Annotated in this window: 42 protein-coding genes, 1 other RNA gene and 1 pseudogene; 27 read left to right on the top strand and 17 right to left on the bottom strand. The window is 73.5% G+C overall.

Annotated elements, in window-relative coordinates; translation table 11 throughout:
* Nucleotides 1-496 precede the first annotated feature (496 nt).
* Both ACFVYK_RS26800 and ACFVYK_RS26795 read left to right on the top strand, forming a co-directional pair.
* A complete protein-coding gene (locus ACFVYK_RS26800) occupies nt 497-2437 on the top strand; it encodes a protease pro-enzyme activation domain-containing protein (protein WP_389778382.1) in 1941 nt (646 codons plus the stop codon).
* 125 nt (nt 2438-2562) lie between these two features.
* Nucleotides 2563-4599 carry an NAD(+) synthase gene (locus ACFVYK_RS26795; RefSeq protein ID WP_389778380.1) on the top strand — a complete coding sequence of 679 codons (2037 nt, stop codon included), beginning with the start codon at nt 2563-2565 and terminating at the stop codon, nt 4597-4599.
* A 531-nt stretch (nt 4600-5130) separates the two neighbouring features.
* Here the strand turns inward: ACFVYK_RS26795 and ACFVYK_RS26790 are convergent.
* The 4 genes from ACFVYK_RS26790 to ACFVYK_RS26775 form a co-directional block, all read right to left on the bottom strand.
* Nucleotides 5131-6354 carry an MFS transporter gene (locus ACFVYK_RS26790; RefSeq protein ID WP_389778378.1) on the bottom strand — a complete coding sequence of 408 codons (1224 nt, stop codon included), beginning with the start codon at nt 6352-6354 and terminating at the stop codon, nt 5131-5133.
* A gap of 108 nt (nt 6355-6462) precedes the next feature.
* Nucleotides 6463-7524 carry an endonuclease/exonuclease/phosphatase family protein gene (locus ACFVYK_RS26785; protein WP_389778376.1) on the bottom strand — a complete coding sequence of 354 codons (1062 nt, stop codon included), beginning with the start codon at nt 7522-7524 and terminating at the stop codon, nt 6463-6465.
* 182 nt (nt 7525-7706) lie between these two features.
* Nucleotides 7707-8243, bottom strand: a complete 537-nt coding sequence (locus ACFVYK_RS26780; protein WP_389778391.1) for a TetR/AcrR family transcriptional regulator — start codon at nt 8241-8243, stop codon at nt 7707-7709.
* A gap of 176 nt (nt 8244-8419) precedes the next feature.
* On the bottom strand, nt 8420-10012 hold the full coding sequence (locus ACFVYK_RS26775; RefSeq protein WP_389778374.1) for an MFS transporter: 1593 nt from the start codon (nt 10010-10012) through the stop codon (nt 8420-8422).
* 179 nt (nt 10013-10191) lie between these two features.
* Here ACFVYK_RS26775 and panB point away from each other — a divergent pair, with 179 nt between their 5' ends.
* From panB to ACFVYK_RS26760, 3 genes are all read left to right on the top strand, one after another.
* Nucleotides 10192-11058 carry a 3-methyl-2-oxobutanoate hydroxymethyltransferase gene (gene panB / locus ACFVYK_RS26770; RefSeq protein WP_389778372.1) on the top strand — a complete coding sequence of 289 codons (867 nt, stop codon included), beginning with the start codon at nt 10192-10194 and terminating at the stop codon, nt 11056-11058.
* Between the two features lie 122 nt (nt 11059-11180).
* Nucleotides 11181-12206: an ATP-binding cassette domain-containing protein gene (locus ACFVYK_RS26765; RefSeq protein ID WP_389778371.1), complete on the top strand. Its 1026-nt coding sequence runs from the start codon at nt 11181-11183 to the stop codon at nt 12204-12206.
* Entirely contained in the window at nt 12203-13024 is an 822-nt protein-coding gene (locus tag ACFVYK_RS26760; protein ID WP_389778369.1) for an ABC transporter permease, read from the top strand. Before ACFVYK_RS26765 ends, ACFVYK_RS26760 begins: the two co-directional genes overlap by 4 nt.
* A gap of 104 nt (nt 13025-13128) precedes the next feature.
* Here the strand turns inward: ACFVYK_RS26760 and ACFVYK_RS26755 are convergent, their stop codons facing one another.
* Entirely contained in the window at nt 13129-16695 is a 3567-nt protein-coding gene (locus tag ACFVYK_RS26755; RefSeq protein ID WP_389778367.1) for a BTAD domain-containing putative transcriptional regulator, read from the bottom strand.
* A 304-nt stretch (nt 16696-16999) separates the two neighbouring features.
* Between ACFVYK_RS26755 and ACFVYK_RS26750 the strand changes: the two genes are divergently transcribed.
* Nucleotides 17000-17800: a site-2 protease family protein gene (locus tag ACFVYK_RS26750; RefSeq protein ID WP_389778365.1), complete on the top strand. Its 801-nt coding sequence runs from the start codon at nt 17000-17002 to the stop codon at nt 17798-17800.
* Here ACFVYK_RS26750 and ACFVYK_RS26745 read toward each other — a convergent pair.
* Nucleotides 17790-18032, bottom strand: a complete 243-nt coding sequence (locus ACFVYK_RS26745; protein ID WP_389778363.1) for a hypothetical protein — start codon at nt 18030-18032, stop codon at nt 17790-17792. The genes ACFVYK_RS26750 and ACFVYK_RS26745 overlap by 11 nt on opposite strands.
* A 4-nt stretch (nt 18033-18036) precedes the next feature.
* Nucleotides 18037-18765: an NADPH-dependent F420 reductase gene (npdG, locus tag ACFVYK_RS26740; RefSeq protein ID WP_389778362.1), complete on the bottom strand. Its 729-nt coding sequence runs from the start codon at nt 18763-18765 to the stop codon at nt 18037-18039.
* A gap of 117 nt (nt 18766-18882) precedes the next feature.
* Between npdG and ACFVYK_RS26735 the strand changes: the two genes are divergently transcribed.
* Nucleotides 18883-19479, top strand: coding sequence for a hypothetical protein (locus ACFVYK_RS26735; RefSeq protein ID WP_389778361.1), 597 nt, complete (start codon nt 18883-18885; stop codon nt 19477-19479).
* 36 nt (nt 19480-19515) lie between these two features.
* Here ACFVYK_RS26735 and ACFVYK_RS26730 read toward each other — a convergent pair whose 3' ends face one another.
* Nucleotides 19516-19749 (bottom strand): hypothetical protein, encoded by a 234-nt coding sequence (locus ACFVYK_RS26730; RefSeq protein WP_389778360.1) that lies wholly within the window; start codon nt 19747-19749, stop codon nt 19516-19518.
* 57 nt (nt 19750-19806) lie between these two features.
* Between ACFVYK_RS26730 and map the strand changes: the two genes are divergently transcribed.
* Nucleotides 19807-20664: a type I methionyl aminopeptidase gene (map, locus tag ACFVYK_RS26725; RefSeq protein WP_389778359.1), complete on the top strand. Its 858-nt coding sequence runs from the start codon at nt 19807-19809 to the stop codon at nt 20662-20664.
* Between the two features lie 132 nt (nt 20665-20796).
* Here the strand turns inward: map and ACFVYK_RS26720 are convergent, their stop codons facing one another.
* Entirely contained in the window at nt 20797-21075 is a 279-nt protein-coding gene (locus ACFVYK_RS26720) for a hypothetical protein (RefSeq protein WP_389778357.1), read from the bottom strand.
* Between the two features lie 105 nt (nt 21076-21180).
* Nucleotides 21181-21825: a PhzF family phenazine biosynthesis protein gene (locus ACFVYK_RS26715; RefSeq protein ID WP_389778355.1), complete on the bottom strand. Its 645-nt coding sequence runs from the start codon at nt 21823-21825 to the stop codon at nt 21181-21183.
* Nucleotides 21826-22165: 340 nt separating this feature from the next.
* Between ACFVYK_RS26715 and efeO the strand changes: the two genes are divergently transcribed.
* From efeO to ACFVYK_RS26695, 4 genes are read left to right on the top strand one after another with little or no spacing between them, the layout of a single operon-like run.
* Nucleotides 22166-23305: an iron uptake system protein EfeO gene (gene efeO, locus ACFVYK_RS26710; RefSeq protein WP_389778353.1), complete on the top strand. Its 1140-nt coding sequence runs from the start codon at nt 22166-22168 to the stop codon at nt 23303-23305.
* Nucleotides 23306-23321: 16 nt separating this feature from the next.
* Entirely contained in the window at nt 23322-24575 is a 1254-nt protein-coding gene (gene efeB / locus ACFVYK_RS26705) for an iron uptake transporter deferrochelatase/peroxidase subunit (RefSeq protein WP_389778351.1), read from the top strand.
* Nucleotides 24576-24578: 3 nt separating this feature from the next.
* On the top strand, nt 24579-25472 hold the full coding sequence (gene efeU / locus ACFVYK_RS26700; protein ID WP_389778349.1) for an iron uptake transporter permease EfeU: 894 nt from the start codon (nt 24579-24581) through the stop codon (nt 25470-25472).
* The gene (locus tag ACFVYK_RS26695) at nt 25411-26433 is read left to right on the top strand and encodes a hypothetical protein (RefSeq protein ID WP_389778347.1); all 1023 of its coding nucleotides are present in this window, start codon (nt 25411-25413) and stop codon (nt 26431-26433) included. The genes efeU and ACFVYK_RS26695 overlap by 62 nt, the downstream gene beginning before the upstream one ends.
* Nucleotides 26434-26496: 63 nt before the next feature.
* Here the strand turns inward: ACFVYK_RS26695 and ACFVYK_RS26690 are convergent, their stop codons facing one another.
* The 3 genes from ACFVYK_RS26690 to ACFVYK_RS26680 form a co-directional block, all read right to left on the bottom strand.
* Complete coding sequence (locus ACFVYK_RS26690; protein ID WP_389778345.1) at nt 26497-27234, bottom strand: bifunctional DNA primase/polymerase; 738 nt, start codon at nt 27232-27234, stop codon at nt 26497-26499.
* A gap of 136 nt (nt 27235-27370) precedes the next feature.
* Complete coding sequence (locus tag ACFVYK_RS26685) at nt 27371-28018, bottom strand: TetR/AcrR family transcriptional regulator (RefSeq protein ID WP_389778343.1); 648 nt, start codon at nt 28016-28018, stop codon at nt 27371-27373.
* A gap of 60 nt (nt 28019-28078) precedes the next feature.
* On the bottom strand, nt 28079-29080 hold the full coding sequence (locus ACFVYK_RS26680) for a Gfo/Idh/MocA family protein (RefSeq protein WP_389778341.1): 1002 nt from the start codon (nt 29078-29080) through the stop codon (nt 28079-28081).
* Nucleotides 29081-29167: 87 nt separating this feature from the next.
* Between ACFVYK_RS26680 and ACFVYK_RS26675 the strand changes: the two genes are divergently transcribed.
* From ACFVYK_RS26675 to ACFVYK_RS26625, 11 genes and pseudogenes are all read left to right on the top strand, one after another.
* The gene (locus ACFVYK_RS26675) at nt 29168-30484 is read left to right on the top strand and encodes a multidrug effflux MFS transporter (protein ID WP_389778340.1); all 1317 of its coding nucleotides are present in this window, start codon (nt 29168-29170) and stop codon (nt 30482-30484) included.
* On the top strand, nt 30481-31605 hold the full coding sequence (locus ACFVYK_RS26670; RefSeq protein WP_389778389.1) for a serine hydrolase domain-containing protein: 1125 nt from the start codon (nt 30481-30483) through the stop codon (nt 31603-31605). Before ACFVYK_RS26675 ends, ACFVYK_RS26670 begins: the two co-directional genes overlap by 4 nt.
* 263 nt (nt 31606-31868) lie before the next feature.
* Nucleotides 31869-32855, top strand: coding sequence for a small ribosomal subunit Rsm22 family protein (locus tag ACFVYK_RS26665; protein ID WP_389778338.1), 987 nt, complete (start codon nt 31869-31871; stop codon nt 32853-32855).
* Between the two features lie 88 nt (nt 32856-32943).
* Nucleotides 32944-33699, top strand: coding sequence for an SDR family oxidoreductase (locus tag ACFVYK_RS26660; RefSeq protein WP_389778336.1), 756 nt, complete (start codon nt 32944-32946; stop codon nt 33697-33699).
* Nucleotides 33700-34242: 543 nt separating this feature from the next.
* Nucleotides 34243-34467 (top strand): annotated as a pseudogene (locus ACFVYK_RS26655) (ABC transporter ATP-binding protein); the annotation flags it as partial.
* Nucleotides 34468-34750: 283 nt separating this feature from the next.
* Nucleotides 34751-35296, top strand: coding sequence for a DoxX family protein (locus ACFVYK_RS26650; RefSeq protein ID WP_389778335.1), 546 nt, complete (start codon nt 34751-34753; stop codon nt 35294-35296).
* Between the two features lie 286 nt (nt 35297-35582).
* Entirely contained in the window at nt 35583-35966 is a 384-nt protein-coding gene (locus tag ACFVYK_RS26645; protein WP_389778387.1) for a MazG-like family protein, read from the top strand.
* A gap of 302 nt (nt 35967-36268) precedes the next feature.
* Nucleotides 36269-37123: a hypothetical protein gene (locus tag ACFVYK_RS26640; RefSeq protein WP_389778333.1), complete on the top strand. Its 855-nt coding sequence runs from the start codon at nt 36269-36271 to the stop codon at nt 37121-37123.
* Complete coding sequence (locus tag ACFVYK_RS26635; RefSeq protein WP_389778331.1) at nt 37123-39558, top strand: ABC transporter substrate-binding protein; 2436 nt, start codon at nt 37123-37125, stop codon at nt 39556-39558. The genes ACFVYK_RS26640 and ACFVYK_RS26635 overlap by 1 nt, the downstream gene beginning before the upstream one ends.
* A complete protein-coding gene (locus ACFVYK_RS26630) occupies nt 39558-41816 on the top strand; it encodes a bifunctional serine/threonine-protein kinase/ABC transporter substrate-binding protein (RefSeq protein ID WP_389778329.1) in 2259 nt (752 codons plus the stop codon). The genes ACFVYK_RS26635 and ACFVYK_RS26630 overlap by 1 nt, the downstream gene beginning before the upstream one ends.
* A 264-nt stretch (nt 41817-42080) precedes the next feature.
* A complete protein-coding gene (locus ACFVYK_RS26625) occupies nt 42081-43727 on the top strand; it encodes a hypothetical protein (RefSeq protein WP_389778328.1) in 1647 nt (548 codons plus the stop codon).
* 152 nt (nt 43728-43879) lie between these two features.
* Here ACFVYK_RS26625 and rnpB read toward each other — a convergent pair.
* An RNA gene (gene rnpB / locus ACFVYK_RS26620) (RNase P RNA component class A) lies at nt 43880-44281 on the bottom strand.
* Between the two features lie 427 nt (nt 44282-44708).
* Here rnpB and yaaA point away from each other — a divergent pair.
* Together yaaA and eda are read left to right on the top strand one after the other, a co-directional pair.
* Nucleotides 44709-45491, top strand: a complete 783-nt coding sequence (gene yaaA / locus ACFVYK_RS26615; protein WP_389778326.1) for a peroxide stress protein YaaA — start codon at nt 44709-44711, stop codon at nt 45489-45491.
* An 87-nt stretch (nt 45492-45578) separates the two neighbouring features.
* Nucleotides 45579-46244: a bifunctional 4-hydroxy-2-oxoglutarate aldolase/2-dehydro-3-deoxy-phosphogluconate aldolase gene (gene eda, locus ACFVYK_RS26610; RefSeq protein ID WP_389778325.1), complete on the top strand. Its 666-nt coding sequence runs from the start codon at nt 45579-45581 to the stop codon at nt 46242-46244.
* Here the strand turns inward: eda and ACFVYK_RS26605 are convergent.
* From ACFVYK_RS26605 to ACFVYK_RS26595, 3 genes are read right to left on the bottom strand one after another with little or no spacing between them, the layout of a single operon-like run.
* Nucleotides 46219-47775, bottom strand: coding sequence for a bifunctional RNase H/acid phosphatase (locus ACFVYK_RS26605; RefSeq protein WP_389778324.1), 1557 nt, complete (start codon nt 47773-47775; stop codon nt 46219-46221). The genes eda and ACFVYK_RS26605 overlap by 26 nt on opposite strands.
* A 24-nt stretch (nt 47776-47799) precedes the next feature.
* Nucleotides 47800-48543 carry a zinc ribbon domain-containing protein gene (locus tag ACFVYK_RS26600; protein ID WP_389778386.1) on the bottom strand — a complete coding sequence of 248 codons (744 nt, stop codon included), beginning with the start codon at nt 48541-48543 and terminating at the stop codon, nt 47800-47802.
* Nucleotides 48540-49406: a Nif3-like dinuclear metal center hexameric protein gene (locus tag ACFVYK_RS26595; protein WP_389778323.1), complete on the bottom strand. Its 867-nt coding sequence runs from the start codon at nt 49404-49406 to the stop codon at nt 48540-48542. Before ACFVYK_RS26595 ends, ACFVYK_RS26600 begins: the two co-directional genes overlap by 4 nt.
* 253 nt (nt 49407-49659) lie before the next feature.
* Between ACFVYK_RS26595 and ACFVYK_RS26590 the strand changes: the two genes are divergently transcribed.
* Together ACFVYK_RS26590 and ACFVYK_RS26585 are read left to right on the top strand one after the other, a co-directional pair.
* Nucleotides 49660-50826 carry a hypothetical protein gene (locus tag ACFVYK_RS26590; RefSeq protein WP_389778384.1) on the top strand — a complete coding sequence of 389 codons (1167 nt, stop codon included), beginning with the start codon at nt 49660-49662 and terminating at the stop codon, nt 50824-50826.
* A 96-nt stretch (nt 50827-50922) separates the two neighbouring features.
* Complete coding sequence (locus ACFVYK_RS26585) at nt 50923-51093, top strand: hypothetical protein (RefSeq protein WP_389778322.1); 171 nt, start codon at nt 50923-50925, stop codon at nt 51091-51093.
* Nucleotides 51094-51139 lie beyond the last annotated feature (46 nt).

Below are 51139 nucleotides of genomic sequence, written 5' to 3'. Positions count from 1 at the left end.
GCCGAGGGGCGGCGGCCGAGAGGCGCGCGACCGAGAGGCGCGCGACCGAGAGGCGCGCGACCGAGAGGCGCGCGACCGAGGGGCGGCGGCCGAGGGGCGCGCGACCGAGGGGCGGCGGCCGGCGGGCGGGCGGTCGCTCCGGCGGGAAGGCCGCGATCCCACTTCGGCGGGCTCCTCCGCCCGGTCGGCCCGAGGTTCGCTCAGCCGACCGGCCCGAGGGCCGCTCAGCCGACCGGTCCGACGACCGCTCAGCCGACCGGTCCGACGGCCGCTCAGCCGACCGGTCCGACGGCCCTCGGGCCGTTGCGCAGGCAGGCCCCTCGGCCAATCCATAGGGTTTTCCCTCGACTTCACGGACTTATCCGTCAAATGCGCCCAGCAAGCGGTCACTTGGGGCCTTCTTGGTTTTCGCATTCCCCTGGCATGAGGTGTTCGTCGCAAGAGTGGCCCGCACGTCGAGTGATCCACTCGCGTCGAACCACATACAGGGGGTCCTATGAGATCCAATCGCGCCGCGCTGCGCGCCGGAGCGAGCATGGCGGCGGCACTGCCCATGATCGCCGGCGCGCTGGCGCTCGGCATACCCGCGGCCCACGCCGCGGACAGCCCGGCCCGTGACACGCTGACCGGGACCAAGCCCGCGTGGGCCACGGCCAAGGCGGACAAGGGCGCGACCGCGGACAGCGCCCAGGTCTCCGCCCGCGTCTACCTCGCAGGACGCGACGCGGCCGGCCTCGCGCAGTACGCGAAGTCGGTCTCCGACCCGAGCTCCGCCGCCTACGGCAAGTACCTCTCCGCCGAGCAGGCGCAGGCCCGCTTCGGGGCGACCGACGCCCAGGTGGCGGCGGTCAAGGCGTGGCTGACGGCGGCCGGCCTGAAGGTGACCGGCACCAGTCGGCACTACGTCTCCGTCAGCGGTGACGTGGCCGCCGCCGAGAAGGCGTTCGGCACCCAGCTGCACAACTTCGCCAAGGGTTCCAAGACCTACCGGGCGCCGACGAAGAGCGCGACGGCGCCCGCGAGCCTCGACGGCGCCGTCCTGACCGTCACCGGTCTGGACAACGCGCCGCACAAGGCCGCCTCCAAGGACCAGCTGCCGCCGCCGGACGCGGTGTTCAAGAACGCCGGTCCGTTCTCCTCGTACTACGGCTCCAAGACCGCGAGCAGCCTCCCGTCGGCGTACGGCAAGAAGATCCCGTACGCCGTGCAGGGGTACACCGGCAAGCAGTTGCGGTCCGCCTACGGGGCCGGCAAGTACACCGGCAAGGGCGTGCGCGTCGCCATCACCGACGCCTTCGCCTCGCCGACCATCGCCTTCGACGCGGCCACGTACGCGAAGGCACACGGTGACGCGTCCTGGAAGACCGGGCAGCTGCGCCAGGTCCTGCCGGCGAACTACACCAAGACCGAGGAGTGCGGGGCGGCCGGCTGGTACGGCGAGGAGACCCTCGACGTCGAGGCCGTGCACGCGGTCGCGCCGGCCGCGAACGTCACGTACGTGGGCGCCGCGTCCTGCTTCGACGACGATCTGCTCGACTCGCTCAGCAAGGTCGTCGACAACCACCTGGCCGACATCGTCTCCAACTCGTGGGGCGACATCGAGGCCAACCAGACGCCGGACCTGGCGGCCGCCTACGACCAGGTCTTCCAGTTCGGCGCGGTCGAGGGGATCGGCTTCTACTTCTCCTCCGGCGACAACGGCGACGAGGTCGCCAACACCGGCACGAAGCAGGTCGACACCCCGGCCAACTCGGCCTGGGTGACGGCGGTCGGCGGCACCTCGCTGGCGGTCGGCAAGGGCGACAAGTACCTGTGGGAGACCGGCTGGGGCACCGAGAAGGCCTCGCTGTCGGCCGACGGCAAGAGCTGGACGGGCTTCCCCGGCGCGTTCACCTCGGGCGCGGGCGGCGGCACCAGCAAGACGGTCGCCCAGCCGTACTACCAGAAGGGCGTCGTCCCGAACGCGCTCGCCACGGCCAACAACGCCGCCGGCAACCGCGTCGTCCCGGACATCTCGGCGATCGCCGACCCGAACACGGGCTTCAGGGTCGGCCAGACCCAGACGTTCCCGGACGGGACCGAGCAGTACAGCGAGTACCGCATCGGCGGCACCTCGCTGGCCGCGCCGGTCATCGCCGCGGTGCAGGCCCTGGCCCAGGAGGCGCACGGCGGCAAGGCGATCGGTTTCGCCAACCCGTCGATCTACTCCAAGTTCGGGTCGCGGGTCTACCACGACGTCACGGACAACCCGACCGGGTCGGGGCTCGCGGTCGCGCGCGTCGACTTCGCCAACGGCTTCGACGCGACGGGCGGTCTGCTGACCTCCGTCCGCAGCCTCGGCAAGGACAGCTCGCTGTCCGCCGTGAAGGGTTACGACGACGTCACCGGCGTGGGCACGCCCACGAACGGCTACGTGGAGTCGTACAAGAAGCACTGAGGCGCAGCCGGCAGGCGCCGTGAGGGGGCGCGGGGTAGGTCACCCCGCGCCCCCTTCGCCGCGCCTGGGGGCGGCGGGCAGGCCCGCACCGCCGATCGCGTCGCTCTGACGATTACACTGGGCCCGTGCCTGAGTCGAACTTCTGGTCCCTTTATCAGCATGGCTTCGCACGCGTCGCCGCATGCACGGGTCACACCGTCATCGCCGACCCGCCGGCCAACGCCGAGGCGGTCCTGCGCCACGCGCGCCGGTGCGCCGCGGAGGGCGTGGCCGTCGCCGTCTTCCCGGAGATGGTGCTGTGCGGCTACTCCATCGAGGACCTGCTGCTGCAGGACGCGCTGCTCGACGAGGTCGAGGCGGCGCTGCGGGAGGTGGTGGCCGGGTCGGCCGGGCTGCTGCCGGTTCTCGTCGTCGGCGCCCCGTTGCGCCACCGCAACCGGGTCTACAACTGCGCGGTGATCGTGCACCGGGGCCGCGTCCTCGGCGTCGTGCCCAAGTCGTACCCGCCGAACTACCGGGAGTTCTACGAGCGCCGCCAGATCGGCGACGGCGCCGACGAGCGCGGCGGGTCGATCCGGGTCGGCGGCGAGAGCGTGCCCTTCGGCGTCGATCTGCTGTTCACGGCGCAGGACGTCCCCGGTCTCGTGCTGCACGCGGAGATCTGCGAGGACATGTGGGTGCCGGTGCCGCCCAGCGCGGAGGCGGCGCTCGCCGGCGCCACCGTCCTGGTCAACCTCTCGGGCAGCCCGATCACGGTCGGGCGGGCCGAGGACCGCAAGCTGCTGTGCCGCTCGGCGTCCTCGCGCTGCCTGGCCGCGTACGTGTACGCGGCGGCCGGGCTGGGCGAGTCGACCACCGACCTGTCCTGGGACGGCCAGGCCATGGTCTACGAGAACGGCGTGCTGCTGGCGGAGACCCAGCGCTTCCCGCTCGGCGACGAGTACGCGGTCGCCGACCTCGACCTCGACCTGCTGCGGCAGGAGCGGCAGCGGATGGGCACGTTCGACGACAACCGCCGCACACACCGCGCGCGCACCGGCGACTTCCGCTCGGTCGGGTTCACGCTCGATCCGCCGTCGACCGACCTGGGGCTGCGCCGCCGCCTGGAACGCTTCCCGTTCGTGCCGGCCGACGCCGACCGCCTCGCCCAGGACTGCTACGAGGCGTACAACATCCAGGTCGAGGGCCTCCAGCAGCGCCTGGCGGCGATCGGCGGCCCGAAGGTGGTCATCGGGGTGTCCGGCGGCCTGGACTCCACGCACGCGCTGATCGTCGCCGCCCGCGCGATGGACCGCGCGGGCCGCCCGCGCAGCGACATCCTGGCCTGGACCCTGCCCGGCTTCGCCACCAGCGACCACACCAAGGACAACGCCCACAAGCTGATGAACTCGCTGGGCGTCACCGCGGCCGAGCTGGACATCACGCCCACCGCGCGGCTGATGCTGAAGGAGATGGGCCACCCGTTCGCGTCCGGCGAGCCGGTGTACGACGTCACCTTCGAGAACGTGCAGGCCGGACTGCGCACCGACTACCTGTTCCGGCTGGCCAACCAGCGCGGCGGCATCGTGCTGGGCACCGGTGACCTGTCGGAGCTGGCGCTCGGCTGGTCCACGTACGGCGTGGGCGACCAGATGAGCCACTACAACGTGAACTCGGGCGTGCCCAAGACGCTGATGCAGCACCTGATCCGCTGGGTCGTCAGCAGCGGGCAGTTCGACGAGGAGACCGGCAGGACGCTCGCCGCGATCCTCGACACCGAGATCAGCCCGGAGCTGGTGCCGGGCGAGGAGATGCAGTCCACCGAGTCCCGGATCGGCCCGTACGCGCTGCACGACTTCACGCTCTTCCATGTGCTGCGCTACGGCTTCCGGCCGTCGAAGATCGCCTTCCTGGCCTGGCACGCCTGGCACGACCGGGAGGCCGGCGACTGGCCGCCGAACTTCCCCGACGCCAAGCGGGTGGCCTACGACCTGGCGGACATCAGGCGCTGGCTGGAGGTCTTCTGCCGCCGCTTCTTCGCGTTCGCGCAGTTCAAGCGGTCCGCGATGCCCAACGGGCCGAAGGTGTCGGCGGGGGGTTCGCTGTCGCCGCGAGGTGACTGGCGGGCGCCCTCGGACAGTTCGGCGCAGGCTTGGTTGCGGGATCTCGCGCGCTTCGACTGATGCGGCGGGGTGACGACGGCGTCGTCCCCCGGCCGCCACCGGTCCGACCGCGCCCGCCGGAGGCTCCGCCCCGCCGCCCGGAAGCGCCTCGGCAGCCCGGTGAGCACGTGCGGGCCCGCTGCGGCCGGCCGCGCAGTTCCCCGCGCCCCTGAAAAGGCCGGTCACACCCCTGAAGGGCCCGGGCTCCGCCCTGCGCCCACAAGCGCCCCGGGAGCTCCGTGGGCACGCGCGGGCCGAGTGTGGCCGGCCGCGCAGTTCCCCGCGCCCCTGAAAGGCCCGGGCTCCGCCCTGCGCCCACAGGAGCCCCGGGAGCCCCGTGGGCACGTGCGAGTCCGCTGCGGCTGATCGCGCCGTTCCCCGCGCCTAAAAAGACTGGTCACGCCCCTGAAGGGCGCGGGCTCCGCCCTGCGCCCACACGGGGGCCCTGGCGTGCGCACACGGGGGGCGGGGCGTGCGCACACGGGGGCCCTGGCGTGCGCACTCGGGGGGCGGGGCGGGCCCCCGGCCCCCGAGAGGTCGTGCGCTGCCTCGTCAGTGGTGGGCTTTCGCCTTTGCCGGGCGGGGGAGGTGGGTGGCGATGACGCGGTCGCGGGTGGCGGGCCGCTGGGTGCGGCGGGCGTCCACGGTGTACGCGATGCCCGCGACCAGCAGGCCGAGGACGGCCAGGACCGCGCCGGCCAGCGCGGGCGAGGTGACGCCGAGGCCCGCCGTGAGGGCGAGACCGCCGATCCAGGCGCCGCCCGCGTTGGCCAGGTTGAAGGCCGCCTGGTTGGCGGAGGAGGCGAGGGAGGGGCCGTCGGCCGCCTTCTCCATCACCATCAGGTTCAGCGGGGATCCCGTGACGAACGCCGCCACGCCGAGCAGGACCACGGCCAGCGCGCCGCCCCACGCCGTCGTCATCAGCAGCGGGAAGAGGGCCAGGACCAGGACCAGCGAGGTGAGGCCGGCGAACAGGGTCGGGCGCATCGCGCGGTCGGCGAGGCGGCCGCCCAGCAGGTTGCCGGCGGTCGCGCCGACGCCGAACAGGGCCAGCAGCAGCGTCACGCTGGTGTCGGCGTAACCGGCGGAGTCCGTCAGCATCGGCGTGATGTAGCTGTACGCGGAGAACAGGGCGCCGAAGCCGGCCACCGTGGTGCCGAGCGCCAGCCACACGGGCAGCGAGCGCAGGGCGGCCAGTTCGCGGCGCAGGCCGACGGCGGGCGCGTGCGTGTGGTCGCGCGGGATGAGCAGCGCCAGGGCGGCGATGGCCGCCAGGCCGATCGTGCTGACGCCGAGGAAGGTCGCACGCCAGCCGAGGTGCTGGCCCATGAGGGTGGCGACGGGGACGCCCGCGACGTTGGCGACCGTGAGGCCGAGGAACATCAGCGACACGGAGCGGGCCTTGCGCTCGGGTGCGACCAGGTTGGTGGCCACCACCGCGCCCACGCCGAAGAAGGCGCCGTGCGGCAGACCGCTGACGAAGCGGGCGGCCAGCAGCCAGTTGTCGTCGGGGGCGAGCGCCGAGAGCGCGTTGCCGGCGACGAACAGGGCCATGAGGGACATCAGAACCGTGCGGCGGGACATCCGGGCCGTCGCCGCGGCCAGCAGCGGCGCGCCGATGACGACGCCCAGCGCGTACGCGGAGACGAGGTGTCCGGCCACCGGGATCGAGATGTGCAGGTCGTCCGCGACCTCGGGCAGCAGGCCCATCATCACGAACTCGGTGGTGCCGATGCCGAAGGCACCCACAGCCAGGGCGAGGAGGGCCAAGGGCATGAAGAATTTGCCTTTCGGAGAGAGCGGATTCCGTTCAGCATACGTTTCGTATGTTCAAGTACGGAACAAAGTCTCCCCGGTCCGGTATTCCGGCGGGCGACTCCCTGGTTACGGTGTGGTGACCTTCACACGCGCGGCGACCGGCAGATGGTCGCTGGCCGTCTGCGGCAGCGTCCAGGAGGTGACCGGCTCCACGCCCTTCACCATGATCTGGTCGATCCGCGCCATCGGGAACGACGCCGGCCAGCTGAAGCCGAAGCCGCTGCCCGCCGCGCCCTGCGTGGAGCGCATCTGCGAGGTGACGGCGTTCAGCGAGCGGTCGTTCATGGTGCCGTTGAGGTCGCCCAGCAGGACCACCCGGGTCAGCTTCTCGTCGGCGATCGCCTCGCCCAGCGCGTCCGCGCTCGTGTCGCGCTGCCGGGCCGTGAAACCGGCCCGCAACTTCACCCGCACCGAGGGCAGATGGGCGACGTAGAAGGCGACCTCGCCCTGCGGCGTCGCGACGGTCGCGCGCATAGCGCGCGTCCAGCCCAGCTTGATGTCGACGGGCTTCACACCGCTCAGCGCGTACTTGCTCCACAGACCGACCGTGCCCTGCACGGAGTGGTACGGATACGTCGCCGCCAGCGCCTTCTCGTACACCGGCACCGCGGTGGCGGTCAGCTCCTCCAGGGCCACCACGCCCGCGCCCGAGGCGGCGACGTCGCGGGCGGTGCGGGCCGGATCCGGGTTGTCGGCGTTGACGTTGTGGGTGACGACGGTCAGGTCGCCTCCGCTGCCGGTCCGGTCGACGAGGAGTCCGCCGAAGAGATTCAGCCAGACCACGGCCGGCAGGACGACGGCGATCAGCGCGGTCGCCGACCTGCGCACCAGCGCGAGCACCAGCAGCACCGGGACGAGGACGCCGATCCAGGGCAGGAAGGTCTCCGTGAGACTGCCGAGGTTGCCGAACCGGTTGGGGATGCGCGAGTGCAACAGCATCACCAGGGAGAGCGCCAGCGCGACGCCGGTGAGGACCAGACCGCGTCGCCAGATGCGCGGGTCGCCGCGCCAGCCCGTCGACAACCGGCCGACGAGGCGTCCGATCAGGCGCCGGAGCCGGGCTCCCCGAGGCTCGTGTCCCGAGCCGCCGTTGTCGTCCGTCTCCGTCATGTACGCCTGCTGCGCCATACCGTCGCCTCACTGCCTGCCGTGCACACCGTACGTCCCCCCGGGTACGACCCTAGGCGATGATCGGCTTCGTTCTCGCCGTCTCGTGACGGCCGTACGGGCAAGAGGACGAACGGGGCGCTCTCACGGGTTCCGGCCGCTGGCCGCCTGGCCTGGTCTGTGACGAAACGCGCACATTCGCGTTACGCAACGGGGTAGCTGACGGGGCGTAGTCCGGCCAGCAGCGTGTCGACGATGCGCTCGGGCAGGTCCTCGGGCAGCTCGGCGTCGGGCCGCAGCACGGCGCGCACCAGCATCGGCCCGACGAACAGGTCGTTCACGAGATCGACGTCGACGTCGCGACGCAGTTCGCCGTTCTCCTGGCCCCGGCGCAGGACTTCGATGCCCAGCCTGCGCCGGGGTGCTATGACCGAGTTGTGGTAGGCCGCCCAGATCTTCGGGCTGCTTTTCATCTGGGCCTGCACGTTGTGCAGGATGGCCGAGGAACGGTTGACGAGACCTCGCCGGCGCAGCGACTCCAGCAGCACGATCAGGTCGTCGCGCATGGAGGTGCCGGGGAGTTCGAGGTCCTCCGGCTCGGCGGTGCGCAGGACGTCGACGAAGAGCGCCTCCTTGCCGCTCCAGCGGCGGTAGATGGCGGCCTTGCCCACGCCGGCCGTGCGGGCGATGCGCTCGATGGAGATCTCGGCGAGCGGCACCCCCTCCTCCAGCAGCGCCATCACGCCCTCGATGATGGCTCGTTCCACGGCCTCGCTCCGGGGCCGGCCCCGGACCGGCTGCTCCGCGACTGTGCTGTCGGCGGGGATCACGTCGATGGGTCCTTTCGTCGCACTGGGGGCATTGTCGCGCGGAGGGCGGGCGGGACGGCGACTCCCGGCCGCCCCGCCCGCGTCCCTCAGCGCTTCGCCCGCGCCAACTCCTCCTGGTCCGCGTCCTCCTGAGCGGGCTTCGGCCGGCCCGGCAGGAAGACGGCCACCACGATCGCGCCCGCGAGGGCCACCGCGGCCCCGCACAGGGCGGTGACGTGCATGGCGTGCAGGAAGGCGTCGTGGGCCGGAACGACCAGCGCCCGGCCCTGGTCGCCGAGCTTGGCGGCGACCCCGAGGGTGGCCTCGATGGACTCCCCCGCCGTGTCGCGCAGGCCCGGAGGCAACGAGCCGAGGTGGCCCTCGATGCCGTTGCGGTACGACGTGGACAGCACCGAGCCGAGGACGGCGATGCCGAGCGCGCCGCCGACCTGGCGGAAGGTGTTGCTCAGCGCGGAGGCGGAGCCGGCCTTCTCACGGGGCAGGGCCTGCATGATGACGACGCTGGTCGGGGTCATGATGTGGGCCATTCCGGCGCCCATGGAGAAGAAGACGAGCTCCAGCAGCCAGATCGGGGTGTCCTCGTCCAGCGTGGCGAACGCGACCAGCGTCGCGGCGAGGACGAGCATCGCCGACGTGGTCGTCGCCCGGATCCCTATGCGGTCGACGACCAGCCGGGCGCGCGGCGCGAAGATCAGCTGGGCGGCGGCCAGCGGCAGCAGCAGCAGACCGGTCTGCAACGGCGAGTAGCCGCGCACGCTCTGGGTGTAGAAGACCGAGAAGAAGGTCACGCCCATCAGTGCGAAGAAGACCAGCGCGATGACGGAGATCGCGGCCGAGAACACCTTGTTCTTGAAGTAGTCCATGTCGACGGACGGGTGGTCGCTGCGCTTCTCGAACACCACGAACGCGGCCAGGACGACCAGGCCGGCCCCTATGGTCGCCAGCACCTTCGCGTCCGTGAAGTCGGCCAGTTCGCCGCCCTTGATGATGCCGTACACGAGCAGGACGAGGCCGACCACCGACAGGACGACGCCGACGAGGTCGACGCGGCCGGGGTTCGGGTCGCGCGACTCGGGCACCAGCCACAGCATCAGCCCGAAGGCGAGCAGCACGATCGGCACGTTGATGAGGAAGACCGAGCCCCACCAGAAGTGACCGAGCAGCAGTCCGCCCGTGATGGGACCGATGGCGATGGCGAGGCCGACGCCGCCGGCCCAGATGCCGATCGCCTTGGGCTGCTCCTCCCGGTCGAAGACGTTCATCAGGACGGCGAGGGTGGCCGGCATCACGAAGGCCGCGCCGAGCGCCATCAGGGCGCGGAAGGCGATGAGCTGGGCGGGCGAACCGGACTCGGCGGCGAGCGCGGAGCCGATGCCGAACACGGCCAGACCGCCGAGCAGGACCTTCTTGCGGCCGATGCGGTCGCCGAGGAGGCCGGCGGAGAACAGCAGTCCCGCGAAGACGAGCGTGTAGGCGTTGATCGCCCACTCCAGCTCGCTCTGGGTGGCCCCGAGGCCGGTCGGGGCGGGCGTCGAGATCGTCTTGATCGCGACGTTCAGGATCGAGTTGTCGAGCACCACGATGAGCAGGCTCAGCATCAGGACGCCGAGGATCGCCCAACGACGCCGGTGCACCGCTTCCGGTATGCGCGGAGCGGTGGGGACGGCAGGAGTAGTCATGGGATCGAGCCTAGAACATTTCCGATACGGCACCGTCTCGTATCGATTCCGCCGGGCTCTTTCTTACTGAGGCTTTACCCACAGGGGGCGCTCTGGCCCTCACTGGCACGAGGTGCCACCATGGGAGGTGGTCCGGGGACGCCGTCAGGGTGCCCCGAGATGACGAAGGAGCCGTTGCAATGACGCAGTTCTCGGCTGCCCAGACGAAGGCCACCGACGGCAGCAAGGCGCTGTACGGGGGCAAGGGCACACGCCGTATCACCGTCCGCGACCTCGCGCTCGCCAAGGAGCGGGGCGAGAAGTGGCCCATGCTCACCGCGTACGACGCGATGACGGCGTCCGTCTTCGACGAGGCCGGCATCCCCGTGATGCTGGTCGGCGACTCGGCGGGCAACTGCCACCTGGGGTACGAGACGACCGTGCCCGTCACCCTGGACGAGATGACCATGCTGTCGGCGGCGGTCGTCCGGGGCACCTCCCGCGCGCTGATCGTCGGCGACCTGCCCTTCGGCTCCTACCAGGAAGGGCCGGTACAGGCGCTGCGCTCGGCGACCCGCCTGGTGAAGGAGGCCGGCGTCGGAGCCGTGAAGCTGGAGGGCGGCGAGCGCTCCCACCGGCAGATCGAGCTGCTGGTGGAGTCCGGCATCCCGGTCATGGCGCACATCGGCCTGACCCCGCAGTCGGTGAACTCGATGGGCTACCGGGTGCAGGGACGCGGCGAGGAGGCGGCGGCCCAGCTGCTGCGCGACGCCAAGGCCGTGCAGGACGCGGGCGCGTTCGCGGTGGTGCTGGAGCTGGTCCCGGCGGAACTGGCGGCCGAGGTCACGCGCGTGCTGCACATCCCGACGGTCGGCATCGGCGCCGGCCCGGAGACCGACGCCCAGGTGCTGGTGTGGACCGACATGCTCGGGCTGACCGGCGGCCGGGTGCCGAAGTTCGTCAAGCAGTACGCGAACCTGCGTGAGGTCATGGGGAACGCGGCGAAGGCGTTCGCCGAGGACGTCGTCGGCGGAACGTTCCCGCTGGACGAGCACTCCGTCCACTAGAACCCCTCCCGCACCACGACAGCCCGCCGATCGTCCCCCGTCGGCGGGCTGTCGGCGTCCTGTCGGTGGTTTGTCGGCGTCCTGTCGGTGGTTTGTCGGCGGGGGGCGGCACTGTTGCCTCCATGACGCGAATCGACAAGAACCCCGAAGGCGCGACGAGCGCCGTGACCGTTCGGGGGCTGGTGAAGCACTACGGCGAGACCAAGGCCCTGGACGGGGTCGACCTGGACGTCCGCGAGGGCACCGTCATGGGGGTGCTCGGCCCGAACGGCGCCGGGAAGACCACCCTCGTACGGATCCTTTCCACGCTGCTCGCTCCCGACAGCGGGCACGCGACCGTCGTCGGCTACGACGTCGTACGGCAGCCCCGACAATTGCGCCGGGTCATCGGGCTCACCGGGCAGTACGCGTCCGTGGACGAGAAGCTCCCCGGGTGGGAGAACCTCTACCTCATCGGCAGGCTGCTCGACCTGTCCCGCAAGGACGCCCGGGCCCGCGCCGACGAGCTGCTGGAGCGGTTCTCCCTCACGGACGCCGCCAAGCGCCCGGCGAGCACCTACTCCGGCGGCATGCGGCGGCGGCTCGACCTGGCCGCGTCCATGATCGGACGTCCGCACGTGCTGTTCCTGGACGAGCCGACCACCGGTCTCGACCCCCGCACCCGCAACGAGGTCTGGAGCGAGGTCAAGCGGATGGTCGGCGACGGGGTGACCGTCCTGCTCACCACCCAGTACATGGAGGAGGCCGAACAGCTCGCCTCCGAGCTGACCGTCGTCGACCGGGGCAAGGTCATCGCGAACGGCGCCATCGAGGAGCTGAAGGCGAAGGTCGGCGGCCGCTCGCTCCGGGTCCGCCCGGCCGACCCCGAGCAGCTGCGCCCGCTCGCCGGGTGGATCGACGACCTCGGCCTGACCGGACTGGCCGGCACGACCGTGGACGCCGAGCGCGGCTCGGTCCTGGTGCCGGTCCTCAGCGACGAGCAACTGACCGCCGTGGTCGGCGCGGTCACCGCCCGGGGCATCACGCTGGCCTCCATCACCACCGAACTGCCCAGCCTGGACGAGGTGTTCCTGTCCCTCACCGGCCACCGCGCCGGCGCCGTGGACGACGCCGTGCCCGCCGACACCCGCGAGGAGGTCTCCGTATGAGCGCCACGACCGCGCCGGTCGCCGACATCGAGGCGGACGCCCGCATCCCGCTGCGCGGCCACCTGCGCCACACCGGGGCCCTGGTCCGCCGCAACCTGCTGTGGATCCGGCAGGACCCGGAGTCGATGTTCGACGCCCTGCTGATGCCGATCGTCTTCACCCTGCTGTTCGTGTACGTCTTCGGCGGCTCGATCGGACAGGCGCTGGGCGGCGGGCAGGACGGCTACGTCCAGTACGTGATCCCCGGCATGATCGCGATGATGAGCATGACCCTGTCCCAGGGCGTGGGCACCAGCTTCAGCCAGGACTTCAACTCCGGCGTCATGGACCGTTTCCGCTCGCTGCCCATCGGGCGCGGCTCGGTGCTCTTCGCGAAGATCTCCGTGGAGATCGTCCGGATGCTGTTCGCGACGACGGTGCTGATGATCGTCTCCGTCCTGGTCGGCTTCGACATCGAGAGCTGGCCCGGACTGTTCGCGGCCGTCGGCCTGTCCACCGTGTTCGCCTCGTCGATCATGTGGGTGTTCCTCACCCTGGGCGTGGTCCTGAAGAACGCGCAGTCCGTGCAGGCCATGGGCTTCCTGGTGCTGTTCCCGCTGCAGTTCGGCTCGTCGATCTTCGCCCCCACGGCGTCGATGCCGGGCTGGCTGCAGGCCTTCACCGACTACAACCCGCTGTCCGCGCTCGCGGACGCGGCGCGCGGTCTGATGGCGGGCGGCCCGGTCGCCCACGGCCTGTGGGTGACGCTGGCCTGGTCGGTGGGCATCACCGCGATCATGGCGCCGATAGCGATCCACAAGTTCCGCACCAAGAGCTAGACGGACACGGGCCGCAAGCCCCGCACCGAGAGCTGGACCGGACACGGGCCGGACGGGTGCCGGCCCGGGCCGGCACGACCCGGCCGGACACGGCCGGACACGGCCTAGAACCGTGCTCGTCCCACCAGGGCGGTGGCCTCCTCGTAGGAGAGGCCTCCGCCTTCGGCGTACGCGGACGTGAACTCCTCGTCGCCGAGGGCGGCACGGGCCCGGTTCACGGCCAGGTCGTGCGTCTCGCGCTCCCAGCGCGTGTGCACGTGCCCCGGCGGCAGCAGCGCGTCGGCGGCGCCCAGACAGCGGGCGGCGGCCTCGGCGCGGCTGCCGCCGTCCACGCTTGCCAGGGCGGTCGCGGCGATGCAGAGGTAGACGGAACGCATCTGCGGGGCGATGGCCAGGGACAGCGGATCACCGGCCCGGGCCAGCGCGGCGCGGACGCCGGCCAGGGCCTCCGCGTGCCGGTCGTCCACCACGTCCAGCCAGGCCCCCGCGCCCTGCACGAAGGCGTCGAAGAACGCGAGGTGCCCGAGTTGGAAACTCTCCCGCAGCAGGCCGAGCTGCTCGCGCGCCTCGGCCCGGCGACCGGTGGTGCCGAGCCAGCCGACGAGGAAGAGGCGTGCCGCCGGGACGGCCTCGTGGCCGGCGTACTGGGGCCCGTCGATCACCTCGCGCAGCAGGCGTTCGCCGCGCTCCTCGTCCCCCGCCTCCAGCAGCACGCTGCCCAGCCGCGCGCCCAGGACCGCCTGCTGGGCCCGGGCGTTGAGCCGTTCGGCGTGCTCCATGGCGTCCTCGTAGTCGGCGGCGGCCCTGCGGTAGGCGCCCAGCCGCTCGTGGGCCTCGGCGCGGGCGGAGAGCGCCTCGGCGGTCCCCCAGTCGTCGCCCAGCCGCCGGAAGATCTCCAGCGCCTCGCCCGCGTCGCGGAAGGCGCTCGCGGCCCAGTCGGAGCGGTTGGCGAGGATGTTCGCGCGCATCTGCAGACAGGAGGCGAGCTCCCACTCATACCCCGGGGTGCGGCGGCAGGTGTCGATGTTGGCGTCGATGATCACGCGGATGCGCTCCAGGTCGCCGGTCATCAGCACGGCGAAGAACCAGAGCAGCCCGGGCACCCGGCAGGTCTGCGGAAGGCCCGGCTCGTAGGCCTCGGCGATCAGCCGCAGCTTGGCCTGCGCGGCCGGGCTCCGCCAGGCCGCCGGCTCGGTGTCCATGCAGGCGAGATGCGCCAGGTGGACGCCTCGGCGGGCCTCCGTGAGGATCTCGCCGGTCATCGGGGGCGGGGCGTCGGTGCACGGCTTCCACACCGGTGCGGCCCGGCGCAGGGGCTCGGCGAACGGGTCGGGGCCGAGGGCCATGACCTCGACGCACCAGGCGCGGGCCTCCAGACGCAGGTCGCGCATCTGCCAGTACCAGACCAGGGACAGGGTCAGGCTGAGCGCCTCCTGCTCGTCGTGGGCGTCGACGGCCCGGCGCAGCGCGGTGCGCAGGTTCTCGTGTTCGAGCTGCAAGCGGTCGACGGCCTCGCGCTGCCTCGACCCGCGCAGCAACGGATCGGTGGCGCGGGCGAGTTCGCGGTAGTACGTCAGATGCGCGCGCTCGGCGACGTCCCGCCGCCCCGACTCGTCCAGCCGCTCCCCCGCGTACTCGGCGACGGTCTCCAGGAGCCGGTAGCGCATGCCCCCGCCGGGGACGGGAGCGGCGACGACGAGCGACTTGTCGACCAGGGAGGCGAGGGTGTCCAGAGGGCTGCGGGGGGCACGGGAGGGTGCGGGACGGCGGGAGGTGCGGGGGCCCAGGGGGCCGGCGGCGGCCGGGCGGGTGGGGCCGGGCGGGGCGGGCAGGGCGGGCGGCGCGCACACGGCTTCGATCGCGGCGAGGTCGCAGCCCCGGGCGAAGACCGAGAGCCGGGCCAGGACGTCGCGTTCGTCCTCGTCGAGCAGGTCCCAGGACCAGTCGACGACGGCCCGCAGGGTCTGCTGGCGGGGCAGGACCGTCCGGCTGCCGGAGGTGAGGAGCCGGAAGCGGTCGTCGAGCCGGTCGGCGATCTGCCGGGGCGTCAGCATCCGCAGCCGGGCCGCGGCGAGCTCGACGGCGAGGGGCAGGCCGTCGAGGCGCCGGCAGATCTCGGCGCACGCCTCCGGGTCGTCCTCGACGCGGAAGCCCGGGCGGGCGGCCGCGCCCCGGTCGGCGAGCAGCCGCAGCGCGACCGGCTCCGGCAGCGGGTCCAGCGGACGCAGCACCTCACCGGGCACGCCGAGGGGCTCACGGCTGGTGGCCAGCACCGTCACCCCGGGACAGCGCGCCAGCAGCTCCTCGACGAGCCGGGCGGCGGCCTCCACCACGTGTTCGCAGTTGTCCAGGACGATGAGCATGCGGCGTCGGGCGCAGTGCTCGACCAGCCGTTCCAGAGGGTCGCCATGGCGCTCGGCGACGGCTCGCAGCTCCTCGGCGCCGGCGCCGTACAGCACGGTCTCGCGGGCTCCCACGGCGGTGAGGACGGTCTGCGTCACGGCGTCCGGGTCGGCGACGGGCGCGAGCTCGGTCAGCCAGACGCCGTCGCGGGCCGTGGCCTCCACCGCCTCGGCGGCCTCCTGCGACAGCCGGGTCTTGCCGGCCCCGCCGGGTCCGAGCAGCGTGACCAGGCGCGCGTGCGCGAGGTCGCCGCGGATGGCCGCGATGTCGTCCTCCCGGCCGACGAACGAGGTGAGCCTCGCCCGGAGATTGCCGAGCGCCGGCGACGCCGTGGACGGCGGGGCCGGCGACGCGGACCGTTCGGCCGGCCTCTCGGGTCTCTCGGATCTCTCGGATCTCTCGGATCTCTCCGCCCCCTCCGCTCCCTCCGCACTCGCCGCACTCGCCGCACTCGCCGCTCTCGCCGCTCTCGCCGCTCTCGCCGCTCTCGCCGCTCTCGCCTGAGCTTGCGAGGCGTGCGGGGGCTGCGGCTGCGGGGGTTCCGGGCTGAGCAGTTCCGCGTGCAGGGTGCGCAGCTCCGGCCCGGGATCGGCGCCGAGGCGATCCGCGAGCAGCCGGCGCACCTCGTCGTAGGCGGCCAGCGCCTGGGCGGTGCGGCCCGCGTCGCGCAGGGCACGCAGCCGCAGCGCCTGGAGCGGCTCGTCCAGGGGGTGGGCGTCGCACAGGGCGGTCAGCTCGGGCAGCGACCGCTCGCCGTCGCCGAGGACGATCGCGGCGGTGTGCCGGGCCCGCACCGCGTCCAGGCGGCGGGCCTCCCAGCGGGCCGCCTCGGCGGCCCGTTCGGGCAGATCGGCGAGGGCCGGCCCGTGCCACAGGGCCAGGGCGTCGTCCAGCAGGACGGCCGCCTTGGCGGGGTCGCCGTCGGCCAGGGCGCGGGTCCCGTCGCCGGTCAGCCGCTCGAAACGGTGCAGGTCCACGTCGTCGGGCACGACCGCCAGCCGGTAGCCGCCCTCGGCCGAGTGGATCGCGCCCGCCCCGAGGGCCCGGCGCAGCCGCCCCACGAGCGCCTGCAGCGCGCCCGGCGCGTCGGCGGGCGGATCCCCGGCCCAGATCTCCTCCATGAGGAGCCCGGCGGGAAGGCTCCGCCCGGCCCGCAGCGCCAGCACCGTGAGCAGGGCGCGCAGCCGCGCCCCGCCGACGGCGACGGGGGTCCCGTCGGGGCGGAGTGCCTGGGTGGTGCCGAGAATGCGGTAGCGCACGGGGTTCATTGTCCCCGCCGCGGTCGGGGGAGGTCACGGGGTTCCCCGGAGTGGCGGCGAACGGACCGCGATCCGGCCCCGCGGCCCGCCCGATCCGTCGCCCGCCCAGGTCGTGACCGTCATCCGCCCAGGACGTGCCCGTCGTCCGCCCGCGCGTGACCGTCGTCGTCCGCCCGGGAGGTGGCCGCCTCCCGGGCCGCTCGCCGCTCCGCGGGGCCGCTCCCGGTGGAACCCGGACCCGGCACGAGACGTTTCCCCGGTGTGCCCGGTACGGTCGGGCCGTTCCAATGTGCGTACGAACCCAGGGGGCCCCATGACGACCGCGACCACCCGCCACGGCGAGCGCCGGATCAGTCCCGTCTTCGTCGGGATCCTGGCCGTGACGGCGGTCACCGGCTGGGCGACCTGGACGGGGTTCGCCGAGCAGCCGGGCGTCGCGGTGTTCCTGTTCGTGACGGCCGCCTGGATCGTGTCCCTGTGTCTGCACGAGTACGCGCACGCGCGGACCGCCCTGCACAGCGGCGACATCTCGGTCGGCGCGAAGGGCTATCTCACCCTGAACCCGCTCAAGTACACGCACGCCCTGCTCAGCATCGTGCTGCCGGTGCTGTTCGTGATCATGGGCGGGATCGGTCTGCCGGGCGGCGCGGTGTTCATCGAGCGCGCGCGGATCCGGGGGCGGTGGCGGCACAGTCTGATCTCGGCGGCCGGACCGCTGACGAACGTGCTGTTCGCGGTGGTGTGCACGGCGCCGTTCTGGCTGCACGCGCTGGACGGCGTGCCGGACGACTTCCGGTTCGCGCTCGGCTTCCTCGCCATGCTCCAGGTGACCGCGGCGATCCTCAACTTCCTGCCGGTGCCCGGTCTGGACGGCTACGGGGTCATCGAGCCCTGGCTGTCGTACGACGTCAAGCGGCAGGTCGAGCCGTTCGCGCCGTTCGGCCTGCTGTTCGTCTTCGCGCTGCTGTGGGTGCCGTCGGTGAACGGCGCGTTCTTCGACGTCGTCGACGCGCTGCTGCGCGGCCTCCGGATCAGCGACCTGGACACGTACTGCGGTCAGTCGCTGTACCGCTTCTGGCAGGGCACGAACGACTTCTGCTCGATCAGCGGGTGACCTGGGCCCCGTCCGCCTTGCGCGCCTTGTCCCGCTTCACGTAGTACCAGGTCATGTTGGACGACAGGCCCGCGAGCAGCACCCACACGACGCCCAGGAGACTGCCCTGGACGAAGGAGACGACCGCCGCGGCCACGGCGAGTACGCAGACGACGAGGGTGTAGAGGGCAAGGCGGGGCATGTCGGTCGGCTCCTGTCGGGGGACACTGCTTCGGCGTCCAGTGTCCCCCATCCGCTCAGACGTCGGTGACGCGCAGCCCGGCGTGGGCCTTGTAGCGGCGGTTGACGGAGATCAGGTTGGCGACCAGGGACTCCACCTGGTGGGCGTTGCGCAGCCGGCCCGCGAAGACGCCGCGCATGCCGGGGATGCGGCCGGCGAGCGCCTGCACGATCTCGACGTCCGCCCGCTCCTCGCCCAGGACCATCACGTCGGTGTCGATCTCGTCGATCTCCGGGTCCTGCAGGAGGACCGCCGACAGGTGGTGGAAGGCGGCGGCGACGCGCGAGTCCGGCAGCAGGGCCGCGGCCTGCTCCGCCGCGCTGCCCTCCTCCGGCTTGAGCGCGTAGGCGCCCTTCTTGTCGAAGCCGAGCGGGTTGACGCAGTCGACGACGAGTTTGCCGGCCAGTTCCTCCCGCAGGGCCTCCAGCGTCTTGCCGTGGCCCTCCCACGGGACGGCGACGATCACGATGTCGCTGCGGCGCGCGGTCTCGGCGTTGTCGGCGCCCTCGACGCCGTGGCCGAGCTCCTCGGCTGCGGTCCGGGCGCGGTCGGCGGCGCGCGAGCCGATGATCACCTTCTGGCCGGCCTTGGCGAGGCGGTAAGCGAGGCCCTTGCCCTGCGGGCCGGTGCCGCCGAGCACGCCGACGACCAGTCCGGAGACGTCGGGAAGGTCCCACGGGTCCTTGACGGGGGCCTTCGCCGGGGCGTCCCCCGGGGTGTTGTGAGCACTGTCGGTAGAGGTCATGGGCCGACTGTACGTCGGCGCGTCCGGCGGCCCCCGCCCGTGTCGGGTGAATGGAACGGGTGAAGGGGCGGCGGAAACCCGGGCCGGCCGCGGCCGGGTGCGGCACGATGCGGGCGCATGGACGCCGTACGGGTCGCGCTGCTGCGTGAGGTGCTTGCCGGGACCGAGTGGCTGGGGGCCACCCGGAGGTTCGCCGGGGTGCTGCGGGGGTCGGTCGTGTCGCACGGGGGCGGGCTGCTGCTGACCGGCACGGCGGAGTACGAGCCCTGGCATCTGGCAGCGCACCTGGTGGACGAGGCGGCCTGGTCCGGCACGCCGGAGCTGGCGCCGACACTGGTCCGCCACGCCCCGCGCCCCGGCGACCCCGCGCACCTCGCGGTGGGGCCGGGCCGGATCGAGGCGGCGCGGCGGGGCGAGACGCTGCTGGTGGCGTCGCCGTCGGCGGACGCACCGCTCCTCGAACGGGTGGCGGACGCCCGCCGGGCCGGGGTCACCGTCCTCGCCCTCGGTCCTGTCGAGGCGGATCTGACGGCACTGGCGCACGAGACGCTGGCCGTGCCGGACGGCTCCGAGCTGGACCTGGACAGCGTGCAGCACCTGGTGAGCGCGGCGGCCGGCGAGACGCTGCCGCCGACCCGGGGGCGCCGGCGCCTCGCCGACCGCCTCTCCCACCTCGCCGAACGCCTGACGGCGCCGCCCCCTCCGCCCTGGTGACGCCGAAAGCACCGGTCCCCGGCTCGGCGCGGCCGGTCAGTCCTCGTCGGCGGCGCCGCCCGTCGGGGCGTCGTGCCACTTGGGGTCGTTCTCCCACTGGAGGTTGCGTTCGCGGGCGCTCTGCATCGCGTGCTCGGCCTCGACACGGGTGGCGTACGGTCCGAACCGGTCCTTGGCCGGGCACTCCGGCCCTTCCTCGACCTTCTTGTGCTCCAGGCAGTAGTACCACTCGCCCGGTTTGCCGGCGGTCCGCTTCTTGAACAGGGGCATGACGGCTCCTCTCGCCATCGACATGTTCCCCCATGCCCGCTCGTTAGACTCACCGGCATGTCTGGCCAGTCGCTGCTCGTCCCAGGGGAGCTGTCCCCCACCCGTTCCGTGCCCGGAAACATCCGCCGCCCCGAGTACGTGGGCAAGCCGGCGCCGACGCCCTACACCGGGCCGGAGGTGCAGACGCCCGAGACGATCGAGGCGATGCGCCGGGCCGGCCGGATCGCCGCGCAGGCGATGGCGGAGGCCGCCAAGCTCATCTCGCCGGGGGTGACCACCGACGAGCTGGACCGGGTCGCGCACGAGTACATGTGCGACCACGGCGCCTACCCGTCGACGTTGGGCTACCGCGGTTTTCCCAAGTCGCTGTGCACGAGCGTGAACGAGGTGATCTGCCACGGCATCCCCGACTCGACGGTCCTGCGCGACGGCGACATCGTCAACCTCGACGTGACGGCCTACATCGGCGGGGTGCACGGCGACAACAACGCCACGTACCTGGTCGGGGACGTCGACGAGGAGTCGCGGCTGCTGGTGGAGCGGACCCGGGAGTCCCTGGAGCGGGCGATCAAGGCGGTCAGGCCCGGCCGGCAGATCAACATCATCGGCCGGGTCATCGAGTCGTACGCGAAGCGGTTCGGGTACGGGGTGGTGCGGGACTTCACCGGTCACGGCATCAACTCGTCGTTCCACTCCGGGCTGATCATCCCGCACTACGACAGCCCGCACGCCACGACCGTCATCCAGCCCGGGATGACCTTCACGATCGAGCCGATGCTGACCCTCGGCACGCACGACTACGACATGTGGGACGACGGCTGGACCGTGGTGACCAAGGACCGCAAGCGCACGGCCCAGTTCGAGCACACCCTGGTGGTGACGGACACCGGGGCCGAGATCCTCACCCTGCCGTAGCCGCACGCGACGTGAGCCCGCTCTCCTCGGAGGGCGGGCTTTTCGTCGCCGCGCACGGGCCGGTTGCGGCGCCTGCGGGTCTCCCGGACGGACCGGGCCCCTCGCTTCACCGCGAGGAGGCCCGGCGCCGGATCAGAACCGGTCGCAGTGCTTGCCGGCCCAGAAGATGTCCGCCGACACCGTGTCGATCGCGCCGACGTAAGGGCTGCAGACACCCTCGTCCCCGCCGAAGTGGTGGTGCTGGCGGGGGCCGCCCTCGTCCTCGCCGAAGTGGTGGTGCTGGCGGGGGCCCTCGTCCCCGCCGAGGTGGTGGTGCTGGCGGGGGCCCTCGTCGGCGGTGGCGGTCGTCGCGCCGGCGGCGACGAGAGCGATGCCCAGGACGGCTGCTGCCAGGACTGAACGGATACGCATGGTGTTCCTCTCACGGGGCGAGTGGTCACGCCCAGAGGTCCCCGCTCCCCTCCCGCCGCACACACCACACCACCCGTACGGACCCCCGGGCCTGGTCCGGAGGGCTCAGCGCTCCAGGAACACCCGGCCGCCGATCTCGACCCAGCCGTAGGGCTGAGGGGCCGTCAGGATCTGGGAGCCCGCGCCCTGGGTGATGTTCAGGGCGCGGCCGAGGCGTTCGGTGAGCAGGAGGGCCGCCGCACCGGTGGCCTCGTCCTCGTCGACGCCGTCGTCGCGGCCCGGGAAGGCGCGGGCGCGGATCCGGCCGGCCGGCTCGTCCTCCCAGGCCCAGGCGTAGATCCACTCGCCCTTGGGCGGCACGGGCAGGTCGTCGACCTCTGCGGCCGTCGCGTACTGCCGCAGGGTGCGCGGCGGCGCCCATTCGGCGCGCGCCTCGATCCAGGTGAACTCCCCGTCCAGGCGGGTGCCCACGACGCCGGCCGGGGTGACGAGCTCGGGCACGTCGAGCAGCCAGGCGACGCCCACGCACGGGTGCCCGGCGAAGGGCAGAGGCAGGGTGGGCGTGTAGATGTCGATGACCCCGCGCTCGGGGTCGTCGACGAACACCGTCTCGCTGAAGCCGAGTTTCGCCGCGAGGTCCTGCCGGTCCTCGCGGTCGGGGAGCACCGAGCCTTCGCGGACCACGCCCAGTTCGTTGCCGTAGCCGCCGTTCGGCGCGCAGAAGACGCGGAGCACGTCGTAATCAGTCACCGGGGAATTGAAGCACCGCCCGGGGGACGGGTTCGTCCCGCCCGGGCGACGGGTTCGTCTCGGGCGGGAAGGCCGACCGCGGGGGGTCCGCGCTCGGGTCACGGGGGCGGTGTCGCCTCCGGTGGGCGTGACCGACAAACGGAGGATTTGACTCTCTCTTGAGCTTTCCTTGGCTTCTGCTTGACATCTCCGTGATCGGCTCGTGCTCTTACGGCGTCTATGAGAGGTGAATCACGGCCTCAACGGGCATTGCGCAGGTAAGCCTTGGATAAGTTAGGCGAGCCTCACCAATACGTGTGAGCCCTGTCACGCGATTTTTCAGCCACTGCTGGGAGCCCGAATGCGAGCCGCCAGACTGTCCGTCGCCACCGCCGTCGCCGCCGTCACGGCCCTGACCGCCGTCACCGGCTGCACCTCCAAGAGCGACGCGAAGGACGGCGACCGGGTCATCGGCGTGACCGCCACCGACTCGACGTGCGAGACCTCCAAGAAGGAGATCCCCGCCGGGCACGTCGAACTCGCCGTGGAGAACAAGGGATCCAAGGTCACCGAGGTCTACCTCCTCTTCCCCGACGACCGCATCGTCAGCGAGCGGGAGAACATCGGCCCCGGCACCAAGCAGCGCGTCACCGCCGAGGTGAAGGCCGGCGACTACCGCATCGCCTGCAAGCCGGGCATGAAGGGCGACGGCATCCGTCAGACCCTCAAGGTCACCGGCGGCTCGGTCGCCCAGCGCGACCCCCGCCTCGACAAGGCCGTCGCCGCCTACCGCGCCTATGCGCAGACCCAGGCCGACGAGACCCTGCCCAAGGTCGCCACGTTCGTCGCGGCGGTCAAGGCCGGGAACCTCGAGGCCGCCAAGAAGGCCTACGCGCCCTCGCGCATCGGCTGGGAGCGCACCGAGCCGGTCGCGGAGTCCTTCGGCACCATCGACCCGAAGGTCGACGTGCGCGCCGACGGCCTGGAGAGCGGCCAGAAGTGGACCGGCTGGCACCGGCTGGAGAAGGCCCTCTGGCAGGACAAGAAGATCGGCGCCGAGGAGAAGACCCTCGCCGACCAGCTCGTCACCGACCTCACCGTCTGGCAGAAGCGGGTCGGCAAGGCCGTGATCACCCCGACCTCCATGGCCAACGGCGCCAAGGAGCTCCTCGACGAGGTCGCCACCGGCAAGGTCACCGGCGAGGAGGAGCGCTACTCGCACACCGACCTGGTCGACTTCAAGGGCAACGTCGAGGGCGCGCAGCAGTCGTACGAGCTGCTCAAGCCGGTCGCCAAGGAGAACGACGCCCCGCTGGTCGCCGAGCTGGACAAGCAGTTCGCCGCGCTGGACGCGCTGCTGGACAAGTACCGCCCGAACACCACGTCGTACGAGTTCACCTCCTACGACAAGGTCGGCGCCGCCGACCGCAAGGAGCTGTCGGACGCGGTCAACGCGCTCGCCGAGCCGTTGTCCAAGCTCGCCGCCGCCGTCGCCAAGTAATGAGGGGCACAGGAACATGACGGAGACGCAGACCAAGGGCGGCAGCCCCTCCCGGCGGTCGCTGATCGGCTGGGGCGGGGCCGGGCTCGCGCTCGGCGCCGCCGCGGCCGGCGGCGCGGTCGCGATGACCCGCACCGGCGCGGACGTCGACCCGGCCGCCGCCGACGCGAGCGGCGCGGTCGACTTCCACGGCGCGAACCAGGCGGGCATCGCCACGCCCGTGCAGGACCGGCTGCACTTCGCCGCGTTCGACGTGACGACCACGGACCGCGCCGAGTTCGTGCGGCTGCTCAAGGACTGGACGCGGGCGGCCCGCCGGATGACGGCCGGCCAGGCGGTCGGGGAGGGCGCCTACGGCGGTCTGCCCGAGGCGCCGCCGGACGACACCGGCGAAGCGCTGGGCCTCAAGCCCTCCCGGCTGACCCTGACGGTCGGGTTCGGGCCCTCCCTGTTCAAGAAGTTCGGCCTCGCCGACCGGCGGCCCGACGCGCTCGTCGACCTGCCCACGTTCGCCGGGGACGCGCTGGACCCGGCCCGCAGCAACGGCGACCTGTGCATCCAGGCGTGCGCCGACGACCCGCAGGTCGCCGTGCACGCGATCCGCAACCTGGCCCGGATCGGCATGGGCAAGGTCGTCATCCGCTGGTCGCAGCTCGGCTTCGGCAAGACCTCGTCCACCACGCCCGACGCGCAGACCCCGCGCAACCTGATGGGCTTCAAGGACGGCACCCGCAACATCGCCGGCACGGAGCCCGACCGGCTGAAGAAGTTCGTCTGGGTCGGCGAGAAGGACGGTCCCGGCTGGATGACGGGCGGCTCCTACCTCGTCGCCCGCCGCATCCGCATGCACATCGAGACCTGGGACCGCACCCCGCTGCAGGAGCAGGAGGACATCTTCGGCCGGGACAAGGGCGAGGGCGCCCCGGTGGGCAAGGCGAAGGAGCGCGACGAGCCGTTCCTGAAGGCGATGAAGCCCGACGCGCACGTGCGGCTCGCGCACCCCGACTCCAACCACGGGTCGACGATCCTGCGCCGCGGCTACTCCTTCACCGACGGCACCGACGGTCTGGGGCGGCTGGAGGCGGGACTGTTCTTCCTGGCCTACATGCGCGACGTGAGCAACGGGTTCGTCCGCATCCAGCGCAACCTCGCCACCGACGCGCTCAACGAGTACATCCAGCATGTGGGTTCGGCCGTCTTCGCCGTCCCGCCGGGCGTCCGCGACAAGGACGACTGGTGGGGCCGGACGCTGTTCTCCGAGGAGGCGTAGCCCGTGTTCTCCAACTACCTGATCGGACTGCGCGAGGGCCTGGAGGCCTCTCTCGTCGTCTGCATCCTCATCGCCTACCTGGTGAAGACCGAGCGCCGCGACGCGCTGAGGCCGGTGTGGGCCGGCATCGGCATCGCGGTGCTCATCGCCATGGGCTTCGGCTGCGTCCTCGAATTCGGCTCGCAGGAGCTGACGTTCAAGGCGCAGGAAGCGCTCGGCGGATCGCTGTCGATCATCGCGGTCGCGCTGGTGACGTGGATGGTGTTCTGGATGCGGCGCACCGCCCGGCACCTGAAGTCGGAGCTGCACGGCAAGCTGGACGCGGCCCTCGCGATGGGCACCGGCGCGCTGGTGGCCACGGCGTTCCTCGCGGTCGGCCGCGAGGGCCTGGAGACGGCCCTGTTCGTGTGGACGTCCGTCCACGCGGCCGGCGACGGCACCCCGCGCCCGCTGATCGGCGCGGCGCTCGGCCTGTCGACGGCCGTCCTGCTGGGCTGGCTGTTCTACCGCGGAGCGCTGCGGATCAACCTCGCGAAGTTCTTCACCTGGACGGGCGGCATGCTCGTCGTGGTGGCCGCGGGCGTGCTGGCGTACGGCGTCCACGACCTCCAGGAGGCCGACTGGATCGCGGGCCTGACGGACAGGGCCTTCGACGTCAGCGACACGATCCCGCCCGACAGCTGGTACGGCACGCTGCTGAAGGGCGTGTTCAACTTCCAGCCCGATCCGACGGTCCTCCAGGTCACGGTGTGGCTGCTCTACCTGGTCCCGACGCTCGCGCTGTTCCTCGCCCCGGTAGGGTTCGCCTCCGGGAAGGGGAAGGTGAAGTCGCCTGATGACCAGGGAACGCAGCCTGACGAGCGGGGTCCGCAAGCGTCGAGGACTCCGCAGGCGTGACCGGTACGCCCTCGTAGCGGCCTCGCTCACCGCCGTCTCGCTCACCGCGAGCGGCTGTGTGGTGGTCCACGGCGAGCTGGAGATGCTCCCGTCGGCCACCCAGGGCGAGGCCGTCAAGGCCGTCGAGCAGTTCACGGCCGCGTACAACAAGGCGGACGCGGCGTACGACAGCTCCCTGGACGCCGAGCGCACCGCCGGCGCCCTCGGGATCATCGACGCGGCCCGGCTGAAGGCGGGGCACGTCAACAACCCGACAGGCAACCCCGACCACACGCCGCTGGTGCTGTCGGACGTGAAGTACACGATTCCCGAGAAGACCGGCTGGCCGCGCTGGTTCGTCGCCGACGCCAAGGGCAACAAGGGCGGCAACGCGCGCTGGCTGCTGGCGTTCACGCGCGAGGGGCGCGGGCAGCCGTGGCAGGCGACGTATCTGACGCTGGTGGCGCCGGGCTCGGTGCCGGCGTTCGAGAAGGGCGAGGACGGCTGGGCCGAGGCCCTGCCCGCCGACACCGCCGAACTCGCCCTGGCTCCCGGGGATCTGAGCAAGGACTACACGGCCTATCTGCAGAGCGGCCGGGGCGCCTTCGCGAACGGCCCCTACACCAGCGCGCTGCGCGCCTCCCGTGCGAAGAACGCCGTCAAGCCGGGCCTGGCCACCCAGTACGTCGACCAGCCGCTGAGCGCAGGCGAGTACGCGCCGCTGGCGCTGCGCACCGCGGACGGCGGGGCGCTGGTGTTCTTCACCACGCACCACTACATGAAGCAGACGGCCGCCGCGGGCGCCTCCGTGCCCACCCCGAACGCGAACGTGCGCGCGCTGACCACGGGTGACATCCAGCAGTCCCTGACGATGGAGTTCGTCTCCACCGACGTGGCCCTGAGCCCCGCGAAGGGCTCGAAGGGCGGCAAGGTGTCGGTGCTGAGCCGCCTGGAGGGGCTCACCGGCGCCAAGGGCGAGTGAGGCCGGCCGGGACAGGGAGACCGACAGAGGTGCGGGCCGGGGCTCGGACGTCGGACCTCGCGGTCACCGGCTGAGCGGCCAGGCCCCCGTCGCATGGTCCTGGTCCTGCCCGAGGTGGCGGGCGCAGGCGTCGGTGAGGGTTTCCAGGAGGGTCAGCGGATCGGGCAGCGGATGCTCGGGGCCGCGCAGCCAGTGCACGGCCCGGCCGTCGTCGCCGGTGAGACGGGCGGGCGGCACCAGGACATAGGAGCCGCGGCAGTGCCAGCGCAGGCCGGGGTGCTCGTCCATGGTCTCGGGGTGGCAGTCCAGCTCGCACGGCCACCACTCGTCCTCGTCCTCGGGGGTGCCGCGGGTGAGGGTGAAGAAGAGCAGCCGCCCGTCGTCGCTCTCGGCGACCGGGCCGATCTCGACGCCGGCGCCGAGCAGCCGCTCCAGGGCGTCCCGGCCGGCCTCCAGGGGCACGTCGAGGACGTCGTGGGTCATGCCGGTGGCGGTGATGAAGTTGGCCTGCGGCTGGTGTCGGGCCCAGCGCTCGATCTGGGCGCGGTCGGTCGTGGACTGCGTCTGCCAGGCGAAGGAGACCGGGTGCCGGGCGGGGGTCGGACAGCCGACCCGGTCGCAGGAGCAGCCGTAGCCGGGGGCCGGATGCGCGGCGGGGGCCAGCGGGAGTCCCGCGTCGGCGGCGGCCAGCAGCAGGGCCTCACGGTCGCCGCCGTCGGCGGCTTCGGTCGGGCCGCTCGCGCGCAGCCACTCCGTAAGTCTTCCCCACAGTCCGGTCCGGCCGTCGAACTCCGCGCTCATCTGTCCCCTCGCCTCGGTGGTGCGGACAGCATGCCCTATGGTCGCACCATCCTGCGCATCGGGGGGCCCTAGCCGTGAATCGGGGCAGGTGGGACGGGTGGGGCCAGAGCGGCTGATGTGCCGCGCGCCGGCCGGGTCACCGGGGCTCAGAATCGCGGGGGGCGAGGCCGTGGAGGGCGTAGTCGACCAGGGCGTCGGTGTACTCGTAGGTGATCGGTCCCGTGTACTGCAGCCAGCGCTGGGCCAGCGGGGAGATGAAGAACTCCAGGGCGATGCGCGGGTCGAGGTCGGCGCGGACCTGGCCGGCCCGCTGGGCGGAGCGCAGCCGGTCGACGTACAGCTGGATGGACGGTTCCAGGAGCTTGGCCGTGAACTCGCGGCCCACCTGCTCGTTGACCACGCCCTCGGCGGCCAGCGCCCGGGACGGCGCCTCGAACCGGGGGTCCGTCAGCTGGTCGACGGTGGCCCGCAGGACGGCCTTGACGTCGGCCGCGAGGTCGCCGGTGTCGGGGATGGCGTAGGGCTCGTGCTCGTCCGAGCCGGCGTCGCGGGCGGCCTGTTCGCCGAGGTCCAGGAACGCTTCGAGCAGGACATCGGCCTTCGACCCCCACCAGCGGTAGATGGTCTGCTTGCCGACGCCGGCGCGGGCGGCGATGCCCTCGATCGTGGTCCGGGGATAGCCGACCTCGGCGACCAGGGCGAGGGCGGCGTCGTAGATCGCGCGCCGGGACCGCTCGCTGCGGCGGCTGGTGTCGGGGGCCGGTTTGCCGGGCTGGGTGACCATGCCTCGACGGTACCAAGGCCATGAGACGGCACGTCTCGCGAGCGGTCCGGTCCGGCTCCCCTAAGCGGCTTCCCGGGGGTAGCGGACCCCGATGCGTGCGCGGACCGCGTCCAGCGTCCGCATGACCGCGAGGCTCCCGTCGAGCGGGACCAGCGGGGACTCCGTCTCGCCGGCCCGCAGCGCCCGCATGACCTCCCGGGCCTCGTGCCGCAACGTCGTACGCGGTCCGTCGGCGGGGTCGGCGGCGAACTCCTGCGGGTCGCGGCCGGCCCGGTGCAGGACCAGACGGTCGGGGTGGAAGAAGCCGGACGGGATGTCGATGCGGCCGCGCGAGCCGGTGACGGAGGCGGTGGTGCCGGTGCCGCCGGAGAGGGAGCAGTGCAGCGCCGCGAGCGCGCCGGAGTCCCAGGACAGCGCCAGGGCCGTCTGGAGGTCGACGCCCTCCGGGGACAGGACGGCCCGGGCGGCGATGCCCGAGGGCTCGCCGAGCAGCAGGTGGGCGAACGCGACCGGGTAGACGCCGAGGTCGAGCAGGGCGCCGCCGCCCTGGGCGGGGTCGCGCAGCCGGTGCGAGGGCGGGAAGGGCCCTTCGAGACCGAAGTCGGCCTGGACGGTGCGCACCTCGCCGATCGCGCCGTCGTCGACGAGGTCCTTGAGGCGGCGGACGACCGGGTTGCAGTACATCCACATGGCTTCCATGAGGAAGCGGTCGTGCCGCCGGGCCAGCGCCACGAGTTCCTCCGCCTCGCGCGCGTTCAGCGTGAACGCCTTCTCGCACAGCACGTTGCGCCCGGCCTCCAGGCACAGGCCGGCGGCGGTGCGGTGGGCGGCGTGCGGGGTGGCGACGTAGACGACATCGATGTCCTCGTCGGCCGCGAGGGCGGCCCAGTCGCCGTAGGCCCGCGGGATGCCGAACCGTTCGGCGAACGCCTTGGCGGAGGACTCGGTGCGCGAGGCGACCGCGACGACCTCGGCGTCGGGCAGGTCGATCAGGTCCGCCGTGAACGCGCCCGCTATGCCGCCGGTCGCCAGGATCCCCCACCGCACCGTGTCCGCCGTCATACCCTGCCCCGCCCTCGTGCCGTCCCGTCAGTGTGTTCGAGCTGAGAGCATAGGTGGCCGAGACGTCGAAGAGGGAGGGGCGACCGTATGCCGGAGGGTGGGGCCGTACCCGAGGCGCCGGAGACGGTCGCTCCCGCGCCGCCGCGCGACCGGCGCGGGACCGGACTGCTCGTCACGCTCGTCCTGGGCGGGCTGACCGCCACTCCCCCGCTGTCGATGGACATGTACCTCCCGGCGCTGCCCGAGGTGACCCGCACCCTGCACGCGCCCGCCGCGACGGTGCAGCTCACCCTCACCGCGTGCCTGGCCGGCATGGCGCTGGGACAGCTGGTGGTCGGCCCGATGAGCGACCGGTGGGGTCGCAGGCGCCCGCTGCTCGCCGGGCTCGCGGTCTACGTCCTGGCGACCGCCCTGTGCGCCCTGGCGCCGAACGTCGACGTGCTGGTCGCCTTCCGGCTGCTGCAGGGGCTCGCGGGCGCGGCGGGGATCGTCATCGCGCGGGCCGTCGTACGGGATCTGTACGACGGCGTGGCGATGGCCCGCTTCTTCTCCACCCTGATGCTGGTGTCCGGGGTGGCCCCGGTGGTGGCGCCGCTGATCGGCGCGCAGATCCTGCGGACGACGGACTGGCGGGGCGTGTTCGCGCTGCTCACCGCGGTCGGGCTGGTGCTGGCCGCCCTGGTGTGGACCAGGCTCCCGGAGACGCTGCCCGGCGCCGAACGGCACGGGGGCGGCACGGGCGAGGCCCTGCGCTCGATGCGCGGGCTCCTGTCCGACCGCCTCTTCACCGGCTTCCTGCTCACGGGCGGCTTCGCCTTCGCCGCGCTGTTCGCGTACATCTCGGCCTCGCCGTTCGTGGTCCAGGAGATCTACGGCGCCTCTCCGCAGACGTTCGGTCTGCTGTTCGGCGTCAACTCGGTCGGGCTGGTGGTGGTCGGCCAGATCAACGGCAGGGTGCTGGTGGGACGGGCGCGGCTGGAACGGGTCCTGGCGGTCGGGCTGTCGACGGTGGTGCTGGCCGCGACCGCGCTGCTGCTGATGACGACCGGCGTGCTCGGCGAGGTGGGGCTGGCCCCGGTGGCCGCCGCGCTGTTCGTGCTGATGTCCGCGATGGGCCTGACGCTGCCCAACGCCCAGACCCTCGCCCTGATGCGGGTCCGGCACTCGGCCGGCTCCGCCTCCGCGCTCCTGGGCACCTCCTCGTTCCTGATCGGCGCGATCGCCACCCCGCTCGTGGGGATCGCCGGGGACCGCACCGCCGTCCCGATGGCCGTCGTCCAGTTGGCTGCCGCACTGGTGGCGCTGGCCTGCTTCGTGGTTATGTGCCGTCCCTGGGCGGACGCCGGGACGCAGGACGCGACTCCCGCCGGCCGAGGGCACGCGAGAGCGGGGGAAGAGAGCTGAGCGCACCGAGACTGCGCGTCGACACACCGGAGCGGGCCGGGCTCGACCCGGAGGAGACGCGGCTGCTGGTCCGTGACGTCGTCGACCTCACCGTGGGCGACCGGCCCTGGGCGGCGGGCGCCGTCGTGGTCGCCGGGCGCGGCCCGGTGATCGCCGTGCAGGAGGCGGTGGGCTGGGCGGTGCGGTACGCGGCCTACGATCCGGCGGCCGACGCGGGCGTGGAGCTCCCGGCGGGGGCGCGGATCCCGATGACCGTGGACACCCCCTTCGACCTGGCCTCCCTCACCAAGCTGTTCACCTCGGTGGCGGCGGTCCAGCAGATCGAGCGCGGCACCCTCGGCATCGACGCCCGGGTCGGCGCCTACCTCCCCGACTTCGGCGCCGTCGCCGCGCACGACGTCACCGTCCGGCAGCTCCTCACCCACACCTCCGGGCTGCGCCCCGAGCTGCCCCTGTACGACTGCGCGGACGACGTGGAGCGGCTGGAGCTGCTGCGCGCCGAGGCGCCGGTCGGCGAGCCCGGCGCGTATCTGTACTCCGACCTGAACATGCTGCTGCTGCAGCAGCTCCTGGAGCGGCTGACCGGGCGCACGCTGGACGTCCTGGTGCACGAGGGGATCACCCGTCCGCTGGGGATGACCTCGACCGCCTTCGGCCCCTGCCCCGGCGCGGCCGCCACCGAGGACCAGCGGCGGCCGTGGGCGAAGGCGGACCGGGGGATGCTGCGGGGCGTGGTGCACGACGAGAACGCCTGGGCGCTGGGCGGGGTGGCCGGTCACGCGGGCCTGTTCTCGACCGGCCGGGACCTGGCCGTGTTCTGCCGGACGCTGCTGTCGGGCGGTTCGTACGGTCCCGCCCGGGTCCTCGGCCCCGACTTCGTGGAGCTGCTGCTGACGCCGCCGGGGCTGGGTTTCGCGGTGGACCAGCCGTGGTTCATGGGCGAGCTGGCCGGCGAGGGCGCGGCCGGCCACACGGGGTTCACGGGCGCCTCGCTGGTCCTCGACCCCGCCACCGACACCTTCGTGGTGCTGCTGGCGAACACGGTGCATCCGGTGCGCAGAACGCCGGACAGCTCGCCGCGCGCGCTGGTGGGGACGCGGATGGCGATGGCGGTGCGCTGAGGCGGACGCGCTGCCGCAGACGCGCTGCCGCGAGCCCGCTGTGCGTCGGGGCGGGTGCGCTGCGGCGGGTGCGCCCGGGGCCGTCCGGCATGCGGGGTGCGCGGTGCGGGCGACCTGGCCCGACGGGGTGCGCGGTGCGGGCGACCAGGCCCGGCGGGGTGCGCGATGAGGGCGACCAGGGCCGGCGGGGTGCGCGATGAGGGCGACCAGGGCCGGCGGGGTGCGCGGTGAGGGCGGGGCCCACGGCCTGAGAAAATCGGTGCGTGAACCTTCCCGCATCCGCCGCCGAGACCCTGCGCGCCGCCCTCGGAGACCTCCTCGACGGGCTGCCGCCCAAGCAGGCCTCGCAGGCCGTGGACCGGCTCATCGCCAGCTACCGGGGCGCGACCCCGACCGACGCGCCGATCCTGCGCGACCGCGCGGACGTCGCCGCGTACGCCGCGTACCGCATGCCGGCGACCTTCGAGGCGGTGTGCTCGGCGCTGGAGGCGTTCGCGGACGCGGCGCCGGGGTGGACGCCGGCCAGCCAGGTCGACGTCGGCGGCGGGACGGGCGCGGCGACCTGGGCGGTGAACGCGACCTGGCCGGGGACGCGCCCGGTGACCGTGCTCGACTGGTCGGAGCCCGCCCTGGCCCTGGGCCGGGAGGTCGCCGCCGCGCACCCGGCGCTCGGGGACGTCCGCTGGCAGCGCGCCCGCGTCAACGCGTCCCTGACGCTGGAGAGCGCCGACCTCGTCACCGTCTCCTACGTCCTCAACGAGCTGGCCGCGCCCGACCGGGCCGCCCTGGTGGACGCCGCCGCGTCGGCCGCGCAGGCCGTGGTGATCGTGGAGCCGGGCACCCCCGACGGATACGCCCGGGTGATCGAGGCCCGCGGCCGGCTGATCACGGCCGGTTTCCGCGTGGCCGCGCCCTGTCCGCACAGCGCGGACTGCCCGATCGCACCCGGCACCGACTGGTGCCACTTCTCGGCGCGGGTCAGCCGCTCCTCGCTGCACCGGCAGGTCAAGGGCGGCTCGCTGCCCTACGAGGACGAGAAGTTCAGCTACGTGGCGGCCGTCCGCTTCCCCGTCTCCCCGGCCTCCTCCCGCGTCGTGCGGCGACCGCAGATCCGCAAGGGCCAGGTACTCCTCGACCTGTGCGAGACCGAGGAGCGGCTCAGCCGTACGACGGTCACGAAGAGACACGGCGACCTCTACAAGGAGGCCCGGGACGCCGACTGGGGCGACGCCTGGCCGCCGGGCGCCTGAACAGGCGCCCGGTCGGGCCGGCGTCACCGCGATCGCAGGGCGGACGAACCGGTTCCGCATGCTGGACGCTCCCGTACGCTGCGGGCCCATGGATGCGAAGACGAAGATCGCGGTCGTCACGGGCGCCGGTTCCGGCATCGGCCGCGCAGTGGCGGTCGAACTGCTGCGCACAGGCTGGTCGGTGGCGCTGGCCGGACGGCGTGTCGAGCCCCTGGAGGAGACGGCCGCGCTGGCGCCCGAGGGCCCCGTTCTCGCCGTGCGGACGGACGTCTCGCGCCCCGAGGACGTGTCGGCCCTGTTCGCCGCGGTGCGCGAGCGGTTCGGGCGGCTGGACCTGCTGTTCAACAACGCGGGCACGTTCGGGCCGGGGGGCGTGCCGTTCGAGGAGCTCCCCTACGACGCCTGGCGGCACGTGGTGGACACCAATCTCAACGGGGCGTTCCTGTGCGCGCAGGGGGCGTACCGGCTGATGAAGGAGCAGGATCCCCGGGGCGGACGGATCATCAACAACGGCTCCGTCTCGGCCCACGCGCCCCGCCCGCTCTCGGCGCCCTACACCGCGACCAAGCACGCGCTGACCGGCCTCACCAAGTCCCTCTCGCTGGACGGGCGGGCGCACGGGATCGCCGTCGGGCAGATCGACATCGGCAACGCGGCCACCGACATGACGGCGCGGATGCGGACGGGCGCGCTGCAGGCGAACGGCGAGACCGCGCCGGAACCGGTGATGGACGTCGCCGATGTGGCGCGCACGGTGCGGCACATGGCCGAGCTGCCGCTGGAGGCGAACGTCCAGTTCGCGACGGTGCTGGCGACGGCGATGCCGTACGTGGGGCGGGGCTGACGGCCGGCGGCGCGCTCCACGGATCGTCAACTCGTCAACCTGCACAGGCGGAATTCCCTGGTCCGCACCATTGCGGCCGGTAGCGGACCTATGCTCAACTCTTCTCCACGAGAACTCCACATGTGGAGCACATCAGTTCCGCACGGCGGGACCGTAAGCCATCCCGAGGGGGAGGGCAGCCGTCCCACGGCTCCGGTTGGGGGTGGGCCTCGCAAGGGACCGCGAGGCGCACACCGGAGCCGCGGGACGGCTGCCGCACCACCGCCCGATCGGCGGCCCCGCCGCAGCGATCGTCGCACCGTCACGGCGCGCAGGGCGCGGGCGGCGTCTCACGGGCCCGCCGTCCGCGCAGCGCGTACGCTCCGCCCGCCGCCGGCGCGACCACCGACCCGGCCCCGCCGAGCACGCCCCAGCCCCCCGGCCCGCCGCCCGCCGACGCGGCCCGCGCCCCGGCGGGCGGCGCCGCTCCCCGGGCTGACGCCTTCGTCCCGCCCTCGCTCGGCGCGTCCACCAGCGTCCCCACCGTCCCGGCGTCACCAAGCGGTCAAGAAGCCGAAGGTGCTGCTCGCCGACGAGCCCACCGGCAACCTCGACGAGGGCACCCGCGACGACATCATGGGGCTGCTGGAAGGCCTGTGGCACGAGTACGGGCTGACCTTCGTCATGGTCACCCACGACTCGTCGATCGCCCGCCGCACGCCCCGCCTGGCCGCCGTCGAGGCGGGCCGGCTCACCCTGACCGAACAGGCGGTCGCCGGCTCCCGCTGACCGCGCCGGCGTCTTCCCCCGTGGGGGACGTCCCACCGCCTGCCGGGCGGCGGAACGGCCCCCACGGCCGTCCGTTCCGCCGGGTCCCGCCACCCGAACGGCGTCCAGGAGGGGCCGGGCCGGTGTGGAAGGTGCGACGGTGGAAACGCGTCAGGGGTGGTTCCGGGCGGTCCCCGGGCGGTTCCGTTCCCCCCGCTCGCCGCCGCTCGTCACCGCCTGTTCCGACATGTTTCCGACGTTCCACCCGTCCCCGCTTGTCCCCGCTGTCTGTTCAGGAGTCACCGTGACCTGTTACGACCGACGTGATCTGGGCCTGTTGCTGCTCCGGCTGGGCACCGGCGGCGTGCTGGCGGCGCACGGCGCGCAGAAGCTGTTCGGCTGGTTCGGCGGCCACGGCCTGGAGGGCACGGGCCAGTTCATGGAGTCCGTGGGCTACGCGCCCGGCAAGGCCAGTGCCACGGCGGCGGGCCTGGCGGAGGCCGGCGGCGGCACGCTGCTGGCCCTGGGCCTGGCCACCCCGGCGGCCGGCGCGGCGGCGGCCGGCGCCATGGCGGGCGCGTCCGCCGTGCACACCCCCAACGGGTTCTTCGCGACGAGCGGCGGCTACGAGCACGCGGCCTCGCTGGGCCTGACCGCCGCCGGCCTCGCCGTCGCCGGCCCCGGCCGGCTCTCCCTCGACCACGCCCTCGGGCACACGGTCGACCGCGGCTGGATGGTCCCGGCGGCGCTCGGCGCGACGGCGGCCGTCACGGCGGTGGTGGTGGGCCTGCGCAACCAGCGGCTGCGCAGGCGGCAGGAGGGCGAGCAGGAGTCCCTCTTCGACGAGTGAACCCAGGGCGCCGCGGAAGCCCCGGCCAGCCAGGACGGCCCGGCCGCGCAGGACGCCCCGGACGGCCAGGACGCCACGGCCGCGCAGGACGCCCCGGACGGATGGGACGCCACGGCCGCGCAGGACGCCCCGGACGGCCGGGACGCCACGGACGCGCCGGACGGCCGGGACGCCTCGGACGCGCCGGACGCCCCAGGAAGGGTGCGTGACCTGGCAGGCTGCGGTCATGGACACCCCTCTCCCGCCGCCCGCCGCGCGTTCCGTCCCCCGTCCCGCCCAGCAGCCTCTGCCCGCTCCGGAACCCGCGGGGTCCGCCGGTCCCGTCGGCTCCCGGTCCGGCCCCGACGTCTGGGCCACCGTCGACGCCCTGCGGGTCTGGCTGGACGCCGACCGGGCGCACGGCGGCCGCGAGGGGCTGCTGCTGCGCGTGCTGAAGCTGACCGAGGAGGTCGGCGAGGTGGCCCAGGCGGTGATCGGCGCCACCGGCCAGAACCCCCGCAAGGGCGTCGACCACACCTGGGAGGACGTCCAGGCCGAGTTGTGCGACGTGGTCGTCACGGCGCTGGTCGCCCTGCGCACTCTGACGCCGGACGCCCAGGCGGTGTTCGAGGGACACCTCGCACGGGTGGCCGAGCGGTCCCTGGGGGGCGCGAGCGAGCGGCCCGAATGACGGACGCGGACGACCGGCCCGCACGACGGGTACGGACGACCGGCCCGCACGACGGACGCGGACGACCGGCCCGTACCTACGCACGCCGTCCGCCTGACGCAGGCCCGTCCGCCTGACGCAGGCCGGCTCCTCGCGAGGCGGCCGACCACGGGAGCGTCGTGTCACCGGGGTGCACGGGACCGTCCGGCGACGGGTCCATGGAACGGTCCGGCCACCGGTTCCGGGAACCGTCCGTCCACGGTCGGCGTGCCTCTGTACGATCACCGCACGCGAAGCGGGGGCGCTGAGGCGAGGGGGCGGGCATGGTGGACAACGCACGCGGGCACAGGACGACTTGGCCGGTGAGGGCCGTGGCGTCGGCGGCCGGGGCGGCGGTGCTGCTGGGCGGCTGCGGCAGCGGGGGCGACAAGGCGGCCGGGCCGGACCCTTCGGCGTCCGCCCGGCCGACGGCGTCCGCGTCCCGTTCCCCCTCCGCGCCGTCGTCCGCCGCCGCGTCGGACGGGGGCCCGGCGAAGCCGACGCCCTTCAGGGCGGATCCCGCCCGACTGCCCCGGACGAAGCCGCAGGGCAAGGCCCTGGCGCAGGCGGTGGTGCTGGAGCCGCCGGCCTGGGGCCCGGGCTTCCGGGCGCAGCGCCCGGCCGCGAGCGCCCCGGACACCGTCGCCGTGCTCGACGAGCAGTGCCGCTGGCAGCGCCGGCCCCTCCCCCGCACCGTCCTGGCCTCGTCGTCCCGCTACAGCGAGCTGCCGGGCACGGGCGGCAAGGGGACGGTGAAGGTGACCGCGGCGGTCACCGTGCACACCACGGTCGGAGCCGCCGACGAGCAGTTGGCCACCACCTTGGAGGAGGCGCTGCGCTGCCGTGACCAGCAGGTCCGCACCGACGAGCGGATCGCCGGGCTCGCGTCGGTCGCCACTCCGTACGGCCAGGGCGGCAACACCTACGCCGACGACTCGGTGCTGGAGATCGGTTCCTATCTCACCGGGAACACTCCGCAGTCCTACCGCTGGAACGTCGCCCGGCTCGGCTCGGTGACGGTGGCGGTGTCCGTGATGGGCGCCCAGGGTTACCGGGACGACGCGTTGACGCAGTACGCGTCGTACGCCCTCACCACCATGCTCAGCCGGATCGAGTCCGAGCTCGGGGGGAAGAACTGATGGAGCCGCTGCGTTCATCCGACCCCGCGCGGGTCGCGGACCATCGTCTGCTGGGCCGGCTCGGCGCCGGCGGCATGGGCGTGGTGTACCTGGCGCGCACGCCGGGCGGCGCGCTGGTGGCGCTGAAGGTCCTGCTCGCCGAGTACGCCGAGGAGCCGGGCTTCAAGGAGCGGTTCCGTCGCGAGGTCGCGGTCGCCCGGCGGGTCCACAGTCCCTGGGCGGTGCCGCTGGTGGACGCCGACCCGGACGCCGACGCGCCGTGGCTGGCGACCGCGTTCGTGCCCGGCCCGTCCCTGGGCGAGGCGGTGGCCGCGCACGGCCCGCTGGCGGAGCACGGCGTGCGGCTGCTCGGCGCCCGGCTGGCCGAGGCGCTGGGGGAGGTGCACCGGGCCGGTCTGGTGCACCGGGACCTGAAGCCGGGCAATGTGCTGATCGCCCATGACGGGCCCCGCCTCATCGACTTCGGCATCGCCCGGGCGCCGGAGGACACCGCGCTGACCGCGACCGGACTGGTCGTCGGCACCCCCGGTTATCTGTCGCCCGAGCAGGCCACGGGCCCCGGCGGCGACGGCATCGGACCGGCGAGCGACGTGTTCTCCCTCGGCTGTGTCCTGGCGTTCGCGGCGACCGGGCGGGCGCCGTTCGGCAGGGGGGCGGTCGACGCCCTGCTGTACCGGGCCGTGCACGACCCGGCGGACCTCGACGGGGTGCCGCCACGGCTGCGCGAGGTGGTGGAGGGCTGCCTGGAGAAGGAGCCGGCCCGGCGGCCCGAAGTCGTCGAACTGGCAGGGCGGTTGGCGGACGGGGGTGACCCGCGGGACGCGGACGCCTCCGGGTGGCTGCCCGAGCCGGTCGCCCGGCTGATCGCCGAGCGGTCGGCCGCCGCGCTCGCGCTGCCGGACATCGAGCACACCCAGGCCCCGTCCGACGCGCTCCCCGGCTCCGGGCCGGCCCGACCGGAAACGGACGGGACGTCCGGCTCCGGGCCGGCGCGACCCGACAGGGGCGGGACGTCCGGCTCGGGGCGGACGGAATCCGACACGGGCGGGACGTCCGGCTCGGGGCGGACGGAATCCGACACGGGCGGAACGTCCGGCTCGGGGCGGACGGAATCCGACACGGGCGGAACGTCCGGTTCGGGGCGGGCTGCATCCGACACGCACGAGACGTCCGGCTCGGCGGCGGAGCCGCGGGACGCCCGCCCGGCCGGCCGGCGCCGCTTCCTCCTGCTCGCGGGCGGGGCCGTCGCACTGACGGCGGCCGGCGGCGGGGCCTGGTGGGCCGCCGCCCGCGACGACGACGCGCAGGGCGACCACCCGGCCGCGGCCGCGTCCGCGCGGCGCCCGGTGCACACCGTCGCGCTGCACGGTGACCTCAGCGGCCCGCAGCGGGACACCGGCCGGGCGCAGGAGCGCGGACTGCGGCTGGCCGTCGCGGAGTTCAACGCGCGCGGCGACGCCCCGTTCACCGTCAAGGTCAGGACCGTCGACGACGGCGGCGATCCCGCGGCCTCGACCCGGCTCGCGGCAGAACTGGCGGACGACCCGGCGGTCCTCGCGGTGGTCGGCCCGACGAGCGACGCGACGGCGCAGGCGGCGCTCGCGAAGTACGACGCCGGGCTGCTGCCGGTCATCACCGTGTCCGCCGGCGCGATCAGCCTCGTCCTCCAAGGGTTCCGCTCGTTCCTGCTCGGCCGGCTGCCCGACTCGGTGCTCGGCGTGTACCTCAGCAACTACCTGCGAGGGAGCGGCCGTTCCCGCAAGGTCGGCCTGGTCGTCGATCGTCCCGCCGGCACGTACGGGACGGATCTCGGCACCGCCCTCGCCACCCAGCTCAGCAACGCGGGGCAGCCGCCGGTGCCGGAGGTCGTCAGCGCGATGCGCCGCGACTTCGGCACCGCGGTCGACGCGGTGCTCTCCGCCGGGGCGGACTCCGTGTTCTTCGCCGGGCTGCCCGACCGGGGGGCGCTGATCGCCTCGACGCTGCGGGAGCGCGCCTTCCGCGGCGCGCGGGTGTCCGGCCCGGCGCTGCTCGACGGCCGTTTCCTGACGGAGGCTCAGGAGTCCGCCGAGGGCTGGGTGATGGTGGCCCCCGTCATCGACGCGACCGTCAAGCCCGAGGCGAAGAAGTTCGCCGGGGCCTACCGCGATCACTGGAAGGAGGCGCCGCCCCGGTACGCGGCCGAGGCCTACGACGTGACGTCGATGCTGCTGAAGGCTCTGTCCGGGCTGCCGGCGAAGAGCAGGACCCGCGAGAACCTCCTGACGGCCGTGCAGACGGGGAAGTACGAGGGCATCACGAAGTCGTTCGCCTTCGAGCAGACCGGCAAGATGGCCAAGACCGGTCTGATGTTCATCGACGGCACCGGCGGCTTCCTGTGGCGGGTGGAGCAGGGCGACTTCGTGTACGGCGGCCCCGCGCCGCTCACGGTCTGATGGAGCCGCTGCGCTCCGGCGACCCGTCCCGGCTGGGTCGCTACCGTCTGCTGCGGCGGCTGGGCGCCGGCGGGATGGGCATCGTCTTCCTGGCCCGTGCGCCGGGCGGGGCGATCGCCGCGGTCAAGACGGTGCGTGCCGCGTACGCCGAGGAGCCGGGGTTCCGGGCCCGGTTCCGCCGCGAGGTGGAGGTCGCCCGGCGGGTGGACAGCCCGTGGGTGGTCCCGCTGCTGGACGCGGACGCCGACGCGGAGACGCCGTGGCTGGCGACCGCGTACGTCTCGGGTCCGTCGCTCGCCGAGACGGTGGACGTCTTCGGACCGCTCGGCCCCGCCTCGGTGCGGGTGCTGGGCCTGCGGCTCGCCGAGGCGCTCGACGCGGTGCACGCGGCCGGCCTCGTGCACCGTGACGTGAAGCCGGGCAACGTCCTGCTGGCCCCGGACGGTCCCCGGCTCATCGACTTCGGCATCGCCCGGGCGCCGGAGGCCACCGCGCTCACCTCCAGCGGCGTGATCGTCGGCTCGCCCGGCTTCCTCTCGCCCGAGCAGGCACGGGCGCGGGGCGGGGAGGTCGGGCCGCCCAGCGACGTGTTCTCGCTGGCGTGCGTGCTGGCCTACGCGGCGACCGGGGTGCGGCCGTTCGGCGGCGGCGGGGCGGCCGGCATGCTGCTGCGCACGGTCTACGACGAGCCGGATCCGGCCGCGATCCCGGACGAGCGGGCCTCGCTGCTCAGGGCCTGTCTGCACAAGGACCCGGCGCGCCGCCCCACCCTCGCCCACCTCCGCGAGGCTCTCGGGGAGAGCGCGCGGGGAGATGCGGGGGGAGAAGCGGTGCCCGACGGTGATCCGGCCGGGTGGCCGGGCTGGCTGCCCGAACCGGTCATCCGCCTGATCAACGACCGGTCCGCCGCCGTGCTCGCCCTCGGCGCGATCGAGCCGACCCAGGTGTCCGCGCCGGCGAACCCGGGGCCCCCCGCCGCCGCGGTGTCCCCGGAGGCCGCCACGCTGACGGCGGTCACGGCCGCCCCGCCCGCCGTGCCCGGCGTCCGCCGCCGCAGCTTCCTGCGCCTCGGCTCCACGGCCGGGGTCCTGGCCGCCGGTGGCGGCGGCGCGTGGTGGTGGAGCACCCGCCCCGGGACGGCGAAGGCGCCGCCGTCCGGGACGAGATCGCGCCCCGACATCGTCGTGGCGTTCCAGGGGGATCTGACCGGCGCCCGGAAGGACAGCGGCAACGCCCAGCTCAACGGCGCCCGGCTGGCCGTGGAACAGGTCAACGGCCAGAGCGACCGCCCCTTCCGCCTGCGGCTCCTCCCCTACGACGACGGCGGCGACCCGGCCCGTTCCGCCGGCCTGGCGCAGCGGCTCACGAAGGACGCGGCCGTCCTCGCGGTGCTGGGGCCCACCACCGACGCGTGCTTCCTCAGCTCCGAGGGCGCCTACACCAAGGCGGCGATGCCCGTGGTGTCGGTCTCGGTGGGCGTGGACACCCTGAACGACTCGTTCGGCGCCAACGTGTTCCACTCCCATGCGGCGCTGCACGTCAAGGACGACCTCTTCGCCGCCCCCTGCGTGCGCTATCTCAGCAACCACGCCGACGCGCGCAAGGCGTTCCTGGTGGACGACCGGGCGCAGGGCGACCTCGCCTGGACGGTGTGCGACCAGACCCAGCGCGGACTGCGCCACGCCGGCCGGGACGCCACGCTGACCGGCGTCCCCGCCGGCGGGGTCGACTACGCGGCGCTGGCCGCGGCGGTGCTGGCCGCGGGCGCGGACGCCGTCCTGAGCACGGGTGACGCGGCACGGACCGCCGCACTGGCGTCCGCCCTGCGCGCCGCCGGGTTCGCCGGAACCCGCATGGCGACCGAACGCGCCTTCGGCCCCGCGTTCCTCGCCGCCGCCGGCGCGGCCGCCACCGGCTGGGTCTTCGTCACCTCCTTCGCCGACCCGACGGCCCGCCCCTCCACCCGCGCCTTCGCCGCCGCCTACCGCCGCCGGTTCGGCGCCGCCCCCGGCTGGTACGCGGCGGAGGCCTACGACGCCGTGATGTTCCTGGCGCAGGTCTGCGCGCAGAACGGGACGGCGTTGAGGGAGCGCGGCGCGATCGCCCGCAGACTCCGCGAGGTCGCCCACACCGGGATCACCCGCACCGTCAGGTACGAGCAGGGGTACGGCTACAACCACGACGCGATGTTCGACTACCAGGTCACCGACGGCCGCTTCCGCTACCTCGGCCAGTACGAGGAGGCCGCGGTCTCGTGAACCTGCGCCCCGCCCCGCCCTCTCACCGCCCCGCCTCCCCGCCCGCGACCCGGCCACCCGACGTGCCCCGGACCACCCCTACGCCCACGCCCACCCTCACGCCCACACCCACACCCACGCCCACCCTCACGGCCACACCCACCCTCACGCCCACGCCCACTCCCCCGCTCCGCCTGAGCACCCCCACCGGCGCGCCGCGAACCCGGCGCGCGCCGCACTCGGCGTCTCCCTCGCCCGCCCACGAGACCGCACAGGCAGCCGCATATGGAACCCCGCAACTACCGCATGGTCGTCTCGACCACGCAGGACTTCGTCACGGCCTCCGCCGAAGCGGACCGCCAACTGCACCACTGGTTAGGGGTGATGAAGCTCTACGACACCTCCGTCCTCGACGAGGGCCGCAACGAGATAGCCGACGGCGTCACCCTCGACCACGACGTCACAGCCGGCCGGCACGGCTCGTACTCCCGCTGGCGTCTGCGTGAGACCAGGGACGCGGCCCAGGGCACCTGGCAGTCGACCGTGGTCGTCCGCTCGGGCAGCCGTACGGACAACCGCCGCACCTGGCTCCAGGTCGACATCGAGCACCAGCCGGCGCCCGGCCAGAGCCCCATCCGGGCCAAGACCCCGAACATCGTCAAGCTGCTCCTGGAGGCCCTGCCCGCTCAGGACGGCCTGGCGGAAGTCGGCACGGTCCCCAAGTACATCGAGCCGGACGACGTCGAAGAGGTCATCGAGGAACTCTGCGAGCCGCACCGCAGACTCCCCGTCGTCGTGGCGAGCGTCCCCTACGGGCAGGACGCGGAGGACTGGACCGCGAAGATCGTCGAACCGGCCTTCCGGCACCTCAGCGGCCTCGCCGTCATGTACGTCCTCAGGCCGGAAGCGCATCGCGCCTTCAACGCCACCCTCGAATACCACCCCGTCTTCAGCGGCGGCATCCGCACCTATCTCCCGGGCGTCGACCCCGCCTGGCGACCCGACGCGCAGCGCCACCCGGTGATGTCCCGGACCACCATCGAGGCCAACCCCCATCGCGCGGCCGGCATCCTCGCCTCCCTGCCCCAGCGGGTGGCCCTGAGGCACCCGCTCCCCGAGCCGCTCAACACCCTGCCCGTCCAGCGCACCCGCCCCCGGCCGGCCAGCGACGACTCCAGCCTCGCGGAACTGCGCGGTGAACTCAGGTCGGCCGAGGCGCTGCTCGAAGAGGCGGAGCAGCAGCAGGAGGCCCGCGACGAGGAGATCCGTGACTTCCGCCGGCAGTTGAAGGAGGCCGAGGACCGGGACTTCGAGCAGATCGTCGAGAACGACCAGCTCTACGGCGACCTCCAGGACGCCCGCAACAAAATCCGGTTCCTGAAGAAGCGGCTCGAAGAGGCAGGTCTCCACGCGAACGCCCACACCGCGCCCCCGGAGCCGACCGACCGGCCGTCGACCTTCGCGGAGATCCTGGACCGCATGGGCGAGTTCGAGCGCCTGAACTTCACCGGAAGCGCGAAGAAGACCAGGGACCTCGACGCCCAGTGCATCGGCAACTGGGTCACCGTCGCCTGGGACGCCCTGCACGCCCTCGACGCCTACGCCGTCGCCTCCGCCGCGGGCGCCGCGGGCGGCGACTTCCGCCACTGGTGCGACAACCTGCCGGACGACTGCGAGAACCGCTTCCCGTCCGCGAAGGTCAAGATGAAGGAGTCCGAGACGGTCGGGAACAACACGAAGTGGCGTCGCCAGCGGACGTTCCCGGTACCGAGGTCCGTCGCCCCGGAGGGAAAACTCTTCATGCAGGCCCACCTGCGCATCGGCGGCGGGAACACGGTGTCGCCCCGGCTCTACTTCCACGACGACGGCCCCGGCACGGGCTTCGTCTACGTGGGCTACCTCGGCCAGCACCCGGACAACACCCAGACCTGAACGCGGGCACACGACGCCGAGCGGCCCACGACTCCGAGCGACGCGGGCTGAGGACGAGCGGCACAGGAGGCCGGGGGAAGCGTGAAGTCGAGCGGACGAAGGGCCTCCGACGTAAGTCAGAGGCCTTCTCCGGGCAAAGCCACGGGAAGCGGCAGACGAGTCGGGCTGTACGCCGGGTTCTGTGCCGAGGTCTCTCGCGAGGGCCTCGGTGACGGCCATCCATCTAGGGCCGGCGTTGCCGCCGGCCTCGTGCGGTCTACCCGCGGACTCGGGCGGGCAGCCCTCGAACGTCCGCGCAGAGACACCGGGGTGTCTCCTTTTGACCTTGCTCCGGGTGGGGTTTACCTAGCTGCCCAGGTCACCCTGGGCACTGGTGGTCTCTTACACCACCGTTTCACCCTTACCGGGGGCCGGAGCCCTCGGCGGTCTGTTTTCTGTGGCACTGTCCCGCGGGTCACCCCGGGTGGCCGTTAGCCATCACCCTGCCCTGTGGAGCCCGGACGTTCCTCGGGAAGCCCCCTGAGGGGACTCCACGCGGCCGTCCGCCCGGCTCGTCTGCCGTGCCGACCATGCTACCGGGCGCGCGCCGTCCCTCGGTCCCGCCGTCGCCAGGACCGATCCCGCCAGGATCAGGGTGAAGGCGGCGACGATCGTCGCCGTCAGCGGCTCGTCGAGGAACAGCGCGCCCGCGGCGGCCGCGACGGCCGGGTTGACGTACGTGATGCCCGTGGCGCGGGTCGGTCCGGCCTCCTTGATCAGCTTCATCCATCCGTTCGACAGGGGGGGACCGGTCATGCCGGGCCAGGAGGCCATCGGCCCTCTTGCAGGACCGCGAAGAAGGTGACGGGGGCCCCGCCCGTGGCGCTGCCCGGCGGACGCCCGCACGTGCCCTCCAGCGCGTCGAAGGCGGGGGCGCGCAACCGGGGCTTCCGGTGGCACGCCGTACGCTGTGCTGCTGAGCTCGATGTGAGGAGATGTCCCGTGCTGGTCCTGCTGCCGCCCTCCGAAGGCAAGGCGTCCTCCGGACGCGGCGCCCCGCTCAAGCCGGAGGCGCTCTCCCTGCCGGGGCTCGGCGCCGCGCGGGAGGCGGTGCTCGACGAGCTGGTCGAGCTGTGCGCGGCCGACGAGGACAAGGCACGCGAGGTGCTGGGGCTGAGCGAGGGGCTGCGCGGCGAGATCGCGAAGAACACGGAGCTTCGCACGGCGGGCGCGCGGCCGGCCGGGGAGATCTACACGGGCGTGCTGTACGACGCGCTGGGCCTGTCCTCCCTGGAAGCGGCGGCGAAGCGGCGCGCGGCCAGGTCGCTGCTCGTCTTCTCGGGGCTGTGGGGTGCGGTCCGGGTGACGGACCGGATTCCGTCGTACCGGTGCTCCATGGGGGTGAAGCTGCCGGGCCTCGGGCCGCTGGGCGCGCACTGGCGCGCGCCGATGGCGTCCGTGCTGCCCGAGGCCGCCGGGGACGGTCTGGTGCTGGACCTGCGGTCCGCGGCGTACGCGGCGGCGTGGAAGCCGAAGGGCGAGGTCGCGGCACGGACGGCCGGCGTGCGGGTGCTGCACGCGCCGACCCGCAAGGTCGTGAGCCACTTCAACAAGGCGACGAAGGGGCGGATCGTCCGGAGCCTGCTCACGGCGGGCATCGCACCGAAGCGCCCCGCGGAGCTGGCGGAGGCGCTGCGGGATCTCGGCTACACGGTCGAGGAGCACGCACCGACGCGGGCGGGAACCGCCTGGGCGCTGGACGTCCTGGTGGACGAGGTCCACTGACCCTTCTCCGTCTGTTCTCCGTCTGTCGCGTTGCAGCATGCGCAATGACCTTTGCGCATGCTGCGGGTCGGCGTCAGGATGAGGCGCATGACCTCGCCGCTGCCCTCGCCCCCGGCTGCCTCCGTGCTGGATCTCGTCCCGGCTCCCGTGGTGCCCGTGGTGGTCGTCGAGGACGCAGCCGACGCCGTGCCGCTGGCGCGGGCCCTGGTGGCGGGCGGGCTGCCCGCGATCGAGGTGACGCTGCGGACGCCGGCGGCTCTCGACGCGATCCGGGAGATCTCCGGGACGCTGCCGGAGGCGTCCGTGGGGGCCGGGACGGTGATCTCTCCGGAGCAGGTGACGGCGTGCGCGGCGGCCGGGGCGCGGTTCCTGGTCAGCCCGGGCTGGACGGACGTCCTGCTGACGGCGATGCGCGCCTGCGGGCTCCCCTTCCTGCCCGGCGTGTCGACCACGTCGGAGGTCGTCGCCCTGCTGGAGCGGGGAGTGCGGGACATGAAGTTCTTCCCGGCGCAGGCGGCGGGCGGAGCCGCCTATCTGCGGTCGCTCGCCGGACCGCTCCCGCAGGCCCGGTTCTGCCCGACGGGCGGCATCGGCCCGGACAACGCGGCGGAATATCTGGGCCTGCCCAACGTCCGCTGCGTGGGCGGGAGCTGGATGGTCCCGGCGGACGCGGTCGCGGCGCGGGACTGGCCCCGGATCGAGGAGCTCGCCCGCACCGCCTCCCGCCTCACCGCAGGTGGGACGTGTCGTTGAACAGGCGGACGCTGGCGTTGCCGTCCGCGTAGTAGGCGACCGCCGACAGCGAGGCCGCCGACAGCTCCATGCGGAACAGGGACTCGGGCGGGGCGCCCAGCGCCAGTCGTACGAACGTCTTGATCGGGGTCACATGGGTGACCAGCAGGACCGTGCGGCCCGCGTACGCCGCGGCCAGCCTGTCCCGGGCGGCCTCGATCCGGACGGCGGTCGCCGCGAAGCTCTCGCCGCCGCCGGTCGGTTCGGCCTCCGGGTCGGCCAGCCAGGCGGTCAGGTCGTCGGGGTAGCGGTCGCGGACCTCGCCGAAGGTCAGCCCCTCCCAGGCGCCGAAGTCCGTCTCGACCAGCCCGTCGTCGACGGTGACCTCCAGCCCGAGGCGGGCCGCGACCGCGGCGGCGGTCTCCCGGGTGCGGGCCAGCGGGGAGGCGAGGATGTGCTGGACGGTGCCGCGCCGGGCGAGCGCGGCGGCGACCCGCTCGGCCTGCTCCCGGCCGACGTCCGACAGGGACGGATCGGTGCCGCCGCTGCCGGAGAACCGCTTCTGCGGGGTGAGCGGCGTCTCGCCGTGCCGCAGGAGGACGAAGGTGGCGGGCGCCCCGAGATCGGGGGCCGCACCCCAGCCGACGGTGGGCGTGGCGACGGTCCGGGCGGTCCGGACGTCGGCGGCGGCCCGCGGCCCGGCACCGGCGTCCGTTCCCCCATGGGACTGCGCTCCCGCCCGGGCGTCCCTTCCGGTTCGGGACTCCGCCCACACACCGGCGTCCTCACCCGCACGGAACTCCGCCCCCGCACCGGGCGGGTCGTCCGCGCCGGGGTCCGTGACGGCTCGGGCGGCCGGCTCCGCGCCGGGGCGGCGCCTGACGGCTTGCGGCGGTGCGGCCTTCGGCTGAGCGGACGGCGGCTGGGCAGACCGGGACTGAGCGGATCGAGGCTCAGCGGATGGTGACTGAGCGGATGGCGACGCTGCGCCGCTCGGCGGGCGGGTCCGGGTCAGCGCCTCGCGGGCCCTGGCCGCGCCCGCGACGGCGTCGCCGGGCGGTCCGCTCGGCTCGGGGGCGGGCGAGGCCGCGGCCGCCCGGGCGTCGAGCGCGGCCTTCGACGCGCCGGGGTCCCACTGCTCGCCCCGCTTGCCCGCGTCCATCGCCTCGTTGGCCAGCCGGTCGGCGTGCTTGTTCTGCTCGCGCGGGATCCACTCGTACACGACCTGCCCGGCCGGAAGCACCCGGGCGGCCTCCGCGGCGAGCGGCTTCATGTCGGGGTGCTTGATCTTCCAGCGGCCCGACATCTGCTCGACGACCAGCTTGGAGTCCATGCGCACCCGCACCCGCGCCGCGGCGTCGAGTTCACGGGCGGCCCGCAGCCCCGCCAGCAGCCCCCGGTACTCGGCCACGTTGTTGGTGGCGACGCCGATGTACTCGGCGCGTTCGGCGAGCGTCTCGCCCGTCGCCGCGTCGATCACCACGCTGCCGTAGCCCGCGGGCCCCGGGTTGCCCCGAGACCCGCCGTCCGCCTCGACGATGAACTCCCGCACGGAACAAGCCTCTCAGCGGCGCGGCTACAGACCGGACTCGGACGTGCGCACCAGGATCCGACGGCAGTTCTCGCAGCGGACGACCGTGGTGGGCGCGGCCGAGCGGATGTCGTTGATGTCGGTGATCGCCAGCTCCTGGCGGCAGCCCTGGCAGGTGCGCTGGTAGAGCTTGGCCGCGCCGATGCCGCCCTGCTGCTCGCGCAGCTTGTCGTAGAGCTTGAGCAGCTCGGCGGGGACGGACGCGGCGATCACCTCGCGCTCCTTCGTCACCGTGGCCGCCTCGCCGTCGAGTTCCTCGAAGGCGGCGTCGCGGCGCGCGGTGGCGTCGTCGATCTTCCCCTGCACGGAGCCGACCCGCTCGGTGAGCTCGGCGACCCGCTCCTGGGCGCTCTCCCGGCGCTCCATGACCTCCAGGACGACGTCTTCGAGGTCGCCCTGGCGCTTGGCGAGGGAGACGATCTCCCTCTGGAGGTTCTCCAGGTCCTTCGGGGAGGTGGCGGCCCCCGAGTCGAGGCGCTGCTGGTCGCGCACGGAGCGCTGGCGCACCTGGTCGACGTCCTGCTCGGCCTTGGTCTGCTCGCGGGCGGTGTCGCCCTCCTCGGTCTGCGCGGCGACGAGGAGGTCGCGCAGCTGGGTGAGGTCCTTGGTCAGCGACTCGATCTCGGCGTGCTCGGGCAGGGACCTGCGCTTGTGCGCGAGCTGCTGCAGACGGACGTCGAGGGCCTGGACGTCGAGGAGTCGGATCTGGTCGGCGGGCTCGGCGTTCAGTTGGGGGCTCCCATTGAGGTAGAGGTGGTGTCGGACGCCGCGTGGGCGGTCCAGGGGTCGGTGACCGTGCGGGAGACATGGACCCTGAGGTCCCATCCCCGTCGGTCGGAGATCTCGTCGAGCTGGGCCGCGGCCAGCTCGCACCAGGGCCATTCGGTGGCCCAGTGCGCCGCGTCGATCAGCGCGAGAGGGCTGGGGGCGCCGGCCGCGACGAACTCCGACGCCGGGTGGTGGCGCAGGTCGGCGGTCAGGAAGGCGTCGACGCCCGCGGCGCGGACCTGCTCGAAGAGGCTGTCCCCGGAGCCGCCGCTGACGGCCACGGTCCGCACGAGCGCCTCCGGGTCCCCGGCCACCCGGATGCCCTGCGCGGTGGCCGGCAGCCGCTCGGCGGCGCGGGCGGCGAGTTCGCGGACGGTGATCGGGTGGTCGAGTTCGCAGACGCGGCCGAGGCCGCGCCGGCCCTCGGCGTCGCTCGGGTCCGGCACGAGGGGGCGGACGACCCGCAGGTCGAGGGCGCCGGCGAGGGCGTCGCTCACCCCGGGGTCGGCGGTGTCGGCGTTGGTGTGGGCGACGTGCAGGGCGACGTCGTTCTTGATGAGGGTGTGCACGACACGGCCCTTGAAGGTGGAGGCCGCGACGGTCGTCGTCCCGCGCAGGTACAGCGGGTGGTGGGTGACGAGCAGGTCGGCGCCGAGCTTGAGGGCCTCCTCGACGATCTCCTGGACGGGGTCGACCGCGAACAGGACCCGGGAGACCTCCTGCCCGGGATCGCCCACGACGGTACCGACCGCGTCCCAGGACTCGGCCCGTTCGGCGGGCCACAGGTTCTCCAGGGCGGCGATGACTTCAGACAGACGGGGCACGAGCAAAAGGCTACCTGGCCCCTCTACGGGCCAGTACCGCCCGTACCGCCCCTCTCAGGAGAAACGGGCCCGGCGCGGCGGCGGGCGGCCGCCAGGACGCCCGCCGGGGACGGGGCGACGATGCACACCCGCTCCCCGGACCTCAGGCGAATCGGTTCTGCGCCACTCCTTCGAGGGAAGAAGAGCGCTCCTGGGTCCCACGTCCGCGCGTGCGAAAACTAGCTTCGTCGCCGGAGGTGACGGAACGATGACGATGCCGGCCTGTGCGATCGAGCCCGCCGCAGCGGACGGCGAGACCCCCGGGCGCACCCCGCGCGGGGACTGCGTGATCACGGCGAACGGCGCCTACGCCGCACGCCTCGCCCGGGACGGCGACTCCTGGTTCCCGGAGCGCTGGACCCTGGACGGCCCCGAGCCCTACGCCGTGCCGCTGCCGGGCAACCAGCCCGAGGAGCCCGGCACGGAGGTGCACCCGATGGCCGACGGCCGGGTCCTCATCCGGCGGTTCGCCGACGGACGGCACGCGTTCTCCCTGCTGTACCCGACCGGCCCCGGCACGGGCGAACTGCCGCTGGGCGCCGTCGAGTGCCCCGACGAGGACGCCCGGCTGCGCCTGCTCCCGCCGGCCCCCTGCGGTGAACGCGCGTACGCCCTGGCCGTCGGCCGTTCCACGACGACCGTGTGGCTGGTCGCGGGCGGCGCCTTCGGCCCCGAGCACCTCGCCGAGATCCCCGGCCGCTGCTCCGGCGGCGTCTGGCTGGACCGCACGGGCCGCATGCTCGCCCTGGACCGGGAGGTCGCCGGCCGGACCAAGACGGTCGTGGTGGACCTGGAGCGCGGCGGCGAGGTCTCCCCGCTGCTGCAGATCGCCGCCGACAGCGACGACCGCCTGCTGCTCGCCGACCCCGACAGCGGCCTGCTGCTCATCTCCTCCGACGCCCCCTCGCCGGGGCACACCCGCCTGGGCTGGGGGGTCCTCGGCAGCATGCTGCCGGTCCGCTTCCCGGAGTGCCTGCGTCCGGCGGACGTCGCGCTCACCCCCTTCGCCGTCCAGCCCGGCCAGGTGCTCCTGCCGGAGGCGTGCGCGGTGGCGCTCCGCATCGACGGCCCGTTCGGCGCCTGGGTCGGCGTCTGGCGTCCCGCCGAACGCCGGCTGCACCAACTAGCCGCCCCGGAGGGGTGGTTGACGGGCAGTGGACTGTGGACGCCGGACGGCGTGCTGCGTCTGCCGTACGCCACCGACAGCGACCCTTGCGGGGTGGCGCCGCTGACCGCGCCGGTCGCGCCCCCGCCCGGAGCCGCCACCGACGAGGACCCCGGGCCCCCGGCGCAACCGCCGGAACCGGCCGGACCCGCGCCCTGCGCACCCCGTCCGATCCCCCTCCAACAGGCCCCTCTCGGCTGCCTTGTAACGAAGTAGCCGCGGTTGGCGTGGCCGCCTGGATCCGTCCCTCGGTGTCCTGGATAAAATCGCCCGGCTGTAAAGAAAGATCATGTTGACGGGGTGAATTTTCCGATGAACGACACCAGTACGATGCGGCCGCTGTCCGCCGACTCCCAGGAGACGTCCGGTCGCGGCCGGCACCGGGGCCCGGTCTCGTCCCACGACGGCGACCCGGCCCCGCACGGCCGGCATCGCAAGCCGGCCGAGAGCAGGTCCGAGGACAGGGCCGAGGCGGCTGTCTGACGGCGCCGCGGTAACACCGAAGGGGCTCCGGCCGTCCACTGTCTCT

Origin of the sequence: Streptomyces sp. NPDC058291 (genome assembly GCF_042880855.1) — a bacterium.
Classification (GTDB): Bacteria; Actinomycetota; Actinomycetes; order Streptomycetales; family Streptomycetaceae; genus Streptomyces.
Note: the sequence above shows the minus strand (reverse complement) of the source record. Positions and strands in the feature narration are given on the sequence as shown.

Excerpts from the sequence above, each read along its gene's own strand:
- ACFVYK_RS26800 (WP_389778382.1), top strand. The coding sequence starts at position 497 with ATGAGATCCAATCGCGCCGCGCTGCGCGCCGGAGCGAGCATGGCGGCG.
- ACFVYK_RS26790 (WP_389778378.1), bottom strand. The coding sequence starts at position 6,354 with ATGCCCTTGGCCCTCCTCGCCCTGGCTGTGGGTGCCTTCGGCATCGGC.
- ACFVYK_RS26785 (WP_389778376.1), bottom strand. The coding sequence starts at position 7,524 with ATGGCGCAGCAGGCGTACATGACGGAGACGGACGACAACGGCGGCTCG.
- ACFVYK_RS26780 (WP_389778391.1), bottom strand. The coding sequence starts at position 8,243 with ATGGCGCTGCTGGAGGAGGGGGTGCCGCTCGCCGAGATCTCCATCGAG.
- ACFVYK_RS26775 (WP_389778374.1), bottom strand. The coding sequence starts at position 10,012 with ATGACTACTCCTGCCGTCCCCACCGCTCCGCGCATACCGGAAGCGGTG.
- panB (WP_389778372.1), top strand. The coding sequence starts at position 10,192 with ATGACGCAGTTCTCGGCTGCCCAGACGAAGGCCACCGACGGCAGCAAG.
- ACFVYK_RS26765 (WP_389778371.1), top strand. The coding sequence starts at position 11,181 with ATGACGCGAATCGACAAGAACCCCGAAGGCGCGACGAGCGCCGTGACC.
- ACFVYK_RS26760 (WP_389778369.1), top strand. The coding sequence starts at position 12,203 with ATGAGCGCCACGACCGCGCCGGTCGCCGACATCGAGGCGGACGCCCGC.
- ACFVYK_RS26755 (WP_389778367.1), bottom strand. The coding sequence starts at position 16,695 with ATGAACCCCGTGCGCTACCGCATTCTCGGCACCACCCAGGCACTCCGC.
- ACFVYK_RS26750 (WP_389778365.1), top strand. The coding sequence starts at position 17,000 with ATGACGACCGCGACCACCCGCCACGGCGAGCGCCGGATCAGTCCCGTC.
- ACFVYK_RS26745 (WP_389778363.1), bottom strand. The coding sequence starts at position 18,032 with ATGGGGGACACTGGACGCCGAAGCAGTGTCCCCCGACAGGAGCCGACC.
- npdG (WP_389778362.1), bottom strand. The coding sequence starts at position 18,765 with ATGACCTCTACCGACAGTGCTCACAACACCCCGGGGGACGCCCCGGCG.
- ACFVYK_RS26735 (WP_389778361.1), top strand. The coding sequence starts at position 18,883 with ATGGACGCCGTACGGGTCGCGCTGCTGCGTGAGGTGCTTGCCGGGACC.
- ACFVYK_RS26730 (WP_389778360.1), bottom strand. The coding sequence starts at position 19,749 with ATGCCCCTGTTCAAGAAGCGGACCGCCGGCAAACCGGGCGAGTGGTAC.
- map (WP_389778359.1), top strand. The coding sequence starts at position 19,807 with ATGTCTGGCCAGTCGCTGCTCGTCCCAGGGGAGCTGTCCCCCACCCGT.
- ACFVYK_RS26720 (WP_389778357.1), bottom strand. The coding sequence starts at position 21,075 with ATGCGTATCCGTTCAGTCCTGGCAGCAGCCGTCCTGGGCATCGCTCTC.
- efeO (WP_389778353.1), top strand. The coding sequence starts at position 22,166 with ATGCGAGCCGCCAGACTGTCCGTCGCCACCGCCGTCGCCGCCGTCACG.
- efeB (WP_389778351.1), top strand. The coding sequence starts at position 23,322 with ATGACGGAGACGCAGACCAAGGGCGGCAGCCCCTCCCGGCGGTCGCTG.
- ACFVYK_RS26695 (WP_389778347.1), top strand. The coding sequence starts at position 25,411 with ATGACCAGGGAACGCAGCCTGACGAGCGGGGTCCGCAAGCGTCGAGGA.
- ACFVYK_RS26690 (WP_389778345.1), bottom strand. The coding sequence starts at position 27,234 with ATGAGCGCGGAGTTCGACGGCCGGACCGGACTGTGGGGAAGACTTACG.
- ACFVYK_RS26685 (WP_389778343.1), bottom strand. The coding sequence starts at position 28,018 with ATGGTCACCCAGCCCGGCAAACCGGCCCCCGACACCAGCCGCCGCAGC.
- ACFVYK_RS26680 (WP_389778341.1), bottom strand. The coding sequence starts at position 29,080 with ATGACGGCGGACACGGTGCGGTGGGGGATCCTGGCGACCGGCGGCATA.
- ACFVYK_RS26675 (WP_389778340.1), top strand. The coding sequence starts at position 29,168 with ATGCCGGAGGGTGGGGCCGTACCCGAGGCGCCGGAGACGGTCGCTCCC.
- ACFVYK_RS26660 (WP_389778336.1), top strand. The coding sequence starts at position 32,944 with ATGGATGCGAAGACGAAGATCGCGGTCGTCACGGGCGCCGGTTCCGGC.
- ACFVYK_RS26640 (WP_389778333.1), top strand. The coding sequence starts at position 36,269 with ATGGTGGACAACGCACGCGGGCACAGGACGACTTGGCCGGTGAGGGCC.
- ACFVYK_RS26635 (WP_389778331.1), top strand. The coding sequence starts at position 37,123 with ATGGAGCCGCTGCGTTCATCCGACCCCGCGCGGGTCGCGGACCATCGT.
- ACFVYK_RS26630 (WP_389778329.1), top strand. The coding sequence starts at position 39,558 with ATGGAGCCGCTGCGCTCCGGCGACCCGTCCCGGCTGGGTCGCTACCGT.
- ACFVYK_RS26625 (WP_389778328.1), top strand. The coding sequence starts at position 42,081 with ATGGAACCCCGCAACTACCGCATGGTCGTCTCGACCACGCAGGACTTC.
- eda (WP_389778325.1), top strand. The coding sequence starts at position 45,579 with ATGACCTCGCCGCTGCCCTCGCCCCCGGCTGCCTCCGTGCTGGATCTC.
- ACFVYK_RS26590 (WP_389778384.1), top strand. The coding sequence starts at position 49,660 with ATGCCGGCCTGTGCGATCGAGCCCGCCGCAGCGGACGGCGAGACCCCC.
- ACFVYK_RS26585 (WP_389778322.1), top strand. The coding sequence starts at position 50,923 with ATGAACGACACCAGTACGATGCGGCCGCTGTCCGCCGACTCCCAGGAG.